Source organism: Collinsella aerofaciens (assembly GCF_039758815.1).
GTDB lineage: Bacteria > Actinomycetota > Coriobacteriia > Coriobacteriales > Coriobacteriaceae > Collinsella > Collinsella aerofaciens_BP.
In genome coordinates, this window is record NZ_JBDMSK010000005.1 from 46,864 (window position 1) to 99,957 (window position 53,094).

The window sequence follows — 53,094 nt, forward strand, 5'->3', positions numbered from 1 at the left end:
GGTGCGGCGTATAGGATTCGAACCTATGACGTTCTGATTCGTAGTCAGACCCTCTATCCAGCTGAGGTAACGCCGCAGCGCGTTATTCATAATGCCACCGCCCCTAGGTCGCGTCAAGAAAAAATTCTCTTAAAGTCAAAAAAATTTTTAGCCGCACGCATCCAAGCAACGGAAAAGCAGGTAGATGGCTCGCGCCTGCCCAAATATTTTTCCCCTCCCCCATGTTGTTGCCCCACATTCAAAAATGGGACGCTTGTAGCGCTTTGCACGACGCTTTTGGGACCCAAGGCACTTCCTAAAATGCCCCCGACCGATAGCCTCGTAAGTAGGAAGGGCCCATGACGGCATCCGTTGATCCACGCAGCGACTCATGGGTCGAAATGAAAAGAACGCACACGAAAGGACGAGGACCTATGAAGATCACCAAGAAACTACTGGCGGTATGCGTTGCGGCTCTTGCCCTGAGCATGGCCCTCATGGGCTGCAACGGCGGCACAAGCTCTTCCAGTGGCGGGAGCGCTTCCAAGGGCACTACCGAGCAAAAGGAGTCCAAGAAGCCCGCGGACAACCGTATCGACTTCACCTGGTTCAAGGCCTCTGTGCCCGAGGGCTATGACGTCTGGTCCGACAGCGGCGACGGCGGCTTCGTCGGCAGCATTTGCTTCAAGAATGTCGACGAGAGCGATAAGTCCATCTCCTTTGATGTTGAGTCCGACGACGCCGAGACGCTCGTTGCCGATGAAACCGAGAGCGACGGCTACGAAGCAGGTGAAGATATCACCATCGGCAAGTACACCTGGAAGACCGTCAACTTCACCTGGAACAAGACACCGAGCGTCGAACTGATCTCCGAGATTCCCGATACCGGCCAAAGCGTCGTTATCTACCTGTTCATGACGACTCCCGACGACCCCGCCGTCAAGGCATTCCTCGAGTCCCTCGAGTTCCCCGAGAACCTCGAAGAGGCGCATAACGAGGCCAAGAACATCAGCATTGCCGACCTCTGCAAGGAAAACGGCCTCACTGAGTACAAGCCGGGAAAGTAGCCCCGCAGTTCATTTGTGTACGACAGACGTTGCTCCACACAACGGTCTGTAAGGAAAACGGAGAGGGTCGAGCAAGAAAGGACGAGAACCCATGAAGATCACTAAGAAGCTATTGGCGGTATGCGTTGCGGCTCTTGCCCTGAGCATGGCCCTCATGGGCTGCAACGGCGGTAGCTCTGCAAAGCCTGCTGGCAGCGACGCCGGCAGCGCCCCCAAGCAGGCGACCGAAAAGAAGGAGTCCAAAAAGCCCGCCGACGACCGTATCGACTTTACGTGGTTCAAGGCTTACGCACCCGAGGGCTACGACGTATGGGCGCGCAGCGGAAGCGATGGCAATGTGTCTGAAATCCTCTTCAACGGCATCGAGGATAGCAACAAAGTCATCTCCTTTGGCGTAAGCTCCACGAAGGACGCCGAGACGGTTGTCACCAACGACTCGGCCCGCGATGGCTATGAGCGTGGAGAAGACGTGACCATCGGCCGGTATACCTGGAAGACCGTCAACTTTACGTGGCACAAGACACCGAGCATGCACCTCGCGACCGATATTCCCAACTCCGGAAGAAGCGTCGAGATCACTCTCTTTATGGCGACCACCGACGACCCCGCCTGCAAGGCATTCCTCGAGTCCATTGAGTTCTGCGAAGAAGATCTTGAGGAAAAGAAGCTTGAGGCCAAGGACATTAGCATCAAGGATCTCTGCGAGGAGAACGGACTTGTCATCTCCGGAACGAGAAAGTAGCGCCAAACCCGGCATGACGCCACGCGCAGAATAGCCCGCAGGGCAGCGCGAGCGCGCGAGCAGGGCCCGATTCCCGCTTCCCCCGGAATCGGGCCTCTTTTTGTTTTGGCCGTCTTCCGCGTCAAAACGTCGCAAGCCGCGCGCAAACAAAGGCGGCGGAGCCCCATGGCCCCGCCGCTCATCATGCGATATGTTTGCAAGAGACCTTACGCCTCGGGCTCGATCTTCTCGAGACCACCCATGTAGGGACGCAGAACCTCGGGGATCGTGATGGTGCCGTCGGCGTTCTGGTAGTTCTCCAGAATGGCGGCCATGGTGCGGCCGGCCGGCAGGCCGGAACCGTTGAGAGTGTGCAGGTAGCGCGAACCCTTGAAGTTCTCGGGGTCGCGATACTTGATGTTGGCGCGGCGAGCCTGGAAGTCACCGCAGTTGGAGCAGGAGCTGATCTCCTTGTAGGCGTTGTAGCTCGGCAGCCAGACCTCGACGTCGTAGGTCTGACGGGCAGAGAAACCCAAGTCGCCGGTGCACAGGCTAATCACGCGATACGGAAGGCCCAGCTGCTGCAGCAGGCACTCGGCCTCGGCGGTCATGCTCTCGAGCTCCTCGTCGGACTCCTCCGGCTTAGCGAACTTGACCATCTCGACCTTGTCGAACTCGTGCTGACGGATAATGCCGCGGGTGTCGCGACCGGCGGAACCGGCCTCCTCGCGGAAGCAGGGGGTGAAGGCGGTGTAGCGGCGCGGCAGAGTGTCGGCATCGAGAACCTCGCCGGCGTGTAGGTTGGTAAGCACGACCTCGGCGGTGGGGATCAGGAAGTTGTCGCCCGAGACGTGATAGGCGTCATCCTCGAACTTGGGCAGCTGGCCCGTACCGAACATGGTCTGACGCTTGACGACGATGGGCGGCCACCACTCCTTAAAACCACGGCTGGTGTGCGTATCGAGGAAGAAGTTGATGAGGGCGCGCTCCAGGCGGGCGCCGGCGCCACCGAGAACGGTAAAGCGGCTGCCGGAGAGCTTATTGCCACGCTCGAAGTCGAGGATGTCCAGATCGGTGCCCAGATCCCAGTGCGGCTTAAAGTCGAAGTCGAACTCGCGCGGGGTGCCCCAACGACGGCGCTCAATGTTCTCGTCCTCGTCCTTGCCGTACGGCGTGGCCTCGCAAGGAATGTTGGGCAGGTGAGCCATGAAGTCGTACTGCTCCTGCTCGAGAGCAGTGCGGCGCTCGGCCAGACCGTCAATCTTCTCGTTGACGGCGCGCACGGCCTCCTTGGCGGCCTCGGCCTCGTCCTTCTTGCCCTCCTTCATCAGGGCGCCGATCTTCTTGGACTCGGCATTGCGCGTAGCCTGGAGCTCCTCGACCTCGGTGATGACGGCACGACGCTCGTCGTCGAGCTCAAAGAACTTCTCGCGATCCCAAGACGTCTGGCGGTTAGCCATGGCGACATCGATGGCATCGGGGTTCTCGCGAACAAACTTGATATCAAGCATTAGATCCTCCGGCGATATACATTCCATTTAGGTTGCAACCTTGTACATGTATGGGCAAGTATATACTTATGAGCGTTTACGACCCAACTCAACTACGCAAGAAGGCACCCAATGGACGCAGTTTTTTCCTTTTTGTTTGGCACCCGCACCGGTTTTGCCATCCTTTTCGCCGGCGGCATCCTGTTATTTGCGATTCTTGCCTTTGTAATGGAGAAGCGCACCCATAAGATGTACGTCGACCGCGGACCCAAGTCCGAGGATGAGGAAGACAGCTTCTGGGACTAACCTGCCAAAAAGGGACAGGTTTATTTTGGTCGGTTTTATCTGGGCAAACGCAAGCGCCCCGCAACTGGAATTGAGCCAGTTGCGGGGCGCTTTTTGCTATAGAGATAAAACCGCAGGAAAACCAGCCAAAATAAACCTGTCCCTAAATGGAAGGTTTTACTGAAGGGTGGCGTCGATGGCCTTGACCAGGGCGCTGCGCATGCCGGCATCCTCGAGCGCGATGACGCCCTTGATGGTGGCGCCGCCGGGCGAGCATACGGCATCCTTCATCGCCGCAGGATGCTGGCCAGTTGCAAGCTGCAGCTTTGCCGTACCCAGCACCATCTGGCTCACAATGCGATAGGCATCGGCACGCGGGATACCGTGCTTGACCGCCGCATCGCCCAGGGCCTCGATTGCCATAGCGACAAATGCCGGAGCGCAACCACCCACCGTGCCGCCCACAAACAGCAGGCTCGTATCGAGCTCGACCACCGCACCGAGCTTGCCAAGCAGATCAAGCACCACTGCGCTCTGCTCATCACTAAGCGTGGAAGCCTTCTCGCAAGCGATGACGCCCTCGTCCACCGAAACCGGTGTGTTGGGCACCGTCGAGATATGCGCAACGCCCGGCAGGACCTGCTCCCACTTGGCACTGTCCCAGGTCCAGGCAACCGACAGAACGACCTTTTTGGCAAGAGCATCCTTGAGCGGGGCGAATACCTTCTCGATCATGTACGGTTTGACCGCAGCGACCACGATATCGGATGCGGCGACGACCTCGGCGGCATCGTGGCAGGCGACCATGCCGCGCGCCTCGCAGCGCTCAACCAGTGCGTCGTAGCGACCCGCACAGGCGCACATGTCGCTCGCAGCTACACCGGCAGCGATCCAGCCATCGGCCATAGCGCTCGCCATATTGCCAAAACCGACAAATCCAATCTTCATATCGCATAGTCCTTTCAGACACATTCCTCAAAACGAAAGGTATTGTCCCACGCCATTGTTTCGTATTGCCGACCTATTTGTGATACGGCTCGCCACGGCTGATCTTGCAGGCACGGTAAATCTGCTCTAGCAGCACCACACGCGCCAGGTTATGCGGCAAGGTAATGTGTCCAAAGCTGAGCATCTCGTCGGCGCGGGCGCGCACCTCATCACTCACGCCGTCCGAACCGCCGATTACAAAGGCAATGTCGCTGCTGCCTCGCAGCATAAGATCGTCGAGCCGCGCCGAGAGCTCCTCACTCGAACGCTCCTTGCCCTCGATAGCCAGCAGGATCACATGCGCCCGAGACGGCAATGCAGCAAGAATTGCCGCCCCCTCCTTGTCGCGCGCGGCATCCACGCCGCCCGCCTTAGCCGGGTCGATATCGGCCACCTCGCGGATATCAACCTTGGCATAGGCACCTAGGCGCTTGGTGTACTCAGCGCACGCGTCCTTCCAAAAGCGCTCCTTGAGCTTACCGACGCAAACGACGGTGTATTTCACGCGCGTCTACTCCTTCGAATCGTTTTGAACTTTGCTGGCGGTCAGCATCTGCTCGAACATCGAGGCCGACTGCGAAAAGTCGCTCGGCAGCACGACCGTCGAGGTTTTACCCGTGCGAGCGAACTCCGTCATCATCTCGGACCACTGCGTAAACATGAACAGTTGGTTGGCCTCGTCATTGCCGACACCCGTCTCTTGGATGATCTCGAGCGAATCTTTGATACCCAGCGCGATGGCCTTGCGCTGGTTGGCGATGCCCTCGCCCGCCTTTTCCATTGCCTCGGCCTCGGCGGTCGCCTCGGTGACGCGCTTGATGCGGTCGGCCTCAGCGAGCTCCTGTGCCGCAGCGCGCTTGCGCTGGGCAGCGTTGATGTCGTTCATGGAGTTCTCGACCTCGGTCGGCAGCGCGATTTTGGTGATGAGTGTCGACACGAGGGTGAAGCCGTAGGCAGCAATCTGCTCGGACACGGTGGCATTAACGTCCTTGGCGATGTCATCCTTCTTGGCAAAGACCTCATCGAGTGTGTAGACGGGAATCGAAGAGCGCAGAGCGTCGGTGATGAAGTCACGCATCTGGTCGACGGGCTCCTGCAGCATATAGTAGCTCTTGTAGATGCCCGAATCTGCCGGGCCGGCGCCCATGTCATAGCTCACGTGGTACTGAGCAGAGACCTCAAGGCCGATGGTCACGTTGTCCTGGGTCTTAACGTCGATGCCAAAACCGTTTTTCATGGTGCGCAGACTCACCGTGGCGGCCTTGCGGTCGATCACGGGCACCTTCATGTGGAAGCCCGCGTTGACGATGCGGTTAAACTTGCCCAGACGCTCAATGATCACGGCATGCTGTTGTTCAACGACATAGCAGGCGTTAGGAAGCAGCAGCAACAGGATGATGATGGGAATCAAAAGGCTGGTAAGGGCGGCGATGATACCGGACAACAGCATGGTCTCTCCTCTGATAGGCACACGTTGGCACTAGGATACCCGCACGAAGCAGCAACATGACATCAACAAGAGGCCCATAACAAAAAAGCTCCCATTGCTGGGAGCTCTTTCATTTAATGGTGCGGGCGAAAGGACGTCCGCGTATCCGCTTCGCGGATCCGCACCGGCTTCGGCCGCCTGCCGGCGTCCTCGCCAGCTCGCTAAAAACGCTCCGCGTTTTCTTTACGCTCGCTCCTTCACAGGTTCAAGTCCCTGTGATGGGCCCATAACAAAAAAGCTCCCATTGCTGGGAGCTCTTTAATTTAATGGTGCGGGCGAAAGGACTTGAACCTTCATGGGGTTGCCCCCATACGGACCTGAACCGTACGCGTCTGCCAATTCCGCCACGCCCGCGTGCAGGAATTAGAATAACGGAGCGCCACCACGAACGCAAGAACTATTTTTGAAAAAGTTTGCAGGCATTCTCCCAAGCGGCTTGCGCGATTGCCTCAGCATCCTCGCCGGTACGATCGACACGGTCGTTGACCAGCGTGTTTGCCGTAATGGAGATCATTGCGGGCTCGCATTCAAGACCGCGGATGGGCTCCGGAGCCATATACGGGCAATCCGTCTCGAACAAAATTCGATCGAGTGGGGTTGCCGCAAATGCCTCGCGCACATCGTCGTTGCGCTTAAAGGTGGCCGCACCGCCATAGGCGATATAGCAGCCCAAATCCACAAAGCGCTCCATCGTGGCGCGGTCCTCGCCAAAACAGTGCAGCACACAACCAGCCTGGGGCACACCCACCTCGCGCAGTACGTTGTACGCATCAACGTGCGAGGTGCGCTCCCCATCCGAGTCCTCGTGACGCAGGTGCAGCTCCACCGGCACATTGCGGCGCACGGCAAGCTCGAGCTGGCGCGCCATGCAATCAATCTGCACGTTATGGGGTGCCGGCGCGATATCGTCGTCATAGTCCATGTGATAGTCCAGGCCGATTTCGCCAATACCGGCGCATAAGGGGTCATCAAGTGCGGCAACGACCTGTGCATGAACGTCGTCGGTATAGTCCGGCGCGCCATACGGATGCACGCCGGCAAGATACTTGATCTGCGGGATATCCTGCATCGGAAGAATCTCGCGCACCAGCCAGTCGCTATAGTCCGCCACGCTGCGCTTGTCGGCAATGGGGTCGAACATCGTCACCAACAGGTCGACGCCCGCGGCTTTGGCACGCAGGAGCGTCTCGGGCACATCCTTGCCCCAAAACGAAAGCAGATGTGCATGCGTGTCGGCAAGCGGCGCCAAGGGCACGGGACAAGCAACCGTCTTCTTTTTCTTGGTAAACGTCACGCGTTCGGCATTAGGCATCATGGATTAGCTCCTGAGCCAAGCGGACAAAGGCGGCGACGTCGAGCGTCTCGGCGCGCGTGGTAGGTGCGATACCGCAGGCCTCAAAGGCGGCGTCGAGCGCGTCCTTGGCAAAGCCGTTGGCGCTCATAGAGTTGCGAATCGTCTTGCGACGCTGAGCAAACGCGGCGTCGATCACGCGGGCCACAAACTCGCGGTCGATGCCCTCGGGTACCATACCGTCAACGCGATCGATGCGCACTACGGCAGAATCCACATGCGGCGCCGGCATAAAGCAACGCGGCGGCACCTCAAAGCGCCCCGTCACCTGCGCATACAGGCCGAGCTTTGCCGTGTAGCCGCCATAGGTCTTGTTGCCCGGCGTTGCGGCAATGCGATCTGCAACTTCCTTTTGCACCATGACGACGGCGCGCTTGAGCGCGGGCATCGTCTGGAAGAATTGAAGGATGATCGTCGCCGCCACGTTATAGGGCAGATTCGCGACAAACACCGTGGGTTCACCACCGGCGACCTGCTCAATCTGCTCCGGCGTCACCTTGAGCGCATCGCCCATGATAAAGCGGAAGTTGGCATAGTCGGCGGCGTGGGCGTCAAGCACCGGCTCAAGCTCGGGATCGGCCTCGATCGACGTAACGCACGCCGCCTCCTGCAGCAACGCAAGTGTCAACGTACCGCAACCCGGGCCGACCTCGAGCACGCGCTCATCGCCCGCAAGTTCAGCGAGCTCACAGATACGTTCGATCACATGGTTGTCGATCAGGAAGTTTTGGCCCAGGCGATGCTTGGTCGCAAGGCCAAACTCCTCTAGCAGCTCCCTAGTTGCCGTGGGGTTTGCCAAAGGCGAAGTTGTCATAGTTGCCTCCTTAGCATGGTGGCGGCGTCTTGAAACAAAAGGGCATGGACCGTTGCGGCCATGCCCTTACATCTAAACAGCAAATTGCCGATATGGCGCGCAGCGGCTTAGCCCAGACGCGGGAACAGCGGCTCGCCCTTCTCGACGGGCTGACCACCGGCAAGCAGGCCCCAAGCGCAAATGCCCTTGAGGTCGTCGCTCGTGGCCTCGTCCTCGCAGGACAGGCGACGCAGAGCCTCGGCAGAAGTCTGGGGCATGAGTGGCATCAGCAGGTGAGCGGCGATGCGGATGGCCTCGAGCAGGTTGTAGATCACAAACGCCAGCTCGTCAGCCTTGGCCTCGTCCTTGGCAAGCGCCCAAGGCTCGGAGTCCTCGATGTAGTGGTTGGCGGCATGGATGAGCTCCATGACCTCGTCCTTAGCTCCACCGTAATCGAGCACGTCCATCTTGGCCATGTAGCGATCGACCAGGCCATCGGCAATCTTTGCCAGCGGGTTGTCGAACGCATCGAACGATGCGGGCTTGGCGGGCGCGCAACCGTCAAAGTACTTGCCGCTCATGTTGAGCGAACGCGAGATAAGGTTGCCCCAGCTGTTGGCCAGGTCGGCGTTGTAGACCTGCTCCATGCGCTCGAAGCTGATGGCGCCGTCGGTGCCGGGCACCACGTCGGTCATAAAGTAGTAGCGATAGCCCTCGACGCCCAACATGTCGATAACGTCCTGCGGAGCGATGGCGTTGCCGCGGCTCTTGGACATCTTCTCGGCCTTGCCGGTCTCGGCATTGCGCACGGTCAGGAAGCCGTGGGCAAAGACGTGCTCGGGCAGGGCCTCGCCGATGGCCATGAGCATGGCGGGCCAAATGACGCAGTGGAAGCGGATGATGTCCTTGCCCACGATGTGGAACTGCGCGGGCCAGCGATAGGCCAGCTCGGCACGCGCCTCGTCGGTGTCGACACCGTAGCCGACGGCCGTCATATAGTTGAGCAGCGCATCGAACCACACGTAGGTCACGTGACCCTCGTCAAACGGGACCTGAATGCCCCAGTCAAAGCTCGTACGGCTCACGGAAAGGTCATTAAGGCCGCCCTCGACAAAGCTACGTACCTCGTTCATGCGGAACGCAGGCTCGACAAAGTCGGGGTGCTCGTCATAGAGCTTGAGCAGCTTGTCCTGGAAGGCGGAAAGCTTAAAGAAGTAGGACTCCTCCTGCACGCGCTCAAGCGGACGGTGGCAGTCGGGGCACAGGTGCTGGCCGACGCTGCCGTACTCCTCGTCGCCCTTCTGGACCTGCGTATCAGTGAAGTAGGTCTCGTCAGGCACGCAATACCAACCGTCGTAGCTGCCCTTATACAGGTAGCCGGACTCCTTCATGCGCTCCCACAGGTACTGCACGGCATGATGCTGGCGCGGCTCGGTGGTGCGGATGAAGTCGTCGTTGGAAATCTCGAGCTTGCTCCAAAGCTCCTTGAAGTGCGGAGCCTGGCTGTCGGTCCACTCCTGCGGCGTCATGTTGTGCTTGGCTGCGGCCTCGGCGACCTTCTCGCCGTGCTCGTCCATGCCGGTCAGGAACTTGACGTTATAGCCGGCGGAGCGGCGATAGCGAGCCTGAACGTCGGCGATGATGGTGGAATAAGCCGTGCCCAGGTGCGGATCGGCGTTGACGTAGTAGATGGGCGTCGTGATAAAGAACGAAGGCTTGCTTTGATCCATGGGGTTTGTCCTCCAGAAAAACGTTGCATACAGGGGATGATTCTAGCGCAAGGGCTGGATATCCTCCATCTATTGCATATCGAGCACCATGGCATAGACATCGCGCTTGCGGCGCGAATACTTCTGAGACAGGCGCTTGGCCACCGCAGAGGCGGGCTCCCCCTCCTCGAGCGCGGCGCGGATATCCTCGCGCAGGGCCTCGTCGGGATCCGCTGCCGCGGCGCCAACCGGCACGATACCGGCCTCCTCATCCTCGCTCGGCGGCGCGATGACCAGCGCAATCTCGCCCTTTACCTCGCCGCGAGCACGCAGCTCCTCGGCAAGCTGAGCAGCGGGCCCGCGCAAGACCTCCTCGTGCAGCTTGGTGAGTTCGCGGCAGACGGCAACCTCACGCTGGGGAAAGACCTCCGCCACGGCCTCGAGCGTCGCCACGATGCGATGTGGAGACTCGTAGAAGATGAGTGCGCCGGGCACCACGGCAAGGCGCTGTAAACGGCGCACGCGGTCGCCGTGCTTTCGGCCCAAAAAGCCCTCGAAGAAAAAATGCTCGCAGGGAATGCCGGACGAAACGAGCGCCGTGACGCAAGCAGAGGGCCCGGGAATAACTTCAACGGGCACATCGGCCTCACGCGCCGCCTCGACCAGCGCCTGGCCGGGATCGGACACACTCGGCATGCCGGCGTCCGAGGCAAAAGCGAGGGTCTCCCCCGCCAGCAGACGGTCGACCAGGCCGACGGCGCGGCTGGCGATCACATTCTCGTCGCAACGGACAAGCGGCTTGGAAATGCCCAGATGCATCAGCAGCTTTGACGTCACACGCGTGTCTTCGCAGCAGATGGCATCGGCGGCGGCAAACGCCTCGCCAACGCGCGGGGACAGGTCGCCCAGGTTGCCGATGGGCGTGCCGACCACATAGAGTTTGCCCGTATGGGTGCTGTTTTGCGTCATATCAACCTATTCAATCATGCCGCGCTCGAGCGTACCGAGCGCCGCGCGGGCGTCCCATGCTGCAATGCGCTTCTCGGTCTTCCACGTTTGGAAGAACCAACCGGCAGCCGGCGCAAACGAAGCCAGCTGGTTGGCGATAAACACGCGCTCGTAGGCATTGCGGCCCTCGGGCGTAACCGACGAGTTGGCAAAGATCGCCGCGCCCGACCATTCGCCCACCAGCACGGGGAACCCAGTCGAAATCGCTTCTTTAAGCTCGCGCTTGTTACGCGAAATCGCCGTCGTCAGCCCGCGGGGGCTCGTGATATCGAGCGCATACTCGTCGCGGTAATGGTACAGGTGAAGGTCCATGTAGACGTTCTTGTACTTGGCGCCGCGCATAAAATGCTTCCACTCGCTGGGATGCCCCGACGACGAGAAGACGACGATCTTATCCTCGGGCATATACGAACGGACGAGCTCGTAGGCATCGCGATAGAAATTGCGCAGGTAGTGAGCGGGAATGCCATCCGTCATGGTGAAGAGGCTCTTGCGAACGCTCATCTGCGGCGTGTCCAGCAGCTCAATGCCCAGCAGGCTCTCGGCCTCGCCATAGCGATCGGCCAAGCGCTCGAGCACGTCGAGTGCGACATGACGGCCGTTGGTGGACGAATGCCACTCGGCAACAGCCTCCGGCGTGGTGGGCGAATCGTTGGAATCGCCCTGGCCACCGGGCACGGTTGCCAGATCGAGCAGCACGCGGATGTCGTACTTGGCAGCCCACTCAATTGCGCGGTCGATGTAATCGACAACCGATATGTAGGAGGCATCGGACTCCTGTGAGCCAAAGGCATACCAGGGCACCGGCAGACGCACGGCATTGAGACCGATCTGCGCCATGCGACGAAAATCGTCCTCGCTCACAAACGTCTCGTAATGGCGGCGCATGCGCTCGTTATAGGCGGCGGTACCCATGGCCTCCTGTAGCTCGGCCGCGTTGGATGCACCGGTCGCCGCGTACAGCGACGGGGTCACCCAAGGCTCGGGAATAAACCAGCCAGAGAGATTAACGCCGAGTATCCTCTCCATCACTGCCCCCTTCGGATCATGCAGGTCGAACCCGCATCGTATTGCATAGGATAAGTATCGTTTTGAGTATACCCGCGTGTGCGGACAGGCGACCGAACGGTCTGTAAAGTGACGCGAAAGTGGGAGGAATGTCTGGGGCGGGCGGGCTCGGAATGGTGCGACGAGGTGTGTACGCGCGCCGGAGGCAGGCACCGGAAAGTGTGTCCCGTTCTGAGCCCTTATTCTGGGACGCAGTTTCCGCAGAACCCTACATAAAAGAAAGGGACCCCTTTGCAGAGGTCCTAGTCAATTCAAGGTGGCGGGGAAGGGAATCGCGTCCGCGCGCTGCGCGGACGGACCGCTGCGGCGCTTACGCGCCTTGCGAGCTGCGCTGGCAAACGCTTACGCGTTTACTCAGCTCCGCGCCCTCACGGGGTTCGATTCCATGTGGGGGCTGCATAAAAGAAAAGGACCCCTTTGCAGAGGTCCTAGTCAATTCAAGGTGGCGGGGAAGGGAATCGAACCCCTGACACGAGGATTTTCAGTCCTCTGCTCTACCAACTGAGCTACCCAGCCATTTGAGGTGTGCCTTGTTTCAAGGCTTGATTAGTATAACCAAGGACGCGTTCCGGTCAACCGAGAATTTTAAAAAAGTTTTTGAGCACAGCCTCGGTTCTATAAATCGGCACGTCAGAGGCATCAGCCGGCAGCAAGAAGTTTTTCGCTCAGAGCCGCACGGGCAAACTCACTTGGCGTCATCCCCTCGGCAGCCGCCCGTCGACGAATGGCCTCCTTCATTCCCAGAGGAATCTTGACCGACAGCGTTGCCGTCCCCTCACCTGAGAGTGGGGGCCGTCCATGCACGATCCCACCAACGGTGTGTTCGCCATCCGGAAACTCTCCGCGCTCGTACGACTCGCACCACGCGTCAATCATTTCGTCCGTTACAACCTGACCATTAGCGGCCGTATACGTCTTGCCCATCATCGACCCCTTTGCCGAGCCTGTTCAATCTCCTGCCAAAATTTCTTCTGGACTGGAGACAAGGCATGAATGATAAGCCACCCACGGACAAGCTCGACCGCGACAAGCTCCACGCTTCGTCCGTCTGGGAGCCATCCAATCGCAAGCCATCTCGGCGGCTCGTCCTTCGACTCGCGACGAATGCACTCAGTAACCGCAAGCCAAGCGCTAAGCACCTGCTTTTCCGTCAGGTGCTTTTTAGCGTTGGGATGGATCTCAACATCCACGCATCTTCTCCTCCATCTTACCCAATTTCGTATGACGAAAGTCCGCTGTCGCCAGTTCTTAAGCCGGCACGCGTTGGAGAGCAGGGATCGAAACAATGATTGAAGGACGCTCTAGTACGGCCCAGGCGCCGGGGCAGGAGCACGTGCGCCAAGGACGAACGCTTTCGTAGCGCGCGAGGATATTGCCGTCGCGATCGATGAAGGCGATGTCGATGGGATAGGCCATAAAACACGTATGGACCGAAGAGCAGCGTGGAAACGCCATGACGAGCGGCAGACCGTTGGCGGCAACCGGACACCGTCCCAGCATGCCGCGCAGGCGCACGGCAAACGACTCCGCCACCACAAACTCGGCCGGCGTCCAACCCAGCCTGTTGAGCGCCCGCGCGTACGCGATGTAGGACGAGACCGCGGTCACATGACCACCCCCGGACGCCATGGATCGACCGTCACCGCGCGCTCGTGCGACAACGTTGTCGGCGCCCCCAGCGTAACGCCAGCGATGCTGAGAGAAGTCGGCCACGGCTCATAGTGCATGGTGCAGGTGTAGGTCCTAAACGTACCGGATAGGGAGAGCAGGCCACCATCCGATGCCTCCGCGCCTTGCTCGCTCGACACTTCGATCTGCAAGCCATAGCCTTCCATGGCATTCAGAATTTGAGTCTGAACCGTCGCCGAGGCATCGGCAGAGCTTTCGTCGCCCTCCCCCTCCGACGCCACGGCGTGCGCCAACACGATGTCGGGCACCACGCGGTCGAAGCGCGCGACAGCGCTGGCAAAGATCATGACGTTGTACACGATGAGTGCCAGCACCAGCAAAACGGGCGTAACCACTGCCATCTCCACCGTCGCTTGGGCGCGCTCCTCGCGCAGACGCATGCGGATACTCATTACGACCCACCGCCCAGAGTGCCAACCAGCGTGGCGACATCGACGGTGAGCGGGATGGAGCCGCCGCCGGGCAGAGGAATCTCCGCAAGCGTGAACACCGTGCCGCTAATGGTGCGTTCGACTTGATATTCCAACGCCTCGCAAAGCGCCTTGGGATCGGTCACGCCCAACGGAATACTTCGCAGCTTGTCTTGCGCTTGAGAGAAACCAGCAATGTCAGACCCCGGACTCTTAATGACGTTGGCGGAATCGGTCAGCACCGGCTTTCGCAGGCGCAAGTCGCACGGCTCCAGACCCAACGCCGCCACGGAGGACGAGACGGTGTCACCGAGCCAGGACGCGATGGAGCCCAACGCGCCGCTACTCCCTCCCAAGCCACCGATCAGCTCTCCCATAAGCTCGTCGGCCGCACCCTGGATGTCTCCGTACCCCACAAGTAGGCGACCCCAAACATCCATAACGCCGTCGAGCACGCCGGCAACGCCGCCCGAACGCTCCTCCAGCGTCGAGAAGAAACGCGCGAGCACGTTGTTCTGCGCGGTCGCATCGTCAGGCGCCAGCACTGCAGCAGAAATTGCACCACGATCGCCAAGCTCAACTGCCGTGTTAAACGAAGAGTTGAGCTCGTCGGGACTGGAGATGGCGCCCGAGACCGCAAAGGCGACCACGCCGTTGCGACCGGGCGGGGCGATGCGCGGACGCTCACCGGATAGTTCTTTGATGGCGGTATCGAACGCATCGCCCGCACGGTCGGCTTCGTCCTCGGTCTGACGCTCGAGCTCAAGCTCCTTGTTGCGACAGTCGACGTAGTCCTCCAGGGCGTCTTTAAACTTGTCAAAGTGATACTCGAAGCCGTTTTCGATAGAGGTTGAAGGCGCCGCAACAGCACCAAGCGACGAAACGCCAAAATGGCATTTGCTGCATTTATCCTGCCCATCGTAATCGGCAACCGAAGCAAATCCGCTCGGCGTTCCTTTCTTATAGTTAGGGCAGGTCGTCCCGTAATGCAGATACGCCTTGTCATCGTTCACACTCGTCGGCCACACCGCATCGGTATAGAGTTCCGTCGCCCGAACCTCATCAGAGTTGCGCGGCAGCAGCGGAATATAGGAGGAAACCCTGTCTCCGTTCTCGGTTATATATGCCCGATCGACCTCCGCACTCGCATAGGTATAAAACGCCTTACGCGCCGCAGACTCTGCCTTCATCTCGACACTCGAGCCTTGGGGCTTCTCGTTTGCCAGACGCCGATGGTAGTAGTCCTTCGCGCGATCAAGGGCAACTTGAGGCTCCCACGTAACGCTCGAAGCGTAATGCGGATTTTGAACACCGGAGAGATCCGTTAGGCTTTTCGCACGCTCCCACATACACGAACAGCTGCCGACCGAACCTTTATCCGATCCACCGCAATCCGCTAGCCAGGCGCGCTCTTTGGCCTTCGCCGTCTCCTCCGATGCTTTTTGTAGCTCCTCGGCCGCGCGCTCCAGATCTTCCGACGCATCTTTAATGGCATCGGTCGAGATCTCGGATCCTTCGAGCGCAACAAAATCCGACTCGGATGTCCTGGGCACGGCAAGCGCCGTACCGGTATAGGTCACGCCGTCGGTATCCTGCACCGATACTGCCTGCATGGCACGCGCGGCAACCAGGTACGGCAAGGCGGTCTCAATCTTTTGCAGGCCCTTTGCCGCACTTTTGGCAAACTTGTTACGTGTTTTAATGATCTGGGTTCCCGTATCGATGATATCGCTGCCAACGACCTCGGCGCCCGGAATAAGAATGGCAACCAAGCCGGTTCCGATCGTGGCAAACCCCGCCAGGCCCAAACTCAAAATGCTCGCATCCACCACCGTGGCAGCTGTGTGATAGGACGACACCACGTTGGCGCCCGCCAGGGCACCGCTATCGGCCGCCACCTGGGTATCTCCGGCGCGCGACATGCTCCATATCGCCGCGGTCGACGAAAACAGCAGCGTAAGCACCACCAGAATGACAACCGCAGAGGAGAGCGTGGTATAGGCCCCGTCTTCGATAAACAAGTCGATACCGGCACGGCCCATAAAGCCGCCCCGCTTGCGGCGAGCGCCTGGTCGACGGCGGGCCGCAAACCCTTGCGTCGCCCGCAACAGGCAGCGCCTAATCCCATGCAGCAATCCATGAATCATAATCTCCCTCCAGCCATTCGGGACGCGATCGATACGAGACGTCGACCTTGAGCTCGACATAGCCGCCCTCACCCGCACTGCCCATGGCCTGCACAAATGCACCGATCACGGGCAGCGGCTTAACCTCGCCGGCAACAGACACGGACGAAACGCCACCGGCACCGGCCCGCCCCAACTCGATATCCCACGACAGCGGCCCGCCGGCATGAAAAATCGAGACGTTGGGCACCGCGGCAAGTCTGCGGCGAGTGAACTCCTTAAGGTCATCGTCGTCCTCCACCGTCGTCGTGGTCATAAGCCGCGCGGTCTCGGCGGCGGCAGACTCCATGACCGCACGCGTATAGAGCAGGCACACCGGCTGCAACGCGAGCAAGATAAGTGTCAAAAACGTCGGCAGCAAAAAGGCGGCCTCGACCGTAGATTGCGCCCGATCCTCGCACGCGATATCAATACAGAGCGATGTCCTTGGCACCCGTCGCGGCATCGATAACCGACGATGGGGCGATGCCATGAGACGCCGCCCGCTCGACCAGTGCCGCCAAGCGCCCATCGGCGCCAGCGCGCCAAAGCCCCGCAATCGCCAGCACAATCGATAACAGCGCCACCGTGACGATGGCGTATTCCACAGTCGCTTGGGCAACCTCTTCACGCAGAACGCTATGCATTTCACGATCCCTCCTTTGAGCTTATTGTTTGCGGGACCAGACGCACGGCGCGCAGACGACACGAAGCATCGTCGGCATCCGCAGCAACCGTCACCATATCGACCCAGCCGCGCCCATCGCGCACGATGGCGCCCCATACGTTGCCCTTAATATCGAGATAGCCGCTCAGGGCGAGCTGGGCCGTTGGCACCTCGCGGTAGGCGCGTAACATATCCGCCGCTGCCTCGGTCATCGGTCGGTCCTCGGACCATGCAAGCCGGACCGCAATCGCGTTGTCCTCAGGCGAATCCGTCGCAGTGCCAGACCGCTTGTCGAGCGTCCGCAGAAAGGTTTGCGCCGTGACAGCGACATCCGAATCGTCCGCATCTCGCATCTCATCTTTTTGGGACGCCACCGCCGAATCTGAGCCCGAATCGAAGGCGGCCCCAGGACGCTGCTGCCGCGCGGCGTTAAGCCCCCAAAGCACCGCCGCTATCGCCACGGTCAGGCAAGCAAACACCAGCAGCACCCCGATGGGGCGCTCGCCCTCTACAGGCTGTTGATGCCCTCGCTGATAGCGTTCCATAGATCTTGGACCTTGCCTTTAAATGCAACGATGGCAATAATCGCGATCACCACAAGCACGCCCACCAAAATGGCGTACTCGGTGGTACCCTGCGCGCTCTCCTCCCGCAACAGCTCCTTGGCATGCTGGCGAGCGCGGATCGCCCGGCAAAAAGCCCAGTTCCAAGCCTTGTCAGCAACTTCGACCATCGTGTTCATGTATTCCTCCCTACATCATCCCGCCTGCTCCCAGCAGCGGGCCCAATATGGACAGAAGCAACGCCGGCAAGATGAGCGTGCCGGTGGGAATCAGCAGCTTGACGGGCGCACGCTCGATCTCACGCTCGACCGCGGCGCGATGAGCCGCACGGATCTCGCGACTTTGAGCGGCCAGCGTCTCGGCAAGTGGGGCACCCAGGGCGAGCGCCTGCCCCACCGTGATGGCAAAGGTCTCGAGCGCTCGCACGTCCAGGTCGCGCGCGGCGGCCAACAACTCGTCCTCACGCGTGCCCACGCCCACCTGCCACGCCATGCAGGCCCGCTCAAGGCGAAGAGCCAGCACTGACCGGCGGTTGGCGCAGAAAATCTCAAGCGCCGCATCAAACGAAAGACCGGCCGAAAGGCCCAAGCGCACAACATCGATCATCTCGGACACTTCGCCGAGCGACACTCGCGCCGGGCCGCCCGCTCCAACCGCGCCCTTCACTCGCGCGGTCAGGGCATCGACCACCGAGCGACCCGCGGCAGCGACCAGCACCGCCTCGCGCTTGCAGGTCCCTGCGATCTTGCGCGCATCCGCCCGATCCAAACCCGTCGCGACAAATACACTCAGGGCACACAGGCAAGCCACAACTGCAACCAGGGCGCTCATAGCTCCACCCGCATAATGCGCCGGATAACCACCAGGGCAACGACGTTGAGGGCTAGACCCAGCACCACAGCGCCCGCACCGGCAGGCGTCGCAAGACCGCGACGAAAATCTGCCGAAAGCAGCGCCAACACCGCGCACATGCCCGCCGGCATCGCCGCGACCATATGCGCAGACATGCGAGCCTGCGACGTCTTAACATCCAGGCGGCGCTTGAGCTCAATGCGCTCCCCCACCATGCTCGACGCCTCGGACAGTAAGTCGGCAAGCGGAGCACCGGTGCGCTGAGACACCTTAAGCGCCAAGGTCACAAGCGAAAGGCCGGGGGCGTCGATGCGCACGAGCAAGTCATCGAGCGCGTCGGTCGCCGAGATGCCGCAATCGATCGCCGCCGCTACCCGCAAAAACTCGGTATGTACCGGCTCTTGCGCATGAGCGCCCACAAAGCGCATGCCCTTGGCCAGCGAATGTCCCGAGGCAAGCGACATGGAAAGTGCGGTAAACGCCTCGGGCATGGCCTCTTCTGTATCGTGTTGCTCGCGCCGGCTCTCAAAGCCATCCCGAGCGGCGCCAACGGCAATCGGAACAACAAGTCCCAAGGCAAATCCGAGGGGCGATAACGACACCATCGTTAGTAAAACGCAGCAGACACCGCTCGATAGCAGCAGAAACGCCAAACGCCCCGAAGCATCTTCGATCACGAGGCCAAGGCGATGCGCCGGAGCCAGCGATGTCCACGAACGGGCGATCTTTTTCAGCAGATCGTTTTCCACCAGCTCACGCGGCAGCCCCTCTGCCACCGTCTCGAGCGCCTGACGCGCCAGCTCCGCCGGCGGCACCTGTGGCACACGAGGTTCCGCCCCGCACGCCGTCGCAACAGAAAACCCTGCCAAACCCCCTACGACGAGGGGCACAGCGACCTCCATTCGTCCACCTCCTCTTGTGTGAGCGTCCCCGACCGCAGGCCTTCTGCGATAAACGGCGGCTCGCGGTCAAGCGTCCAGGTGCGCTCGGCGGCATCGAAAGTCACATAGCGCTCGAGCTCTACGCCGCCCGACGCGGCGCGACGCACCCCCGAATACGAGGAGACGAAGCGCCTGCCATCGGCGTGGCGCTCGGACATCACGATGCCGTCGAGCGCCATGGCAATCTGCTCCTCGATGAGCTCGCTCGGCAGATCGATGCCATAACGTGCAAGCAACGTCAGACGCACCACGGTCTCCTGTTCTGAGCCCGCATGAAGTGTGGTGAGCGACCCGTCGTGGCCCGTGTTCATGGCCTGCAACATGTCGCAGCACTCGGCACCGCGCACCTCACCCACCACGATGCGGTCGGGGCGCATGCGCAGGGCATTGGTCACCAGGTCGCGGATCGTCACCGCGCCCTCGCCCTCAATTGAAGCCTCGCGCGCCTCTAGACGCACCACGTGCGGATGATGCGCAAACTTGAGTTCGGCAGAGTCCTCGATCGTCACGATGCGCTCGCCGGTGGAAATCTCGCATGACAACGCGTTGAGCAGGGTGGTCTTACCAGATCCCGTGCCTCCCGCAACCGCCAGGTCCTGTCGCAGCGACACCGCGCACGACAGCAGCTGCGCATACCAAAGCGGCAGCGACCCCAGCCCCACAAGCTCGTCCAGCGAGCAGATGCGGTCCGAGAACTTTCGGATGGTGAGAATCGGTCCGTCAATCGCCACAGGCGGAATCACCGCGTTGACGCGATAGCCCGTTTTGAGGCGGGCGTTGACGATGGGGCTGCGCTCGTCGATACGGCGGCCAAGTGGCGAGATGATGCGGTCGATAAGCACACGGATCTGCTCATCATCCTCAAACGCATGCTCGATGGGGTACAAGACGCCGCCGCGTTCAAAGAAAGCCGAGCGGCAGCCGTTGATCATGATCTCGGTAACGGTGTCGTCCTCGATGAGCGGCTGCAACGGCCCCAGGCCCACCACGTCATCCAAAATCTCGTCGATGATGGTCTCGCGCTCGGACGTCGCGAGATCGGTCGGCTCCTCAACATTGAGCGCCGCCTCCACCGCAGGACGCAATTCCGAGCGGGCAAGTGCCGGGTCGATATAGGCGCTGATACGCGCCACTTCGTCGTAACCCATGCGGTCCATCACGGCGCGCTTGGTGCGTCGTTTCACGGCGCGGCGACGCCCCGCATCTACAGGCGCTGCCGCCGCCGCAGCGCCGGCAGCCTTAATCCTCGTTTGCAGGCTCATCGCTGATCACCCTCGCGCGACCAGGGAAGGCGGATACGCGGGCGTTCGGTGCGCGTTGCACGGTCGGCGACCATATCGCTCCAAGGGCCGACGGCGCACCCCAGTTCCACGAGCATCTCGCGCGTGGCCTCGCGCACGCTGGTCGCAAAAGCGCTGGTCTGCCCCACTGCCTCGTCAGCGCGCCCAAACGCCATGAGCGCGGCGAGATCCTGCCCGCCATCGGCGATACGAATCTTGGAGCTTAACGCACAGGCAATCTCAAAGCGCATGGCGACGTCCTCGTCTGCCCCGCGCGCACCGAACCGGTTGAACACGGCGCTCATGCGCGTGCGCGGCACACCTACTCGACCTGCCAGTTCAATGACGCGCGATGCCGATGCCGCGGACGACACCGCCGCATCGCCAACGACCAGGCAACGGTCGCTCGCCGCCACCGCAGCCGCCACGGCGTCGCCCCAAAAGACCGAGGTATCGATAAAGACCACGTCGGATTCGCGACGCAGAACATCAAGCAGTAGCTCCACCGGACGTGCCATGAGCTCGGCTTGCTCGGGCGCCGCGACGGGACCCCAGAGCGTAACGCCCGGTGCCACGCGCATCGATGTGGCTACGATATCCGGCTCGGTGAGCGTGCCCGCCGCCGACGGCTCGATAAGTGCCGCCATATCGCGCGGAGCATCGACGCCTAACAAGTCGTAAAGGTTTCCAAACATCAGGTCCAGGTCGAGCACGGCGGCACGCAAGCCCAACAGCGACGATGTGTGTGCCATGGTGGCAACGATCGTCGACTTGCCGCAACCGCCCGAACCCGAAATGGCGCAGATGACCGGAGCTCGATGCGGCGAAGCGGCAGCGTCTGCCGGCGGCATCGGAGGCGGCGGGGCGGGCGTCGGTGACAGCGTCCCCGTCTCCCCCGCCGCAACCACACGCTGCGTCCAAGCCGGCATGGCAGCTTGTTCGGTCTGCGAGGCAGGCTCGTTCTGTGCAATCTGCTCATGCTGCATCAGCGACAACTCGCCGCACCCGGCAAAGCCCTCAACTTCGTCGAGTTCATCCGCCAGATTCACGCCGTGCACGTATCCCATATCTACAGCCGGGGAATCGCCAGCATGCTGCGCCGGCCCTCCAGCGTCATCGTATACAAGGGGGTTCCGGGGGCGCCGACCATGCTCGGCTTCCGCTTTTCCATAATCATCAACACGCGGGCCTCTTGTAGCGCGAGGCGCCCCGGGTTCCCTATCAACAAAAGCATCGGGCTCAATCGTCATGCGCCGATCGGAACCAACCGCTCCCTCGCCCGCGCGCCCGTTGCCGCATATACTGTGTGCAGCGATGACCTCGGTCGCCCCCGCGCGAAACAGCCCCTCGATATCCGACGGATCGAGCGCTTCTATCAACACGACCACGCGACTCACGCGGCCTTCGGCCGTCAGGCGCGCAACAGTCTTGCGCACATCTTCGGTATCAAACAGAGACGCCGCGATGATGGCAGCCCCGCGGCGCGACGGAAACGCCCGCGCCATGGAAACCAGCCCGTCCAGGTCACCCACACGAAGCACCTGTGCACCCGCATCACGGCCCTCGACTTCCCGCTGCAACAGCCCGTAATCGCCGCACGCGCAGCACGCAAGCCAGATCGCCTTCATCACTCGTCGCCTCCGCTCTTTTTGTCGCGCGCCGTGGCGGGAATCGTCAAGCTGACCGTTCCCTTGCCCGAGGCGCCCAGCAGTTCCTTGACGTCTTCGGGGTCAGCCGCCAGCGTCACCCATTCGATCTTGCCCTCGCGCGTGGCACCGGAATCCTCACTGGTATCGATCACGTACGCGCCGCACAGCCGATCGGTTACGCCGTCTTTTTGCACGTACACGTCCACGTAGCTGCCCACGCCCGCAGCACCGCCGACCGAGTGCTCGGCATCGACCGCCACCGAAACGGCGACCTTGCCCTTAGGTACCTCGAGCATGTGGCTCTCGGCCTTGGTGTAGACATTGCAGATCACGGCGTTTTTGGGAATACGCGAAGTCGTCACGTCGCCGCGCACCTGGCGTAGCTCGGTCGCCGCGTCACGCGGCAGCAGACTCGTCAGCCACTCCTGGGTTATGACATTGGTCTCATCGAGGGTCTCACCCACATCGATATCGCGCGCCGCGACGCATACCTCGACGCGATCGCCACCGTACTTGGCCAAGGTCTCAGCCTGGACCTGTTCGGCTTGCGAGCGGATCGACGAGCCGTAAACCATGCAGAGCAGAGCAGCGAGCACGCCCGCGACCAGACTGATGGCGATGCGCTTGCTCTTGTTCACGGCCGCTCCTCTCATGGCAGTGCCGGGCGAATGCCCGTACCACCATTGTCTGGGCGGCCAGAGTGCAAAGCGGCGCAATCGCAATCTTGGTTTTCGATGTCAAACCAATCGCTGACCAAAAGCTGACCAGCCCGTCAAGCTCGTGGCAAGGTTTTGGTCAGCACGTCAGCAAACTGCATGTTTCGAGGCTTTTCCGCAGCAAAAAAGCCGTCTCCCGAACAGTTGGGAGACGGCTGTCATAGGAAAAATCAATTACAGATGGACATCGGGATCGAGCATTTGAGCGCTCACGCGCATGGATAACGCCAGATTTTGGAAAGTTTCCAGACGCAGGCTGTCGATCTGCCCGGCGTCCTCGGCCTCGCGAACGGCGCAACCCGGTTCGTGGGTATGCGTGCAGTCGCCAAACCGGCACGCACGCGATGCCTCGACAATCTCGGGGAAGGCGCGTGCCAGACCCCGCTCGTGACCCACGAGCGGCAAACTGCGCAGACCCGGGGCATCGGCGATCACGCCGGCGTCGCCCGGCAGCGCCACCATCACGCGCGCGACGGTAGTGTGACGGCCCTGGTCGTCGCGTTCGCGCACACCGCCGGTCGCCAACGTATCGTGGCCCAGCAGTGCATTGAGCAGCGTCGACTTGCCGGCACCCGACTCGCCCAGAATCATGGCGCAGCTCCCGGCAGGCACGCAGGCACGGACCTCGTCCAGACCGCGGCCCTCGGCAGAAGACGTCACGATCACGCGCACGTCCGGACCCACCAGACGGCGCACGCGGTCCAGATCGCGCTCGAGCTCCCCGGCATCGCAGCGGTCAGCCTTGGTGAGCACCACCACCGGCTCGGCATCGCAGTCGAGCGCCAACACCAGCGAGCGCGCCACACGGTCGAGCAGCACCTCGCCGGCACCGAGCGCCTGCACGATTAGCACGCTATCCACGTTGGAGCAGAGCACCTGGCGCTCTCCGCGGGCACGGCCGCGCCAACGCTCAAAGCTCGTACGGCGCGGCAGTACGCATTCAATCACGCCCATATCGTGCCCGGGAGCGCGGCGCACCGCCACACGATCGCCCACGGCAGGCAGCAGGACCTCATCCCCACCGCGCGACTTGGCAAATCCCACGGCATGCTCGGCGCGGAAGGTATCGTCGGCAGTCGCCACCAGCGGAAACCCACGATCCAAGCGCACCACGGCGCCAAGCTGCATCTGCTCGGGCTCCTCGGCATGTGCGCAGAAATCATCAAAGGCAGCCTGCTGAGCTTCATCGACCGGCAGGTCATCAAACGCCGGAACATCCTGCAGCGCGTCGAGTCCCGGCACGCTTGCCAGCAGCTCCTCAGCAGATGCGGGAGCCTCGGTCGCGAGCTTCCGACGACGATCACGCTTAGCCCGCGCCCCCGTCGTCTTTTTCTTCGCCTTAGCCTTAGCCTTGCCCACAAGCGCCTCCCAGCACCATAAATCACAACTGAGCAGGTATTTTAAATCAAAAAGAGCTGGCCGGGCAAAGCCCGACCAGCTCACAAACTTTCCCTCAGCCCTTTTCATCCGCACGGGAGAAAAGCCAGCAAGGATACCGCAGGGCCCGCCCGCCGGGAGGGGTTTCCTAAGGGCACATCCTTTATTCAAAACGAGCGGCCGAGCAATTGCTCGGCCGCTCACCTTCTTTCCCTCAGCCCTTTTTCATCCGCGCGGGAGTAAAGCCAGCAAGGATACCGTAGGGCCCACCCCGGGAGTGTTTTCTTCTGAGCGATCCCGCAGCGCGAAGCGCGAGGACCAGCGAAGAAGAAAACACGCAGGGGCGGGCCCGGACAGGTTAACTTACTCCTTCTCGACCGCGCGCATGATCGCCTTGTAGATCTCCATAAGCGGGATGATCAGGAAGGCCAGACCCAGCGCGGCAAGAACGCCCTTGAGCTCAAGCGTCACGGGGCCAAAGAACATCTCGGCAAGCGTCGGCTGCACGGTCACGATCACCGTCAGCACCAGTGCCAGCGCGGCGGAAGCCCACAGCCACTTGTTCTGCTTCTTCATGGTGAACAGCGACGCACGACGGCTGCGCATATTGAAGCAGTGGAAAATCTCGACCATGTTGAGCGTGATGAACGCCATCATCACGCCTTCCTCGTCGGCATTGCCGGCGATCATATCGGCGATGTGGATGTAGCCCATGTCAAAGTACACGCCCACAAAGAAGCTCGCCAGCACCAGCACGGTGATGATTAGGCCCTGGACCACGCAGTCCAGACCCATATGTCCGGCAAAGACGCCGTCCTTGGCGTTGCGCGGCTTGCGCTTCATGATGTCGCCCTCGGCGTCCTCCATGCCCAGCGCGAGCGCGGGGAAACAGTCGGTGACCAGGTTCACCCACAGCAGCTGCACCGGCTGGAAGATGGTAAAGCCGATGAGCGTGGCGATGAACACCGAGAAGACCTCGGCAAGGTTAGCCGAAAGCAGGAACTGGATGACCTTGCGGATGTTGTCGTAGATGCGACGGCCCTCTTCGCAGGCACCGATGATGGTAGCGAAATTGTCGTCGGCGAGCACCATGTCGGCGACGTTCTTGGTGACGTCGGTACCAGTAATGCCCATGCCCACGCCGATGTCGGCGCGCTTGATGGACGGGGCGTCGTTGACGCCGTCGCCCGTCATGGCCACGATCTGGTCGCGCGACTTCCAGGCCTCGACGATGCGTGTCTTGTGCTCGGGCTGGACGCGGGCGTACACGCCGTAGTCCTCGATGTGCGCGTCGAGTTCCTCGTCGCTCATGCGATCGAGGTCGGCACCGGTGATGGCATGGCTGCGATCGGTGACGATGCCCAGCTGCTTGGCGATGGCCACGGCGGTGTCGATGTGGTCGCCCGTGATCATGACGGTGCGGATACCGGCATCGTGGGCCTCGCGGATGGCGTCGGCGACCTCGGGGCGGACCGGGTCAATCATGCCGGACAGGCCGCAGAAGACCAGGTCGTGCTCGAGCGCGGCGGGGCTGCAGTCGCTCGGGACCTCGGTGTAGGTGCGGCTTGCCAGCGCCAGTACGCGCAGGGCCTCGTCGGCCATGGCCTTGTTGGCGGCCACGAGCTCGGCGCGACGCTCCTCGGTCAGGGGGACGACCTTATCGCCCTCGTAGATATGGGTGCACAGGCCGATCACCACGTCGGGCGCGCCCTTGGTGTACTGCTCATACTCGCCGTCCAGGGTCTCGACGACCACGGACATCATCTTGCGGCCCGAGTCGAACGGGGCCTCGCCCACGCGCGGGTGCTCGGCAGTCAGGCCAGTAAGACCAGCCTTGCCGGCATCGTTGACGAGCGCGCACTCAGTCGGCTCGCCCACGGCCTCGCCCAGGTCATCGTCCCACTGGGCATCGGAACACAGCGCCATACCGGCCAGGAACTTCTCCTTAGGCGCAGCGAGCTCGTGCTTGACGACGGTCATCTTGTTTTGGGTAAGGGTACCGGTCTTGTCGGAGCAGATGGTCTGCGTGCAGCCGAGAGTCTCGACGGCAGAGAGCTTGCGGATGATTGCCTGGCGCTTGGCCATCTTGGTCACGCCAAGCGATAGCACGATGGTCACGACGGCGACCAGGCCCTCGGGGATGGCAGCGACGGCGAGCGAGACGGCAACCATAAAGGTGTCGAGCAAGGCTGTCGGGTCGGTGAGGACGTTGCCCACGCCGTGACGGATGATGTCGACGCCAAAGATGACGACGCAGATGACGATAACCATGATGGTAAGGATGCGGCTGAGCTCGGCAAGCTTCACCTGCAGCGGCGTGAGCTCTTCCTTGGCCTCGGCCAGGGCGCCGGCGATCTTGCCCATCTCGGTGTTCATACCGGTGCCGACCACGACGGCGCGACCGCGGCCGTATACCACGGTGGAACCCATGTAGCACATGTTCTTGCGGTCGCCGAGCGGCACGTCGTCGGTGCCGGCGGCGAGCTCAATGACGTTGGCATGCTTCTCGACGGGCACGGACTCGCCGGTAAGGGCGGCCTCCTCGATCTTCATCGTGGCGCTCTCGAGCACACGGCAGTCGGCTGGGACGGAGTCGCCCGCCTCGAGCATGATCACATCGCCGGGCACGAGCTCGGCGCTCGGCAGGTGCACGAGCTTGCCGTCGCGCAGCACCTTGGACTGCGCCGCGCTCATCTCCTGCAGGGCCTCGAGGGCCTCCTCGCTTTTAGCCTCCTGGACCACGCCCAGCACCGAGTTGACGATAACGACGAACATGATGATGGCGACATCGGCAAAGTCCGCCTCGCCCTTGACCATGCCCGTGAGCGCGCTGATGACGGCGGCAACGATCAGCATGATGACCATGGGGTCGGCCATCTGCTCAAAGAAGCGCTTCCACAACGGAGTCTTCTCGGCTTCCTCGAGCTTGTTAGGGCCTGTCTTGGCGAGGCGCGACGACGCCTCGTCGTTGCTCAGGCCGAGGTTCTCATCGACGCCCTGGTCGCTGAGCACCTCCGCCGCGGCGGACAGGTATTCCTTTTGCATATAGAGTCCCCTCCTGGGATTCGGGCCACTCAGCAGATTGATGCCCGATCATAATTCCCAGGAGAAGGGCAAGGGCTCATCAAGGCTGCCGTGCTGAGCGGCAGTTGATAGTGGAGCTATGGTACCCCAAAGCAGCGCGTCTAGCCAAAACATTCCAATTGGAAACACGGCTCGAGTGCAACGATGCAGACCGTGTGATGCTCAATATTGATAAAACGTTTTTTCTTCGGCACATCGTTAAACTGAAATATCGCCCAGATAGCAGCGGTCAGAACGGTTGGTAAAGATTTTTCATATACCGTTTTTTCGCAAAAAATGAACTTCTAATTCGGCATACGGTCGATTTTTTGGGGTATTCGGTCGCCATTTCGTTATAATCATCTCAGTTTTATTTCTTATGGTTTATCTATCAGCGCAAGACGATGTCAGATGGAGGTCTGAATGTACAAGCGCACCAAGATTGTATGCACCATGGGTCCCGCCTGCGATAGCGACGAGACCATCCGCGAGATGATTAAGGCGGGCATGAACGTCGCCCGTTTTAACTTCTCGCACGGATCCTACGACGAGCACCACGGTCGCATCGAGCGCGTCCGTCGTATTTCCAAGGAGCTCGGTCTGCCCGTCGGCATCCTGCTCGACACCAAGGGCCCCGAGGTCCGCACCGGCCTTCTGGTCGACGGCAAGAAGGTTGCCGTCAAGACCGGCGATAAGATCGTCGTCACCGCTCAGCCCACGTCCGAGGATTTCCACGGCACCTCTGAGCACGTCTCCCTCGACTACCTGGCTCTGCCCTCCGAGGTCGAGAAGGGCTCCCTTATCCTGATCGATGATGGTCTGGTTGCCCTCGAGGTCGAGTCCGTCGACGGCCAGGACATGACCTGCGTCGTCAAGAACGACGGCCTGATTGGCGAGCGCAAGGGCGTCAACATGCCCAACGTCAACATCTCGCTGCCCGCCATCACCGAGCGCGATCGTCAGGACATCCTCTTTGGCCTGACCGAGAACATCGACTACATCGCCGCTTCCTTCATCCGTGACGGCGAGTCCGTCCGCGGCATCCGCGAGCTTTGCCGCGAGAACGGTGGCGAGCACGTGACGATCTTCCCGAAGATCGAGTGCGCCCTGGGCGTCGAGAACTTCGACGAGATCCTCGAGGCTTCCGACGGCATCATGGTCGCCCGTGGCGACCTGGGCATCGAGATCAAGCCCGAGCTCGTTCCCCACATCCAGAAGGAGATCATCGCCAAGTGCAACGCGGCCTACAAGCCCGTTATCACCGCTACGCAGATGCTCGACTCCATGCAGCAGAACCCGCGCCCGACGCGCGCCGAGGTTGCCGACGTTGCTAACGCCATTTACGACGGCACCGACGCCGTTATGCTCTCTGGCGAGTCCGCTGCCGGTAAGTACCCGGTCGAGGCCGTCAAGATGCAGGCCAGCATTGCTCTCGAGACCGAGAAGTACCTCCCGGCCCACGCTCCGCTCGAGGTTCCGGCCGACGCTCATGGCACCCGCGTTGTTAACAACGTTGTGGGTATGTCCGCTGTGAACATGGCCACCACCGTTGGCGCCAAGTGCATCACCGTGCCGACGACCACCGGTCGTACCGCTCGCCTGATTTCGCACTTCCGTCCCAACATGCCGATCTGCGCGTTCTCCCGCCACGAGTGGGCCGTCCAGCAGATGATCATGTACTGGGGCGTTATCCCGCATCAGGCCGAGATTACCCAGGGCACCGTCAACGGCACGATCGTCAAGGCGATCGAGACCGCTAAGGAGCTCGGCTACGTCGAGGCCGGCGACCTGACCGTCGCTACCGCCGGCGATCCCCGCATGAGCGTCCAGCTCGAGGACAAGGTCTCCTCGACCAACGTCGCTTACGTCGCTCAGGTGCGCTAAATCGTACTTGCGAGCAAATTTGCATTGCAAGGGGCCCGGAAGGCATTGCCTTCCGGGCCCTTTTTCCGTGCGCCGATGTCTACTGTATGGCATGACACGCAACCAACTGCTTATGGCATGCTATGAGATGTGCAGCTCGTTTGCCGTGTTTACGCCATGCGACGGAAGCTGTTGATCAATTGGGGTGAGCTATTCACTGCCGGGCCGGCCGGCTAGCAGCTAGCGATCAGAGGGACTGCGGGGACGTCCGAAGCGGCAACGCGAGCCGCAAAGCCCGCCTCGGTCAGCTCGATGACCTCGGTAAACGTTGCGTCGAAGAATTCCTCGGTTAGCAGGCGGTATGGCGGATGGTCGGGATCGCCGGGGTTTTCGCGTACAATCTCGTGCATGACGCCGATGGTCTTGAGCACATGCTCCTTATGGATGGGATACTGCCCAAAACGCGTCGCCGCAGTATACAGGCGATCGGTCGCGCGCGGAATCGAAACAATGCCGAGCGTCTTGCCGAACCAGTCAAAGTCGCCTTGCTTTTTAATGCGGAACTCCTCGCACGGCTTGCCGCCGTGCGCCTCCAGGTACTGATTCACGCGCGTATTCCATACGGTATCGGCCACCAGATGCGACCAGACACCCAGTGTCAAATCGAGCAACGACTGCGCCACATCTTCGGACGCAAGCGAGAACTCACGAGCGCCGGGACCGACAACCGGCTCAGCATCCCTGTAGCGCTGGGGATAGTGCACGCGATTCAGTCGCTCGCGCTCCTCGATAATCGAGGTCGCCGCGGCTGGCGCACCGGTGGGCGAACTTTTAAGCAACGGTGCCACATAGGTATCCCAGAACTCGTGCTCACGCGGCTTAGGGATAGGCTCGGGCTTGGCAAAGTGCGTAATGCGGTACGGGATGGGATCGGCGATGCCAGGGACCATATAGCCCACGAAAATATCCGGAACCACGCAGCCAAACAAAAAGGCATTGCGGTCGCGCACGCTCTTGGCAAGCGCACCGGTGCGCTCCAGCAAACGCTCCGTCTGAGCGATATGAATGTTCCAGCTTGGCATAGCCACCCCCATAAAAAACCTGGATAACTATACCATCACGGCAAAGCCGCGCGGGCGGCTACGCACGCTCTACGCAGCAACTAGTCCGTAGCACCGCTTTCGGTTCCATACGACGGCGAAGGCGCCTCGACCACATGGTGATATCGATCGATATAGATTGCACGGGCACCCAGGCGTCGCACCAAATCCTGGTGATGTGTGCTCATCAAGACCGTCTTACCCGCCGCGACGTAGGCCAGCAAGAAGTTGACCACGATGTCGCATGAATCCTCGTCGAGCCCATTAGTAGGTTCGTCGAGAACCAAGATATCGGGGTTCATCGATACGACTGCCGCCAGCGCCACACGCTTCTTTTGCCCACCCGAAAGCTGATAGGGCGAGGCATCGACCAGGTCGGCAACTTGAAACAGTTCTATGGCATCGTGCACGCGACGGTCGAGCTCGTCTGCCGGCAGCCCCATCTGCGCGGGACCAAAAGCAACTTCCTCACCCACCGTAGCGCAGAACAACTGGGCGTCGGCATTCTGGAACACAAAGCCCACGCGCTGATGGAACCGCTGGGCCGTCGCGGAATCCTTGAGATATGCCGCATCGACCATACACCCGTCAAACAGGTATGCCCCTGCGTCCGCGAGCTCAAGGCCGTTAATAAGACGCATGATCGTCGTCTTGCCGCAGCCGTTGGGACCTAGCAGGGCAACGAGCTCCCCACGGTTCACCTGCAGCGAAACGCCGTCGACCACCGTATGGCCCGCATAGGAAAACACCACGTCGCGAAATTCGATAAGCGGCGTGATCTCGGCGCCAGCAGCACCGCTCGCACCCATCGCACCATTCGTATCGTTTGCCAAAACGTCGCCCTTCCCTATTCACATCGACGGATCGACCGCCCGCGCTACAGCACCGCGCACAACACGGCGAGCAGCACCACAACGGCCGCGTAAACGGCATCGCGCCAGCCAAAAGAGCTGCGAGCGGGCGTCGGATACGCGCCGGCAAACCCGCGGCACAGCATGGCCTCGTCCATCGCGCGGCTGCATTCCATCGCCTTGATAAACGTCATGCCCATGATACCCGCCAGCGAGTCGGTGCGCGAAAAACACGCAGGCGCGGAACCGACACTGCGCAGCATGACCGATTCGCACAGATCGTGCGCCGTGCGTCCCAGCACCTCGATATGCTTGAGTGCCATATCAAACGTAAAGATAACCTCGTCGGGCAGGTGCAGCATCTTAAGCGCCGCCGACATGCGGCTCCAGGTGAGCGTCCACGAAACACCCAGCACCAGCGACACATTAATGAAGGTCTTGAGCGCGATCTTGAGCATGGCGCCCGTGGCAGAAGCGCCCAGCAGCAGGGCAGGCAGCGCCAGAACCACCGCAAACCCCGTGGCGCCGAGCGCCGGTACAAAAGTCGCCCGCAGCCCGCGCGCGGGCCGCACCGCGACCAGTACCAACGCAATCGCCGCCATGAGCATCAGGTACAGCGGGCTCTGCGTCAGACACACGCACAGGACGCAAACGAGCATCCCCACCAAACGCACCGGCGCCGAAACGGAAGAAAGGGCGCGGTCAATCATCGACCCTCCCTCGTGTGCACCGCCGCCCAGGCGAACCCGCTCAAGCAGGCTCGCCAGGTGCAGGACGTTCTGTTGCATCACGCGATGACGAGCGCCCGTAGGCTCGTAACGCTGCTCGGCCGCAAGCCAGCTAGGCAGCTCGACCGTTGCCATGGGCTCCGCTTTCTTTAACCGTCAGCGAAACCAAGCGGAATACGATGGTGAGCACCGCCACGCCAATCACACCCGAAAGGATATACATGGCAGCCTGACCGGCAAAGCCAAGGCCCTGCTCCTCGGAATAGGCCTGCAGATAATCGCCCGTGGGCAGGGCATCGGCAAAGGTCGGGGTATCGAGACCGACCGAAGCCTGCAGACTGTCATCGCCAGCCTCCTGAACAGCGGTCGCGGCGCCCTCGGCGTCCCACTCACCCCAGGCGTCACCCGTGGCCAGCAGGCCCAGCGGCGTGGCCACGACAAGCACGGCAACCAGGATGAGCGTGGGGACCAGCGAGGCCTTCTTGGCAGCAGCGCCCTCGGCAGCAAGCTGGCCATCGACGGCCTCGGGCCCGACGATGATGCTCGGCGCCGTCTTCTTAATGAAACCGTAGATGGCGGCCGTTGCCACGCCCTCGATCACGCCGGCAACCAGCATATGCGGGATCAACATGGCCGGAATAGCCACGGACAGCGGGAAGGGGCAGTACAGCGGCGCGCCCGAAGCATTGGTAAAGAGCATCGGCTGAATACCAAACTCAATCGCCGCGCACAGGGCCGCCAGGCACAGGCCAACCCAGCCGCTTACGATGGCAGAAACTGAGGTGCCCCAGCTCTTGTCGTGCAGACGGCTGTTGAGCGCGCGGAACACGATAGCAGCGACAAACGGCAGCACAAAGGCCATGTTAAAGCAGTTGGCGCCAAACGACAGAACGCCGCCGTCGCCAAATAGCAGCGCTTGCAGCGCCAGCGCGACCGAGACAGCGATAGCCGCGGCCTCGGGGCCCAGCAGCAGCGCGATGAGCGCGCCGCCAACGGCGTGACCAGTAGTGCCGCCGGGCAGCGGCACGTTGAACATCATGAGCAAGAAGGAGAACGCAGCGCAAATGCCCAAGAACGCCATATGCTCGCGATCGAGCGTGGCGCGCACCTTTTTGATGCAATGGACCCAAACAGGCACCATCGCCACCGCCATGACGGCATCGGTTTGCGGGGACAGGTAATTATCTGGAATGTGCATATACGCCTCCCGATTGCCGGCGCGCAGAATCGCAGCGCCGCATGAACCATTTCGACAGTGTTACGAGTTGGCGAATTCGTAACACCACGCGGGCTATGATAGCAAACGGCGCACTGCCGACAAAGCAGTGCGCCGTTTTGTAATGCGTATGTCACATATGAAGGCTCGTCGGTGCCTTATTCCGAACACCGCGGTCACGCAGAGCCCACAGCAACCGCCATCAGGCCCTACACTCCCGGCGCAAGCCCTAGCCGCGGACCTCGCCGTTTACGCCCTTGCACACCTTGGTGACGATCTTCTGGTGCGCCTTTTCGACCTCTTCGCTGGTGAGCGTGTGGTCGTCGGAGCGATACGTAAGCGCAAAGGCCATGGACTTCTTGCCTGCTCCGATGCGGATGGGATCGCGGTAGACGTCGAACAGGCGCACGCCCTCGAGCAGCTTGCCGCCGGCGCTGGTAATGCGGCGCTCAAGATCCTCGCAGGTCACGGTGTTGTCGACCACGATAGCCAGATCGTGCTCAACGGCAGGGTACTGCGAGAACTCGCGGTAGTTCTCCTGGTTGCGGGCGCCCTTGATCAGCTTGTCCAGATCGAGCTCAAAGGCAACGACGACCTCGTCAATGCCCATAGCCTCGCGCGCCTCGGGGTGGATCTCGCCAACCCAGCCCAGCACGGTACCGCCCGAGAGCACCTCGGCAGCACGACCCGGCTGCAGGAAGGCATAGCCCTCGCCCTCGACGGGACGAAAGCGAACCTTCTCGATGCGCAGCTGGGCGAGCAACTCCTCGACGATGCCCTTGCCAAAGAAGAAGCGCAACTTGCGGTACTTCATGTTCCAGGACCGCTCGCTCCACTGGCCCGAGAGCACGCCCGCCACGGACTTGGTCTCCTTGGGCAGGCTGGCATTCTCGCGACCGTGGAACAGGCTGCCGACCTCGTACAGGTGTACGTTGGGCGTACCGTGCGCCTCGTTGTAGGCCACGGACTGCAGCAGGCCCGGCAGCAGCGAACGACGCATCTCGGTCTGCTCGGCTACCAGCGGGTTCATGAGAACCACGGGGCAGCCGCGGCCCTCGGTGGACATGCCAATCTTCTCCAGGTCGCCCGGGGCGGCAAAGCCAAAGGTCGTGGTCTCGTTGAGGCCACAGGCGCGCAGGATCTCGCCAACCTTGCGGGTAAGCTTCTGCTCGCGCGTCAGACCGCCGATGTGGTTCTTGGCAGCCGGAATGGTCGCCGTGACGCGACCCATGCCCCACAGGCGCAGGACCTCCTCGATCAGGTCGATCTCACGCGGCAGGTCGGGACGGAAGCTCGGCGGCGTGACCATAAAGTCCTCGCCGTCGCGCTCGACGGTGCAGCCCAGGCGGGTGAGCGAGCGCTCGATAAAGTCGGGCTCGATGTCGGCACCGCAGATGGCGTGCACGCGGGCCAGGCGCAGCTTAATGCTGTCGATGGTCTTGGGCGCGGGGAACACGTCGACATAGCCGGGAGCAACCTCGCCGCCGGCGATCTCCTCGATGAGCGCGCACGTCACATTGGCGACGTCCACGCAGCCGGTCTCGTCGACCTGGCGCTCAAAGCGGATGGAGGCGTCGGAGATCAGCGAAAGGTCGCGGCTGGTGTGCGAGGTGCGGCCGGCGTTGAAACAGGCACTCTCGACCATCACGTCAACGGTATCGTCCTCGATCTCGGAATCCATGCCACCCATAACGCCGGCCAACGCCACGGGGCGCTCGCCGTCGGTGATGAGGCCCATGCCGGCGTCGAGCACGCGCTCCTCGCCGTCGAGCGTCGTGAACTTCTCGTCCTGCTGGGCGGCACGAACCACCACACGACGGTGGCTATCGCGCTCGGCAAAGGTGTCCAGGTCAAAGGCGTGCAGCGGCTGACCGGTGAGCATCATCACGTAGTTGGTGATGTCGACGATGTTGTTGTGCGGGCGCACGCCCAGGGCGTTGAGGCGCTTGGCCATCCAGTCTGGCGACGGGCCGACCTTGACGTTGCGCACGATGCGGGCAACGTAGCGGTCGCACAGGCCCTCGTCGGCGATCTCGACGGAAAGCTCGTCGTCGGTCGCGCGGCCGGTCTCGACCTTGATGGCGGGCAGCTCAACGTGGAAATCGCGGTCGAAGATGGCGCCGGTCTCGCGGGCCATGCCGATCATGGACAGGCAGTCGGGACGGTTGGGCGTGATCTCACAGTCGAGCACGGTGTCGCTCGAGCCCACGTACTCGGCAAACGGCATGCCGCAGGGCGTATCCTCGGGCAGGATCATGATGCCGGAGTGGTCGCCACCCAGGCCGAGCTCGCGCGCGGAGCAGTTCATGCCCATGGACACGACGCCGCGAAGCTTGCTCTTCTTGATCTTAACGTCGCCGGGAAGCACGGCGCCAATCATGGCCGTGACGATGTGGTCGCCGGCCTCGAAGTTCTGCGCGCCGCAGACGATCTGCAGCGGAGCGGGATTGCCGTCGGCGTCGAGGTTCTTGTCACCCACGTCGACCGAGCACACATACATGTGGTCGCTATCGGGGTGCGGGGTCTTGGTGAGCACCTTGGCGGTCACCACGTGGTCGAAGGACTCGCCCACGGTGTCGATCGCCTCGACCTCGGTGCCGGTACGGATATATTCGTCCGAAAGGGTCTTGGGATCCTCCGGAATATCGATCATGGTCTTGAGCCAGTCGTAAGAAACGCGCATGTAGCTCTCCTAGTTCTTAATCTCCGCAAAGAGAGGAATATCAAATGAAGACGTTCGCCTTAGGGTTGTCCAGGTGCCCCAGGTTGGCGTGAAAGAGGAGCGACGCGTACTAAAGGTACGCGAGCGACGGTTTGAACGCCAAGATGGGGTGCCTGGGCAAGCCTAAAACTGGTTCAGGAAGCGCATGTCGCCCGTCATCAACGTGCGCAGGTCGGGCAGGTCGTAGCGCAGTGCCGCGACGCGCTCGGCGCCAATACCAAAGGCGAAGCCGGTGTACTTCTCGGGGTCGATGCCGCAGTTGATCAGGACGTTGGGGTCGACCATGCCGCAGCCCAGGATCTCGATCCAGCCGCTGTGCTTGCAGAAGTTGCAGCCCTTGCCGCCGCACACATGGCAGCTCACGTCCACCTCGCAGGAAGGCTCGGTGAAGGGGAAGAAGTGCGGGCGATAGCGCGTCTTGCGATCCTCGCCAAACATGCACTTAACAAAGTAGTCGAGCGTGCCCTTAAGATCGCCAAAGGTGATACCCTCGTCGACGACCAGGCCCTCGATCTGGTTGAACTGCGGCAGGTGGCAGGCGTCGGCCGTGTCGGGACGGTAGACGGTGCCCGGGCAGATCATGTAGATGGGCGGCTTCTGCGACTCCATGGTGTGGATCTGCACGCCCGAGGTCTGGGTGCGCAGCAGCACGTCGGACTCGCCGTGAGCGTGAGCCTCGGGATGCGCGACGCTGCCGGGGTTGTTGTCAACCACATAGAACGTGTCGCGAGCCGAGCGGCTCGGGTGATCCATGGGCGCGTTGAGCGCGGTGAAGTTGTAGTAGGAGGTATCGACCATGGGGCCGGACTCGACGGTGTAGCCGATGCCGCAGAAGATGTCCTCGGCCTCCTCGATGATCTGCTTGATCAGGTGCTGGTGACCGATCTGCGGACGGATGCCCGGCAGCGTGATGTCGACGGCCTCGTGCTCGAGTGCGTGCTTGAGGGCGGCGGCTTTCATCTCGGTGGTGCGCTCGTCGAGCATGCCCTCGATCAGCTGGCGCATCTCGTTGGCGCGTTTGCCCATCATGGGACGATCCTCGGGGGCGAGCTTGCCCATCATGCGCATCAGGCCGGTGATACGGCCCTTGCGACCGAGCAGCTCAACGCGCGCAGCCTCGAGCTTGGCGGCGTCGTCGGCGCTAGTGACGAGCTCCTTGGCCTCTTCCTCGAGTTTGACCAGATCATCAATCAGACTCATGTCTTCCCTTTCGTCTCTCGCACATCCGCGCTCCGGGACGGCTGACGCCGCCCGATGTTGCGGATGCGCGGCCCGGTTCGGCAACAAAAAACCGTCCTCGGGCATGTGCATTGCCCAAGGACGGTTGAATTCCGCGGTACCACCTTGTTTGACCCGACGGATGTCTGGCCCGCCGCGCCCACTCTTTGCCCCTTGTCGCGAGGCTCACGGCTTCCCTACTGGGGACATCGCCGCCGCTGGCCGCGCGCCCGTTGAGGTCGCTGCTCGGAAGTGAACGCTTGGCCCTTGCCACCGCAGGAAGGCTTGCAGCCCATGACCTTCCCTCTCTTGCCGGCGACGCGACGGGCAAAACCCTCTCCGTCAACGCATTGGGCTATAGGATAACACATTCTACGAGCATATCGCCGCGTTCCGTTTTGTTCGCGCTGGGTACAAGGCAGGTAGCTGTGCAAACTGGCCGCGCGCCCACCCGAGGCGCTCGGCCTGCGAGATTAAGGATACGGTATGGGAAAGAAACTCGATAAGAAGGCCCAGGCCGCCGTGGCAAAGGCTGCCAAGGGCGTCAAGGCCGCTAAAGTCGATAAGGCCGTCAAAAAATTCCGCAAGCTCGAGGGCAAGCTGTGGACTCGCGAGTACCTGCTCAAGATTGCCGAGTTCGATGGAGCGACTATTGCTCCCGCCAACGGTGCTGCCGCCCGTGCCGACGCCATGGGCACGCTTGCCGGCGAGCATCACAAGCTACTGACCAGCGAGAAGTCCGTTGAGCTCGTACGCTCGTTAGCGCGCGAGACGGTTGCAGGCGGACACCTAGACGACCCGCAGCTGCTCGACGAGATCCGCGTGCTCGGCCGCGATCAACGCGAGGCAAGCGTTATTCCTACCGAGGAGGCCGAGGCCTGGACCAGGCTCACCTGCGAGGCCGACGCCGTGTGGCACAAGGCCAAGGCGGCCAACGACTGGGCGAGCTTTGAGCCCTATGTGGATAGAATCGTCGCCCAGCTTAAGCATCAGGCCGAGCTCATGGACCCCAAGCGCGACCCATACGACGTTTGGCTCGACCAGTACGAGCGCGGCCTTTCCGCCAAGAGCTTCGATGCGTTTTGCGATGAGGTCAAGGCGACGGTCGTGCCGCTCGTGCACGCCATCGGCGAGCGCGGCCAGCACCCCGCTGCCGACTTTTTGCACGCCCGCGTGCCCGAGGCCGCCCAGCGCGCCATGAGCTTCGACCTTATGAAGCTCGTCGGCCTGAACCTGAACGACACCACGCTTGCCTTTACCGAACACCCGTTTAGCGAGGGCTTTGCCGTGGGTGACGCGCGCATCGCGACACACATCTACGAGAACGATTGCATCTCCAACGTCTACAGCATCATCCACGAGGCGGGACATGCCATGTACGAGCTGGGCGTCAATCCCGCCTATGCGCGCACCTGTCTTGAGGGCGGCACCTCCATGGGCATCCACGAGAGCCAGAGCCGCTTTTTCGAGAACACCGTGGGTCGCAGCCGCGCCTTTATGGGACCGCTGCTCGAGGTGCTGCGCCGCCACGCACCCGAGGTCTACGGCGACGTCGACGAGGACACGCTCTACCACGCCGTGAACATCGCGCAGCCTTCGCTGATCCGCACCGAGGCCGACGAGCTCACCTATCCGCTGCACGTTATGGTGCGCTACGAGATCGAGCGCATGCTGTTTGCCGGCGAGGCCACGGCCAAGGACATCCCCGCGCTTTGGAACCGCTTCATGGATGAGTACCTGGGCATTCCCGTTCCCGACGACACACACGGCTGCCTACAGGATACGCACTGGAGCGGCGGCTCGTTTGGCTACTTCCCCACCTATGCGCTGGGCAGCGCCTACGACGCCATGTTTGTGCCGGCCATGTGCCGCGACGGTGTCGACCTCAACGGCGCCTGTGCGAGCGGCGACCTGACACCCGTCCGCGCCTGGCTGGGCGAGCACATTTGGCAGTGGGGCCGCGCCAAGGACGCGCCGGAGCTCATCAAGGGCGCGTGCGGCATGGCGTTCGATGCCCGCTACTACTGCAGCTACCTGCGGGACAAGTTCACCACGCTCTACGAGCTGTAAGGCATAACCGACACGTCAACGCAAAGGGGACGCCGCGGAACCAATCCGCGGCGTCCCCTTTCCACCTAGTTGTTTAAGAACGTCCCCAATGACTACCTTACAGAGCTTCCAGCGCGGCGGCGATGCGCTTCATGGCGGCATCGGCGGATGCTTGGTCGGGCGCCTCGGCCAGCACGCGGATAACCGACTCGGTTCCGCTCTTGCGCACGAGCACGCGGCCCTCGCCTGCCAGCGCAGCCTCGGCCTCGGCGATGGCGTTCTGCACGCCCATGCTCTCGAGCGCGGCGTCCTTGTCCGCCACGTGCACGGCCACCTGCGCCTGCGGCAGCAGCTTGCACGGAGCCGTGAGCTGCGAGAGCGTCTCGCGCTCGGCACGAATCACTTCCATCACGCGCAGCGAGGTCATAATGCCGTCGCCCGTGCACTCGATATCGCCAAAGATCGTATGGCCCGTCTGCTCGCCGCCCAGGCTGTAGCCGCCCTCGCGCATCTTGGCATACACGTGACGGTCGCCCACGCCGCTGGTCACGGCGCTCAGTCCGGCAAGCTCCAGCGACTTGACCAGACCAAAGTTGCTGGCGATCGTCGGTACCACGGTACCGCCCGAGAGACGCCCGTGCTTGTTCAGATACACGCCGCACACGTACAGGATCTGGTCGCCGTCTACCACGCGGCCGCGTTCATCCACGGCCAGGCAGCGGTCGGCATCGCCGTCATAGGCAAAACCCACGTCCAGGCCCTGCTCCACCACGTGACGCTGCAGGCGCTCCATATGCGTGGAGCCGCAGTCGACGTTGATGTTAAAGCCATCGGGCGCGGCATTGATCACGCGCACGTCGGCACCGAGCGCGTCAAACACCGGCTTGGCCACCGAGGAAGCCGAGCCGTTGGCGCAGTCGATACCGATCTTGACGCCCTGCAGCGAAAAGTTCGCACTTGCAATGAGCGAAGCAATGTAGCGGTTGCGACCCTGCATGTAGTCCACCGTGGCGCCGATGTGGTTGCCCGTGGCCAGCGGCACCTCGCTCTTGCCATCGATGTAGTCCTCGATGAGCTCCAGCACGTCCTCGTCCATCTTAAAGCCGTCGCTGTTGACGAGCTTAATGCCGTTATCGCAAAACGGGTTGTGGCTCGCGCTGATCATGATGCCGCAATCGAAGCAGCCTTCCACAGTCTGATGCGCTACGCCTGGCGTGGGGATCACGTGCAGCATATAGGCGTCCGCACCGCTCGCGACCAGGCCGCTCACCAGCGCCGCCTCAAACATATAACTCGAGCGACGTGTGTCCTTGCCCACGATGACGCGCGCCTTGCGCTCGCGGTTGGCGCCGTAATACCAGCCCACAAAACGGCCAATCTTATAAGCGTGCTCTACCGTCAGCCCAACGTTGGCCTCACCGCGAAAGCCGTCGGTGCCAAAGTACTTCATGCGCTCTCCTTACAAAATAGGGGCGAACAGATTGCCTGTCCGCCCCAAAATGGTACTCGATTATCTGCGCTACCAGAAAAACCCTACGCCGACGCGCTGTCGCGAGCCGCCTGGCATGTAGGAGTCTGACGCAGCGTAAGCGGCTTGTCCCCCGCCTCGGCCGACGTGGTCAGCGTATACGTGATCGTCGTCGTCTCGCCAGCATGCAGGTCAACGGTGCCCGAATAGAAGGGGATTCCATGCCACGTAGCGGCACCAAGACCAAACTGGGTACCCTCAACCGTAAGGTCACTGATGTTGCCACCCGTCGGGGCAAACAACGAGACATTCAGACGCTCGTCGTCACGCGCGGCATCGGGCGCGCTCGCCGCAACGTAGTCGGGCAGCTTGCCAGCCTCCTCCTGCGTCATGATGTTCGTCAGGGTAACGGTGATGTGATAGGAGCACGTGCCGTCGCCGTTCTTCACGCCCTGACCAATCTGAGTGTCGGCGTTCAGATACCAGTCGAGCTTGGAGAAGCTCAGGTTGTTAAAGTAAACGCCGGCAACGGGATCGGCACTCGGATCATCCGGATCGGGCAGCGAAGCGTCAATGCCCGTCTCTTTGATGGCATTCTGCTCATCATCGTTTCTCATCCACGCGATCAGGCGGCCCTCTTCGGCACCGCGCTCAACGGCGCTGACAAGCTTCGTAACATCGACATCGCCGATACCGCCAAGGACCTTGTCGAAGGCAGCGCTGGCGACGGATGCAAAGATGCCGTCCGACTCCTCGACCGGATAGTTCCAGTACACATCGTGCATGAGGACCTTTGCGGCGTTGGTGCCGTCGACAACCGTTCCGTCGGGCAGTGACACGTTACCGACCAGGCCCAGCAGATACTGCAGGAACACCGGGTCGATACCGATGACGCCATCAACGTCCTGTCCATACTGGGACTTCCACAGCGCGGCGACACGCTGCGAGTTGCGGGGCCAATCAGGCGAATAGGTATTGCCCGAGTTGTACAGGTTGCTGTGGTTGCCGAACAGCGCCTCATCCTCTTCGTCGACGCTCTCGACCGCCTCATCCTCGCTGAGTCCAATGCGGGGAACAAACTCGCCAATCGACATCTGACCGTCGGTGACCGAAATCAGGCCCTGCGAACCGCCAAAGCCGCCGCAGGCACGAATCTCGACGTTGTTCATGGCGTACATAAGGTAGTTGCGCGTCTGGCCGTTGGCGCCGAGCATCTGGGGAAGGACGGGGGCGACCTTCTCCGCCGCGTCAACCGCGCCGTTGAGGGTGGCAAAGCCGTCCTTGGCCTTATCGACCAGCTCGGTCACCTGGGAAATATGAGTATCGCCAATGCCCTGGACCTTCTCGTTGGCGCTCTTGAACACCTTCGAGCTGCTGGAAAGCGAATCGGCGACCGCCTGCAGCGCGGACACGTTAATCATGCCGTCCTGGAACAGCTTGCCGGGCGTAGCCTGCGAAAGGTTATCGGCCATGGGAACCAGCGCATTGCTCGAGACATCGGACAGGGCGTCAATCATGGTGCGGGCCGCATTGATATCGCTGCCATACACCGGGATAAACGAAGCCGCCGTCCACAGCGGGCTCGAGGTCTCCGCCTTCATGCTGTTACAGAGCTCATCGATCTTCTTCGCGTCGTCAGGCAGCGTCGAAAAATCGCCCGACGTGACCTTGTCCTTAAGGCCACCGACGATCTCGACAGCCTCCTTCGCTTCGCTCTTTACGGTCTTTGCCGAGTTAAGCAGCATAAAGCCGCTTGCGCCAAGCGCAACGAGAAGCACCGCGACTACAGCGGCAATAATGGCGCCGGTGTGACGCTTTTTGCGCTCGCCCTTGCGATGGCGATGACGGACCAGACCGTCAGAGGTCGAACTCGACGAAGCATCGCTACCGTAGTTCAAGCCAAAATCGTAATAATCTTCCTTGGAACCCGAGCCCGCAAACTCGGCACCGCTATCATCCAGGCGGGCGAACGTGCCTGTCTCGGAGGCGCCGGTGTAAATCGTGCCGAGGTTACCCGTAAGCCCCGCGCCACCGGCAGAGGGAGTATTGTTGTCGGCCTTGCCGGCATTAACGTTGCCGGCGCCATTCGCGGCGTTGGCAGCACCTGCGTTGTTCGCAGGTACCGAAGGAGCCCCGCTCGGCTGCGACGCAGAGGTTGCACCGCCCGCAAAGACATTTCCTCTTGCACGGCCGGTCTTTTTTGCCTTTTGAGACTGCTCGTACAGAGCGGTAAACATCGCCGTCTCGCCCGGGGACACGCGCTTACCGGAACCGCCCTGTCCAGCGCCGCCCGGCGTGCCGGCCTTACCAGCCCCGTTCGGACGCGGCGGAACTGCAGGGCGGCCGCTATCGCTGCCCTTAAAGTGATTACCAGCCATAAAGAAATCCTCGCAATTGAGTCGCAATGAAAAAGTCCATAACGTTACTAGTTTATGGCATTTTGAGCATCGACAGCTAAACTCCAGACACGGACATCAATTGGCGAAAATGCGGCACAACACCTTTTCCGTCTTGGCAGCGGCGCTAGCTACACCGTGAGGAACATCATCACGATGATCATGACAAAGCCGATAAGGTCGGTCGGCAAAAACACCGTCCCCAGCATAACGGCGCTGGTGATGGTCGCCGAAACCGGCTCCACAGTTCCGATGAGGCTCGCGCGCACCGAGCCGATGTCCTTAACGCCCTGCATATAAAGCATGTAAGCAAAAAACGAGCCGATAACCACGAACACCGCGAGCGCCTCGATGCCGGCAGCGTCGAGCGCCGGCATATGCGCCCAGGGCTGCACGAAGACGCACGAGACCACGCCCGCCGTGAGCATTGCCGAGCCCGTGACGATGGGGCTGCCGTATTCGGGCAGGATCTTGGCGGGAATCACCGCCATACACGCGGCGCTGACCGCACACATAAGACCTGCTGCCAGGCCAAGCGGCGAGATATTCAGGCTGGTGGGGTCGCCGCCGGTGGCGATTAAAAAGGTTCCACCCAGAGCCAGGCCAATGCCGATGACTTCGCGAGTACGCGGCATACGGCGATCGGTCACGCAGGCGTAGCCCATGATGATAACGAGCTGCAGGCACTGGAGCACCGTCGCGGTTCCGGCGTTCGTCAGGCGCACGGCCGAAAGATAGCAAAACTGGTTGAACAGCAGGCCAAAAGCGGTAAAGAGCAGCAGCTGCTTGCGATCAGCGGGCGTCGTCCAAAGCTTGACCAGGCGTGCGCGGTCGCGCGTGACAACCACAGCCATAAAGAGCAGGCCGGCGAGAATCTGACGCACGCTCATAAGCCACAGCGTATCGACATGGTAGGTATCGAACAAAAAACTCGCGCTGGTGCCCGAGAAGCCCCAAAACGAACCGCCCACCAGCGTAGCCAAGACGCCCGTGATCATCTTGCGCGTCGAAGCGCTGTTCAGGCGGTCGCGCCATGCGCGACGGGTGTTGCGGCTGAGCTCGTCGGTGCCCTCGGGCACATCAATGTTCGATATATCGGTCATCGGCACCGAAGCCCCTGCGCCTTCGACCTGCTCGACACACTCTTTGCTCATTCCACTCCCCCGAAACAGCCTGGAAACAATTCGGCTTACCTTACCACGGCGAAGTCACCAGCTGGAGGCTTGTCCGCTTATCGGTAGGACAATTCCGCAGGCGTCTTTCCATAGCTCGATACCGCAATGGCCTTGCATTATGCGACAGCCAAATCGCGGCAGCAGGCTCTTTTGAAATGGATGCGACAAAGCCCCCGAATTCCACAATGTAAGCGATTTTTAAAAATGTTCTTGCCACCGAGTTCAGGCTCCGTTATATTATCCCTTGCGCGCTTGCGCACCCTTGATCGGGCGTTTAGCTCAGGGGGAGAGCGCTTCCCTGACACGGAAGAGGTCAGAAGTTCAAATCTTCTAACGCCCACCAAATGTTCGCAGCTCAGAGGCTATGTCCTCTGGGCTGTTTTGTTTTATGTCGCCAAATCAGCTGGCAGCTCCAACCGCCCAACTAGCCAAAAGCCGACCATCTACTTGCCGATCTATTCATCGGCATAACCAATCAGTCCGCACCGCAACTTCTCAGCAAAACGCCGCGATGTCTGCGCCCTGCGGTATCCTTGAGCCACTTGCACCTGCAGCACCAAGGAGCCGCCATGCGCACCGAGCTCGATGTCCCCTTTTCGCACAAAGAAGAAGCCAAGGCGCTGGGCGCCAAATGGGACCGGACCAAGAAGATCTGGTATGTACCCAGCGGCGTCAACCCCGAGCCCTTTGCCGAGTGGCTGCCCGGTGTTGACCGATCCGACCCCTCAGCGCCGTATATATATCTAGTACTGGGCAAGCGCGAGTGCTGGAAGTGTCACAAAGAGACCTCGGTCGCAGCCTTCGGCATTCCCTATCGAACCGATAACGACGAGAGCATCGCCATCGCGCACGCGCCCAACGAAGCCGGGTACATTGCCATCGACACGGCCAACGCCAACGCACTCGCCATCGTGCCCGCTCTTGGCTGCGTACCGGGCGAGATCCGCGACTACCTTCATAAGCGCTGCGGCTACAAGCCCGTAGGCGCGCGAGCCTCCAAAGCCCCGTCGCTCGGCAACACGTGCACCAGTTGCGACGCGCTGCAAGGCAGCCGCTATCTGTTCGAGGAGCCCTCGTCCCCGTTTGCCCTCACTGCCATCAACAAGCTGCCGGCACTGGAGTTTATACGCGTCGAAGTTGCCGGCGTCTTTGGCGTCCCGGTCACGCGTACCGACTTTGACCAGGCGCTCTTTACCTGGGCACGCGACCATCACGCCGAGTTCCACAAGCAACTCGGTGAGGGGATTTATTTGTAGAGGCAAAAGACACTCACAGCCAACTCCTCCGCATCACCTATCCCTCGTCGCCGGCGTCGTACACGATATCGAGGCCACAAACAGGGCATTTCTCCGGATACACCGGCATATGAACGCCTGTCCGTTTTCTCACTTCGTCGCTGAGTCTGTCGCGCGCATCGATAAACCGAATGTCGAGACACGGTATTTGCGAGCCGCAGCAAGGGCAGGTGACGACAAACGACGCGCAATCAACCTCTACGCTCGGAAACATATTGTTGTCTATAAGGGCACACGGCAGTTTTCCGTACTTCCCCATCGCAATATCGCCTCGCCAGCTCATATACGCTCCCCTCTCGCTATACAAATCAGGAAGAGCATGCACCGGCGGGCGTGCGCGAGATTGCATCGCCACGCGATCCGATCAAACAACACGATCGTCAAAGAATGCCAAAGCCAAATACGCTAATACGGCAGAAGCCCCGCCTTTTCACGCTTCTTTTCCGAGCGATCGAACTCAATGCGATGGGCCTCAAGAAACACCGTATCGGGTCGCCACTGACGCTCATCCGGCTGCCTTAGCGTCGCACCCGCAAAGGAAGCGTAGTCGGTCTTATCCAGCAGGTACGATCCGCACAGCCGATATTCGCCGCAAACAGGCTCAAACGAAATCAGGTGAGCATCAAATAGGGAATGAAGATCGCGCCGAAGCAGAATACCGTTGCTGGCAACCTGCGATTTGGGTCCCGAGTAATTCTCGATATGTGCAGCCTCCAGAGCTTCACTGACGCCGCAGTCCGACACCGCGCAACGGCCATCATAGGCGGCAACGAGCTGCTTGCGGAACCATTGCTGCCCCAATCGCTCGCGCCTTAACGCATAGCGGACCTTTTCGTCGTCGGTCGCACCCTGTCCGGCAAACTCAATATCGACGGGTATGTGCTTCAGATAACTCATGTCGGGCGCAAAACGAGGGTCCGGTCCGCCTTTATGAACAGGACCGTGCAGAACAAACCATCCATTTTCGGGCTCGAACCGCTCAACAAACGCAAGGCCGAGCACCTTATAGCCCACCTCGGTTGCAAATATGACTCCGACTGGGACGCCACATTCCATGCAGTTGAGCATTTTACGGTTGTAATTCTGGTCTCGAGAACCAACGGCTCCTGGCGCTTGGACCGAATACTTAATGACCCACGTACCGTCATCCAAATAGAGCGGAGGCACATCGGTGTAGAAGCTCTTTTTAGAGTTATGGACCGAAAGCGCAAAGATCTTATTGGGATCTTGCTTCACCCGATCCTGGCCCGGCCAGAAGATCCCTGAATCCCGCGTTACGGGAAAGAAGTCCGAGCCAATTCTCAAACGATACTGATACTGAGGGCTATCTTCCTTGGTGTGGTGCGGAAGGCTGGTCCAAACGCCGCCGCGCTGTTCCTCACCCAGAAACCACTCCCATGCCTCAACGTATTCGGAAGGCACGAGACTGCGGGCGCGGTCATAGCTTGGTCCATCCATCAACGGAACAGCAAGGTCAATGTCGTTCATCGCCAGCACCTACAACCATACGAACGCGAGTCATGCCCTTCAATAATATGGCCGAGAGTCAATTATTACGAGATCTCATTCCACGATCGGCACATCGTTGATGCTCTCGGTTTGCCGCTGGCGCGCTTGTACCCCGCTACCCCACTTCCCTGTATACTGATGTAGCACGTGTTTCATCCGGGCTTGTTGGGCCGGGTCGTTCATGGGAGGTTCTTGTGGCTGTTTCGAATCCGCCTAAGGGAAGCGTTTCTTCTTCGTCCATCAAGCCGGTTACGCGCAAGGCCGTGCGTTGCCAGCGCGAGGTCGCTTGGCTTGTCACGCAGGCAGCAGGCAGACTCGTGGCGAGCACGGAGGACGTCAATGCTCCCACACCGAGCTTTGTGCTGGCAGCGGCGCTGAATCGAGTACGCCGGCTGGAACTCGTCGCACAAGAAGACGGCAGCCATCTTGGCTACCAGGACGCTATGGCGCCCGACCTGTTGACCTTTTGTCGCATGACCAAATTGCCCGCCGCGCCCAATACGCTTTCGGACGCAGGCTACATGTTTACGCTCTCGGGCGCGGACCTTATCCGCAACATCTATGCATACTGCAGCGAGCTCGCCAAGCGCAGCGTCTTTGGCACGGCTGAAGTCAAACCGGGATATGTCATCAAGCTGGTTCTTAGGCTGTTCTTGATGGACGGGTTCGGGGCCATGCCGGCGTAAGCCGAGTCTTTAGCATCACCGTCGACTGGGCAACAACCGCTTTACCTTAGTGGGCGCCAATCGAGGGTCGATTATTGAGTCGCCTCGTCCACTAACGCATTTATTCCACGCGCTCTGACAGTCGATATTTGCGGTTGCGGCTTGTCGACGGCGCCGTGGGCTCAAGCTCGCCTTGAGCAATGAGCGCGTTGACGCGCGACCTAACCTGGGAAATTGTAAGCCCCGTGCGTTCTGCCAGCTCACGCGTCCCCAGCTCGCCGTAGTGTTTGAGTGCCGTCACAATTAAGCCCCCGCCATGATCGACCGGCTCGATCTTTGAACGGTAAAGTACGACCTTGAACCGATCGAACCCCGGGCAGAACAGGGGCTCGGCCAGACCATGCGCGCGCATGGCATCGATCATCATCGGGATGCCCGAGCCATTGCCCTCAGCCGGCGAACCTGCGCCATCCGGCAGCGGGACAATCGACATGAGTTTCATGAGCGTCGCGTTACGGCATCGGGAGCTGCCGTCAAACAAGTTCTCGCGAGTCTTTCCCCCGTAAAGGCCGCCAGGATTCGTCACCTCGACACGATCGTCAAAGACGTCGACGGTAATCGATTGTCCACAGAACCAATCCCCGTATTCTCGATGGATTACGGCGTTGGCGATTGCCTCGCGCAGAACCTCCTCGGGAATCTCCAGCGAGTCGACACGCGAGACGCCTTGGACGGTCGAGGTTCGCCGCAAATTCTTGGCGACGGCCGCGACAGCATCCGAGATCATCTCGCCCAACGTTCCCTCACAGATTGTGCGGTCCATGAACCTCAGCGACCCCGCCGTGCCTTTCCGGGTCCCCGCATAGACAGCCATGTCGATAAAGAGCTTGGGATAAAACTGCTGAGGGTAGGTGCCCGCAACTAGGAGTCCAGCCTTGGTGACATTGCCCTGGGAATCAAGGAAATTTAGGCGCTCCAGCTTCGTTTGTTTGTCCGGCGCGCCGCGCATTGCCCGAGGCGTCAACGAGAAAGCCCGATCTATCGTACGGTCGACCAGCGCCTCGTCGAGATCGTCCGCGCCCGCGCCCGCCACCGCGTCGCGATCGCTCGGAGTCGCTCGACCGTATGACGCCAATGCGAGCACCTCGGTCGACGAAAGCGGGACATCTTTGTCATCGATGCGTTTGTAGCTGCCACCTTGAGCGCCCCGCTCTATGACATAACAAGGCTTGCTCGACGGGTCGAGCTCCTCAATCGTGATGACCAGAACCACGGTGCCCTGGAGCTCCACGCGCTCAATGGTGTATTTGGGCGGATTGGCCAGCTTTCCGCGACCGCCGGCATCGCCCATGCCCGCCACGAATTGGTTGAGCACTTTCTCGGTCTCAAAGTTTGCAACTGGGACAAAACCCGCGCGCTCACTCACTCCGAGTACGATGATGCCGCCGGCGGTGTTTGCGAAAGCGCTGACCGTTTCCCATACGTCGCGGGAAAGCGTTGTGGCGCTCTCCTTGACCTCGACGTTAAGATCGTCCGAGCCCATGCGCCTTAAAGACTCGAGCAGACCGGCCAGTTCGTTTTCGTTCATCCGCACGTCCTTTCGCTCGGTTCTGCGAAGAATGCCGCGAATGGATTTCCTTCGTCTCTCAGTTATCTCTCGTAATTATCTCTCATCTTTCTGTTCTCTCTCATATTAGAAATGAGTGAGAGATAACAGATAAGATGTCTGCCATCTGTTTCATATAAACATGTTTTTGCTGGTAGAACAATCGGTATTGAGATAATACCATGATTGCTTGTCTCTTTGCTGCTCAGTTATCTCTCATATTTATCTCTCGTCTTTCTGTTATCTCTCGTATTCGTGACGAATGAGAGATGTGCGGGCGGCGGATGAGTGTGGATTTTGGACGGTCGGGAAATGAGGGTGGATATTTGGACGGTATTTGGGCGTTTTGAGGCTGATTCCGTCCGAAAATCCACTCTCATTCGATAGGCGTCCAAGTTTCCACGCTCGCGCGGCGGGCACGCGGGGCCTTTACCCAATCCGCTGGCATCGTCTCCAGTTCGCCGCAGGGTCGCGGCCCCATATGGGTATACTCTCGTGGATTCGACTCGATTCGCCCCCGCTGGGGCGTCAAAGGAGACTGCATATGCCCACTACCTCAACCGACCCGCGCGCCGCAGCCGCTGCACTGCTGGTGCCCGGCACCACCTGCCACGGCTTTGCCGTCGAGCGCTGCGAGACCGTGCCTGAGCTCGACTCGGACGCCTACGTGCTGCGCCACACTGCCTCGGGCGCTCGCCTGCTGTACCTGGCATGCGACGACGAAAACAAGGCCTTTGCCATTGGCTTTAAGACGCCGCCGGCCGATTCCACCGGCGTGTTCCATATTCTTGAGCACTCGGTCCTGTGCGGATCGGCCAAATTTCCCGTCAAGGAGCCGTTCGTGGACCTGATCAAGAGCTCCATGCAGACGTTCCTCAACGCCATGACCTACCCCGACAAGACCATCTACCCCGTTGCCACCACCAACGAACAGGACCTGTACAACCTGATGGACGTGTACCTGGACGCGGTGTTCAACCCGGCCATCTATACCAAGCCCACCATTTTTGAGCAGGAGGGCTGGCACTACGAACTGAACCTGCCGGAGGGCGACGGCGACAGCAGCGCCGCGAGCCTGCACGAGGGCACGCTGCGTTATAACGGCGTGGTGTTCAACGAGATGAAGGGCGCGCTGTCCGACCCCATGAGCGTGCTGGACGATGCCGTCAACGCCGCGCTCTATCCCGACACCGCCTATGCGCACGAAAGCGGCGGCGACCCGCGCGCGATTCCCGCGCTCACCTACGAGCAGTTCCTGGACACGCACGCGCGACACTACAATCCCTCCAACTCCTACATCACGCTCTACGGCGACCTAGATGTGGACCGTGCACTGGCCTTTTTGGACGAGCGTTATCTGTCGCAGCCGAGTGCCGCGAGCCGCCGCATGGACGCTGCCGTCGCCGCCGGCGAGAACCCGTCCACGCTGGCGCCCAATCCGCTGGGCGTGCAGGCACCCGTGACCTGCGAGTACAAGCGCGTCGAGATGGCCACTACACCCGAGAACGCCCTGGTGGGCCTGGGTCTTGTGCTGGGCAGCGCGCTCGACCGCAAACGCACGATCGCGGCGGATATCCTGTTTGAGGCACTGCTGGGCTCCAACGAAGCGCCAGTTAAGAAGGCCATTCTGGCCGCCGGCCTGGGCGGCAATGTGGTGAGCTACACCGCGGCCGAGAGCCTGCAGCCCTACGAGCTCATCATGCTGCAAAACGCGCAGCCCGGCGTGGCGCGCGAGCTTCGCCGCGTGTTCCAGGACGCCTGCCGCGACCTATGCGAGCATGGCGTTCCACGCGAGCGCCTGGAAGCCATCATCAGCAGCAACGAATACGACCTGCGCCAGCGCGACTACGGTATCGCCGACGGCGTGGCCATTGCGTGCGACGCGCTGAGCACGTGGCTCTACGATGACGACGCCGCGACGCTGGCGCTCAAGTACGGCCCGGTGTACGAGGAGCTGCGCAGTGAGCTGGACGGCAGCTATTTTGAGGACCTGCTGCGCGAACTGGTGCTGCAGAACGATCACATGGCACTGGTCGAGCTGGTGCCGGTGGACGCCGCCGAGGGTTCGGAGGGTGCCGAGGCCGCCGAGCTGGCAGCCAAGCGCGATGCCATGACCGATGCCGAGCTGGCCGACGTGGTCGAGCGCACGGCCGCGCTGCGTGCCGCGCAGGAGGCGGAAGACACACCCGAGGCCAAGGCCACGCTGCCGCGCCTGCGCGTGTCCGACATTGGCGAGGCGCGCCCCGAGCCGCCACTGGTCGTGGACACGACCGCGCCCATCCCCTGCCTGCGCCACGACATCCCCACCAACCGTCTGGCCTACGCCATGCAGTATTTCGACCTGAGCTGCGTCGCGTTTGAGGACCTGCCCTATGTGACACTGCTCTGCCGCCTGCTTAAGCAGCTGCCCACGCGCGAGCACTCGGCCGAGGAACTCGACAACTTGCTCGCTGGCAAGCTCGGCTTTTTGAGCTTTACGACCGAAGTCATGACGCAGCCCGACGTGGACGGCGTGCGCCCCTACCTGCTGGTGAGCGCCGGCGCCCTGTCCGAGAAGATCGATGCGCTGGCGAGTCTGCCGCGCAAGGTATGGTCGAGCACGCTTTTGGCAGACGCCGACGCCGACCGCGTGCGAGACGTGCTCACGCAGATTCGCATTGGGCTTGAGCAGGGCTTTATCAACAACGGCCACTCGGCAGCGCTCGGTCGCGCGATGAGCTACAGCTCGCCTTCGGCCGTGGTGCGTGAGCAGCTCTCGGGCGTAGACTTCTACCTGTTCCTGCGCGATTTGCTCGAGCACTTTGACGAGCGCGTGGACGGGCTGCGTACCAAGCTTGCCGAGCTGGCGGAGCGCATCTTTGTGGCCGATGGCTGCATGGCGAGCTTTACCGGCAGCGACGAGGACTTTGACGCGTACTGGGATGCCGCGGGCGACCTGGGGCTGGATGCGGGCGATGGTGCCGGCCGCGACGCGCTCGCGGTGCCGGCGCCGTGCGACCGCCACGAGGCTTTCGTGATCCCCAGCGACATCTGCTTTGCCGCGCGTGCGTGCGATCCGCGTCGCCTGGGCATTGACGTGACAGGCGCTTGGGCCGTGGCTGCCAACGCGCTCTCCTACGATTACCTGTGGAACGAGATTCGCGTGAAGGGCGGTGCGTACGGCTGCGGATTCCGCGCAGCCGGCGAGCGCCAGACGGCGTTCTACACCTACCGCGACCCGGCGATCGATCCTTCGATTGAGCGCGTGGAGCGCGCGGGCGCATGGCTTGGCAGCTTTGAGCCCGACGAGGCCGCCTTTGAGGGCTTTATTGTGAGCTGCGTGAGCGGCATGGACGCGCCGGTGAAGCCGTACGCGCTCACCAAGCGCCGCAACACGACCTACCTGGCCGGGCTCGATCCGCATGCGCGCGAGGAGCGTCGCGCCCAGATGCTCGCCGCCACGCCCGGTGAGCTGCGCTCGCTCGGCGCCGACGTGACGCGCATCGCAGCCGAGTCGCCCACCTGCGTCTTTGGCGGCCGAGACGTCATCGCCAAGAGCAACGCCGGCTTTAACGTCATCGACCTGCTGGGCTAACGCACAAAGGTAGATTTTTGGGACATGACCGAAAATCTACCTTTTTCTTTTGCCGCAGTCTGCCGATTTGTCTCGATCTGTAACGCTAAGGCGGCAATATTGGCTCCAGATGTTACAAATCGAGACGTTTCCGGATGACGCCGGCCCTTTGTCTCAATCTGTAACATCTAGGTCCAATTTTGCCGAGTTACTGTTACAGATCGAGACGAACTGCCGCAAACATCCGCTCTTCGTCAAAACCCACGAAGGTGTCCATGAACTGCCCCATTACAGTCTGAAATAGGCCATCGATAAATTTCGATGGCGAGCATTCGGCGCATTGCCTACGATACGGGCAAGC

43 protein-coding genes and 4 tRNA genes are annotated in these 53,094 nt (G+C 61.2%); 9 read left to right on the forward strand and 38 right to left on the reverse strand.

Translation table 11 applies throughout. The features are described from left to right. Positions 1-2 precede the first annotated feature (2 nt). A tRNA-Arg gene (locus tag ABHT90_RS04255) sits at positions 3-76 on the reverse strand. A 337-nt stretch (positions 77-413) separates the two neighbouring features. Here ABHT90_RS04255 and ABHT90_RS04260 point away from each other — a divergent pair. Together ABHT90_RS04260 and ABHT90_RS04265 are read left to right on the forward strand one after the other, a co-directional pair. Beyond that, on the forward strand, positions 414-1,046 hold the full coding sequence (locus ABHT90_RS04260) for a hypothetical protein (RefSeq protein WP_161145116.1): 633 nt from the start codon (positions 414-416) through the stop codon (positions 1,044-1,046). Positions 1,047-1,137: 91 nt separating this feature from the next. Further along, a complete protein-coding gene (locus ABHT90_RS04265) occupies positions 1,138-1,788 on the forward strand; it encodes a hypothetical protein (protein WP_346981738.1) in 651 nt (216 codons plus the stop codon). A gap of 206 nt (positions 1,789-1,994) precedes the next feature. Here ABHT90_RS04265 and serS read toward each other — a convergent pair whose 3' ends face one another. Continuing rightward, complete coding sequence (gene serS, locus ABHT90_RS04270) at positions 1,995-3,278, reverse strand: serine--tRNA ligase (RefSeq protein WP_346981739.1); 1,284 nt, start codon at positions 3,276-3,278, stop codon at positions 1,995-1,997. Between the two features lie 111 nt (positions 3,279-3,389). Here serS and ABHT90_RS04275 point away from each other — a divergent pair, with 111 nt between their 5' ends. After that, the gene (locus ABHT90_RS04275) at positions 3,390-3,563 is read left to right on the forward strand and encodes a DUF6724 family protein (protein WP_006235069.1); all 174 of its coding nucleotides are present in this window, start codon (positions 3,390-3,392) and stop codon (positions 3,561-3,563) included. A gap of 156 nt (positions 3,564-3,719) precedes the next feature. Here the strand turns inward: ABHT90_RS04275 and proC are convergent, their stop codons facing one another. The 25 genes from proC to ABHT90_RS04400 form a co-directional block, all read right to left on the reverse strand. Continuing rightward, positions 3,720-4,490 carry a pyrroline-5-carboxylate reductase gene (proC, locus tag ABHT90_RS04280; protein WP_161145119.1) on the reverse strand — a complete coding sequence of 257 codons (771 nt, stop codon included), beginning with the start codon at positions 4,488-4,490 and terminating at the stop codon, positions 3,720-3,722. Positions 4,491-4,563: 73 nt separating this feature from the next. Further along, positions 4,564-5,034 (reverse strand): 23S rRNA (pseudouridine(1915)-N(3))-methyltransferase RlmH, encoded by a 471-nt coding sequence (gene rlmH / locus ABHT90_RS04285; protein WP_161145120.1) that lies wholly within the window; start codon positions 5,032-5,034, stop codon positions 4,564-4,566. Positions 5,035-5,040: 6 nt separating this feature from the next. Beyond that, entirely contained in the window at positions 5,041-5,979 is a 939-nt protein-coding gene (locus ABHT90_RS04290) for an SPFH domain-containing protein (protein ID WP_346981740.1), read from the reverse strand. A gap of 306 nt (positions 5,980-6,285) precedes the next feature. Beyond that, positions 6,286-6,372, reverse strand: a tRNA-Leu gene (locus ABHT90_RS04295). Positions 6,373-6,415: 43 nt separating this feature from the next. Then, positions 6,416-7,333, reverse strand: a complete 918-nt coding sequence (locus ABHT90_RS04300; RefSeq protein WP_161145122.1) for a TatD family hydrolase — start codon at positions 7,331-7,333, stop codon at positions 6,416-6,418. Beyond that, positions 7,323-8,183 carry a 16S rRNA (adenine(1518)-N(6)/adenine(1519)-N(6))-dimethyltransferase RsmA gene (rsmA, locus tag ABHT90_RS04305; RefSeq protein ID WP_346981741.1) on the reverse strand — a complete coding sequence of 287 codons (861 nt, stop codon included), beginning with the start codon at positions 8,181-8,183 and terminating at the stop codon, positions 7,323-7,325. The genes ABHT90_RS04300 and rsmA overlap by 11 nt, the downstream gene beginning before the upstream one ends. 107 nt (positions 8,184-8,290) lie before the next feature. Beyond that, positions 8,291-9,892, reverse strand: coding sequence for a methionine--tRNA ligase (metG, locus tag ABHT90_RS04310; RefSeq protein WP_217749855.1), 1,602 nt, complete (start codon positions 9,890-9,892; stop codon positions 8,291-8,293). Positions 9,893-9,961: 69 nt separating this feature from the next. Further along, positions 9,962-10,840, reverse strand: a complete 879-nt coding sequence (gene rsmI / locus ABHT90_RS04315) for a 16S rRNA (cytidine(1402)-2'-O)-methyltransferase (RefSeq protein WP_271759020.1) — start codon at positions 10,838-10,840, stop codon at positions 9,962-9,964. A gap of 6 nt (positions 10,841-10,846) precedes the next feature. Further along, a complete protein-coding gene (locus tag ABHT90_RS04320) occupies positions 10,847-11,908 on the reverse strand; it encodes a glycoside hydrolase family 5 protein (RefSeq protein ID WP_055309641.1) in 1,062 nt (353 codons plus the stop codon). Between the two features lie 482 nt (positions 11,909-12,390). After that, positions 12,391-12,463, reverse strand: a tRNA-Phe gene (locus ABHT90_RS04325). A gap of 123 nt (positions 12,464-12,586) precedes the next feature. After that, complete coding sequence (locus tag ABHT90_RS04330; RefSeq protein WP_035137167.1) at positions 12,587-12,871, reverse strand: ATP-binding protein; 285 nt, start codon at positions 12,869-12,871, stop codon at positions 12,587-12,589. A gap of 324 nt (positions 12,872-13,195) precedes the next feature. Next, positions 13,196-13,555 carry a DUF192 domain-containing protein gene (locus tag ABHT90_RS04335; RefSeq protein ID WP_233508931.1) on the reverse strand — a complete coding sequence of 120 codons (360 nt, stop codon included), beginning with the start codon at positions 13,553-13,555 and terminating at the stop codon, positions 13,196-13,198. Next, positions 13,552-14,028 (reverse strand): TadE/TadG family type IV pilus assembly protein, encoded by a 477-nt coding sequence (locus ABHT90_RS04340; protein WP_117759589.1) that lies wholly within the window; start codon positions 14,026-14,028, stop codon positions 13,552-13,554. Before ABHT90_RS04340 ends, ABHT90_RS04335 begins: the two co-directional genes overlap by 4 nt. Continuing rightward, entirely contained in the window at positions 14,028-16,193 is a 2,166-nt protein-coding gene (locus ABHT90_RS04345; protein ID WP_346981742.1) for a hypothetical protein, read from the reverse strand. The genes ABHT90_RS04340 and ABHT90_RS04345 overlap by 1 nt, the downstream gene beginning before the upstream one ends. After that, on the reverse strand, positions 16,165-16,665 hold the full coding sequence (locus tag ABHT90_RS04350; protein ID WP_225094203.1) for a TadE family protein: 501 nt from the start codon (positions 16,663-16,665) through the stop codon (positions 16,165-16,167). The genes ABHT90_RS04345 and ABHT90_RS04350 overlap by 29 nt, the downstream gene beginning before the upstream one ends. After that, positions 16,640-16,858, reverse strand: coding sequence for a hypothetical protein (locus tag ABHT90_RS04355; protein ID WP_346981743.1), 219 nt, complete (start codon positions 16,856-16,858; stop codon positions 16,640-16,642). The genes ABHT90_RS04350 and ABHT90_RS04355 overlap by 26 nt, the downstream gene beginning before the upstream one ends. A gap of 1 nt (position 16,859) precedes the next feature. Beyond that, positions 16,860-17,423 carry a hypothetical protein gene (locus tag ABHT90_RS04360; RefSeq protein WP_346981744.1) on the reverse strand — a complete coding sequence of 188 codons (564 nt, stop codon included), beginning with the start codon at positions 17,421-17,423 and terminating at the stop codon, positions 16,860-16,862. Continuing rightward, positions 17,387-17,620, reverse strand: coding sequence for a Flp family type IVb pilin (locus tag ABHT90_RS04365; protein WP_118288839.1), 234 nt, complete (start codon positions 17,618-17,620; stop codon positions 17,387-17,389). Before ABHT90_RS04365 ends, ABHT90_RS04360 begins: the two co-directional genes overlap by 37 nt. A 10-nt stretch (positions 17,621-17,630) precedes the next feature. Continuing rightward, positions 17,631-18,272: a type II secretion system F family protein gene (locus ABHT90_RS04370; RefSeq protein ID WP_346981745.1), complete on the reverse strand. Its 642-nt coding sequence runs from the start codon at positions 18,270-18,272 to the stop codon at positions 17,631-17,633. After that, on the reverse strand, positions 18,269-19,117 hold the full coding sequence (locus tag ABHT90_RS04375; protein ID WP_346981746.1) for a type II secretion system F family protein: 849 nt from the start codon (positions 19,115-19,117) through the stop codon (positions 18,269-18,271). The genes ABHT90_RS04370 and ABHT90_RS04375 overlap by 4 nt, the downstream gene beginning before the upstream one ends. 50 nt (positions 19,118-19,167) lie before the next feature. Next, entirely contained in the window at positions 19,168-20,496 is a 1,329-nt protein-coding gene (locus ABHT90_RS04380) for a TadA family conjugal transfer-associated ATPase (RefSeq protein WP_161156729.1), read from the reverse strand. Next, positions 20,493-22,142: a nucleotide-binding protein gene (locus ABHT90_RS04385; protein ID WP_161156731.1), complete on the reverse strand. Its 1,650-nt coding sequence runs from the start codon at positions 22,140-22,142 to the stop codon at positions 20,493-20,495. Before ABHT90_RS04385 ends, ABHT90_RS04380 begins: the two co-directional genes overlap by 4 nt. Further along, a complete protein-coding gene (cpaB, locus tag ABHT90_RS04390) occupies positions 22,142-22,801 on the reverse strand; it encodes a Flp pilus assembly protein CpaB (RefSeq protein ID WP_346981747.1) in 660 nt (219 codons plus the stop codon). Before cpaB ends, ABHT90_RS04385 begins: the two co-directional genes overlap by 1 nt. Before the next feature lie 252 nt (positions 22,802-23,053). Beyond that, positions 23,054-24,007 (reverse strand): ribosome small subunit-dependent GTPase A, encoded by a 954-nt coding sequence (gene rsgA, locus ABHT90_RS04395; protein WP_430393364.1) that lies wholly within the window; start codon positions 24,005-24,007, stop codon positions 23,054-23,056. A 612-nt stretch (positions 24,008-24,619) separates the two neighbouring features. Next, a complete protein-coding gene (locus ABHT90_RS04400; RefSeq protein ID WP_346981748.1) occupies positions 24,620-27,301 on the reverse strand; it encodes a cation-translocating P-type ATPase in 2,682 nt (893 codons plus the stop codon). 441 nt (positions 27,302-27,742) lie between these two features. Between ABHT90_RS04400 and pyk the strand changes: the two genes are divergently transcribed. Continuing rightward, complete coding sequence (gene pyk, locus ABHT90_RS04405) at positions 27,743-29,203, forward strand: pyruvate kinase (protein WP_346981749.1); 1,461 nt, start codon at positions 27,743-27,745, stop codon at positions 29,201-29,203. A 212-nt stretch (positions 29,204-29,415) separates the two neighbouring features. On the opposite strand, the gene ABHT90_RS04410 is transcribed toward pyk, so the two are convergent. From ABHT90_RS04410 to pheS, 6 genes are all read right to left on the reverse strand, one after another. Beyond that, on the reverse strand, positions 29,416-30,264 hold the full coding sequence (locus ABHT90_RS04410; RefSeq protein WP_346981750.1) for a hypothetical protein: 849 nt from the start codon (positions 30,262-30,264) through the stop codon (positions 29,416-29,418). A gap of 80 nt (positions 30,265-30,344) precedes the next feature. Then, complete coding sequence (locus ABHT90_RS04415) at positions 30,345-31,115, reverse strand: energy-coupling factor ABC transporter ATP-binding protein (RefSeq protein ID WP_161145133.1); 771 nt, start codon at positions 31,113-31,115, stop codon at positions 30,345-30,347. Between the two features lie 44 nt (positions 31,116-31,159). Continuing rightward, positions 31,160-31,996, reverse strand: coding sequence for an energy-coupling factor transporter transmembrane component T family protein (locus ABHT90_RS04420; RefSeq protein WP_346981751.1), 837 nt, complete (start codon positions 31,994-31,996; stop codon positions 31,160-31,162). Further along, the gene (cbiM, locus tag ABHT90_RS04425) at positions 31,974-33,059 is read right to left on the reverse strand and encodes a cobalt transporter CbiM (RefSeq protein WP_161145135.1); all 1,086 of its coding nucleotides are present in this window, start codon (positions 33,057-33,059) and stop codon (positions 31,974-31,976) included. Before cbiM ends, ABHT90_RS04420 begins: the two co-directional genes overlap by 23 nt. A gap of 247 nt (positions 33,060-33,306) precedes the next feature. After that, a complete protein-coding gene (gene pheT, locus ABHT90_RS04430; RefSeq protein ID WP_346981752.1) occupies positions 33,307-35,760 on the reverse strand; it encodes a phenylalanine--tRNA ligase subunit beta in 2,454 nt (817 codons plus the stop codon). Positions 35,761-35,922: 162 nt separating this feature from the next. Further along, positions 35,923-36,999 (reverse strand): phenylalanine--tRNA ligase subunit alpha, encoded by a 1,077-nt coding sequence (gene pheS / locus ABHT90_RS04435; protein WP_117770495.1) that lies wholly within the window; start codon positions 36,997-36,999, stop codon positions 35,923-35,925. Between the two features lie 504 nt (positions 37,000-37,503). Here pheS and ABHT90_RS04440 point away from each other — a divergent pair. Then, entirely contained in the window at positions 37,504-39,087 is a 1,584-nt protein-coding gene (locus ABHT90_RS04440) for a carboxypeptidase M32 (RefSeq protein ID WP_346981753.1), read from the forward strand. A gap of 97 nt (positions 39,088-39,184) precedes the next feature. Here the strand turns inward: ABHT90_RS04440 and glmM are convergent, their stop codons facing one another. The 3 genes from glmM to ABHT90_RS04455 form a co-directional block, all read right to left on the reverse strand. After that, the gene (gene glmM / locus ABHT90_RS04445; RefSeq protein ID WP_346981754.1) at positions 39,185-40,516 is read right to left on the reverse strand and encodes a phosphoglucosamine mutase; all 1,332 of its coding nucleotides are present in this window, start codon (positions 40,514-40,516) and stop codon (positions 39,185-39,187) included. Between the two features lie 83 nt (positions 40,517-40,599). Beyond that, positions 40,600-42,912: a DUF4012 domain-containing protein gene (locus tag ABHT90_RS04450; RefSeq protein WP_035136797.1), complete on the reverse strand. Its 2,313-nt coding sequence runs from the start codon at positions 42,910-42,912 to the stop codon at positions 40,600-40,602. Positions 42,913-43,061: 149 nt separating this feature from the next. Beyond that, positions 43,062-44,084: a DMT family transporter gene (locus tag ABHT90_RS04455; RefSeq protein ID WP_192919570.1), complete on the reverse strand. Its 1,023-nt coding sequence runs from the start codon at positions 44,082-44,084 to the stop codon at positions 43,062-43,064. Between the two features lie 289 nt (positions 44,085-44,373). Between ABHT90_RS04455 and ABHT90_RS04460 the strand changes: the two genes are divergently transcribed. Together ABHT90_RS04460 and ABHT90_RS04465 are read left to right on the forward strand one after the other, a co-directional pair. After that, positions 44,374-44,448, forward strand: a tRNA-Val gene (locus ABHT90_RS04460). Positions 44,449-44,674: 226 nt separating this feature from the next. Beyond that, positions 44,675-45,361 (forward strand): DUF5710 domain-containing protein, encoded by a 687-nt coding sequence (locus tag ABHT90_RS04465; protein ID WP_052043999.1) that lies wholly within the window; start codon positions 44,675-44,677, stop codon positions 45,359-45,361. A gap of 444 nt (positions 45,362-45,805) precedes the next feature. Here the strand turns inward: ABHT90_RS04465 and ABHT90_RS04470 are convergent, their stop codons facing one another. Then, entirely contained in the window at positions 45,806-46,888 is a 1,083-nt protein-coding gene (locus ABHT90_RS04470; protein ID WP_346981755.1) for an HNH endonuclease, read from the reverse strand. 215 nt (positions 46,889-47,103) lie between these two features. On the opposite strand from ABHT90_RS04470, the gene ABHT90_RS04475 reads away from it, so the two are divergent. Further along, positions 47,104-47,595 (forward strand): hypothetical protein, encoded by a 492-nt coding sequence (locus tag ABHT90_RS04475; RefSeq protein ID WP_346981756.1) that lies wholly within the window; start codon positions 47,104-47,106, stop codon positions 47,593-47,595. Positions 47,596-47,695: 100 nt separating this feature from the next. Here the strand turns inward: ABHT90_RS04475 and ABHT90_RS04480 are convergent, their stop codons facing one another. Further along, the gene (locus tag ABHT90_RS04480) at positions 47,696-49,162 is read right to left on the reverse strand and encodes an ATP-binding protein (RefSeq protein ID WP_346981757.1); all 1,467 of its coding nucleotides are present in this window, start codon (positions 49,160-49,162) and stop codon (positions 47,696-47,698) included. A gap of 562 nt (positions 49,163-49,724) precedes the next feature. On the opposite strand from ABHT90_RS04480, the gene ABHT90_RS04485 reads away from it, so the two are divergent. Continuing rightward, the gene (locus tag ABHT90_RS04485; protein WP_346981758.1) at positions 49,725-52,754 is read left to right on the forward strand and encodes an insulinase family protein; all 3,030 of its coding nucleotides are present in this window, start codon (positions 49,725-49,727) and stop codon (positions 52,752-52,754) included. The last annotated feature ends 340 nt before the right edge of the window (positions 52,755-53,094 follow it).

Excerpts from the sequence above, each read along its gene's own strand:
- ABHT90_RS04260 (WP_161145116.1), top strand. The coding sequence starts at position 414 with ATGAAGATCACCAAGAAACTACTGGCGGTATGCGTTGCGGCTCTTGCC.
- ABHT90_RS04265 (WP_346981738.1), top strand. The coding sequence starts at position 1,138 with ATGAAGATCACTAAGAAGCTATTGGCGGTATGCGTTGCGGCTCTTGCC.
- serS (WP_346981739.1), bottom strand. The coding sequence starts at position 3,278 with ATGCTTGATATCAAGTTTGTTCGCGAGAACCCCGATGCCATCGATGTC.
- ABHT90_RS04275 (WP_006235069.1), top strand. The coding sequence starts at position 3,390 with ATGGACGCAGTTTTTTCCTTTTTGTTTGGCACCCGCACCGGTTTTGCC.
- proC (WP_161145119.1), bottom strand. The coding sequence starts at position 4,490 with ATGAAGATTGGATTTGTCGGTTTTGGCAATATGGCGAGCGCTATGGCC.
- ABHT90_RS04290 (WP_346981740.1), bottom strand. The coding sequence starts at position 5,979 with ATGCTGTTGTCCGGTATCATCGCCGCCCTTACCAGCCTTTTGATTCCC.
- ABHT90_RS04300 (WP_161145122.1), bottom strand. The coding sequence starts at position 7,333 with ATGATGCCTAATGCCGAACGCGTGACGTTTACCAAGAAAAAGAAGACG.
- rsmA (WP_346981741.1), bottom strand. The coding sequence starts at position 8,183 with ATGACAACTTCGCCTTTGGCAAACCCCACGGCAACTAGGGAGCTGCTA.
- metG (WP_217749855.1), bottom strand. The coding sequence starts at position 9,892 with ATGGATCAAAGCAAGCCTTCGTTCTTTATCACGACGCCCATCTACTAC.
- rsmI (WP_271759020.1), bottom strand. The coding sequence starts at position 10,840 with ATGACGCAAAACAGCACCCATACGGGCAAACTCTATGTGGTCGGCACG.
- ABHT90_RS04320 (WP_055309641.1), bottom strand. The coding sequence starts at position 11,908 with ATGGAGAGGATACTCGGCGTTAATCTCTCTGGCTGGTTTATTCCCGAG.
- ABHT90_RS04330 (WP_035137167.1), bottom strand. The coding sequence starts at position 12,871 with ATGGGCAAGACGTATACGGCCGCTAATGGTCAGGTTGTAACGGACGAA.
- ABHT90_RS04340 (WP_117759589.1), bottom strand. The coding sequence starts at position 14,028 with ATGAGTATCCGCATGCGTCTGCGCGAGGAGCGCGCCCAAGCGACGGTG.
- ABHT90_RS04345 (WP_346981742.1), bottom strand. The coding sequence starts at position 16,193 with ATGATTCATGGATTGCTGCATGGGATTAGGCGCTGCCTGTTGCGGGCG.
- ABHT90_RS04355 (WP_346981743.1), bottom strand. The coding sequence starts at position 16,858 with ATGCATAGCGTTCTGCGTGAAGAGGTTGCCCAAGCGACTGTGGAATAC.
- ABHT90_RS04360 (WP_346981744.1), bottom strand. The coding sequence starts at position 17,423 with ATGGAACGCTATCAGCGAGGGCATCAACAGCCTGTAGAGGGCGAGCGC.
- ABHT90_RS04365 (WP_118288839.1), bottom strand. The coding sequence starts at position 17,620 with ATGAACACGATGGTCGAAGTTGCTGACAAGGCTTGGAACTGGGCTTTT.
- ABHT90_RS04370 (WP_346981745.1), bottom strand. The coding sequence starts at position 18,272 with ATGAGCGCCCTGGTTGCAGTTGTGGCTTGCCTGTGTGCCCTGAGTGTA.
- ABHT90_RS04380 (WP_161156729.1), bottom strand. The coding sequence starts at position 20,496 with ATGAGCCTGCAAACGAGGATTAAGGCTGCCGGCGCTGCGGCGGCGGCA.
- ABHT90_RS04385 (WP_161156731.1), bottom strand. The coding sequence starts at position 22,142 with ATGAAGGCGATCTGGCTTGCGTGCTGCGCGTGCGGCGATTACGGGCTG.
- rsgA (WP_430393364.1), bottom strand. The coding sequence starts at position 24,007 with ATGCAGCTTGGCGCCGTGGTGCGCTTGGATCGTGGGTTTCCGCTGGTG.
- ABHT90_RS04400 (WP_346981748.1), bottom strand. The coding sequence starts at position 27,301 with ATGCAAAAGGAATACCTGTCCGCCGCGGCGGAGGTGCTCAGCGACCAG.
- pyk (WP_346981749.1), top strand. The coding sequence starts at position 27,743 with ATGTACAAGCGCACCAAGATTGTATGCACCATGGGTCCCGCCTGCGAT.
- ABHT90_RS04410 (WP_346981750.1), bottom strand. The coding sequence starts at position 30,264 with ATGCCAAGCTGGAACATTCATATCGCTCAGACGGAGCGTTTGCTGGAG.
- ABHT90_RS04420 (WP_346981751.1), bottom strand. The coding sequence starts at position 31,996 with ATGGCAACGGTCGAGCTGCCTAGCTGGCTTGCGGCCGAGCAGCGTTAC.
- cbiM (WP_161145135.1), bottom strand. The coding sequence starts at position 33,059 with ATGCACATTCCAGATAATTACCTGTCCCCGCAAACCGATGCCGTCATG.
- pheT (WP_346981752.1), bottom strand. The coding sequence starts at position 35,760 with ATGCGCGTTTCTTACGACTGGCTCAAGACCATGATCGATATTCCGGAG.
- pheS (WP_117770495.1), bottom strand. The coding sequence starts at position 36,999 with ATGAGTCTGATTGATGATCTGGTCAAACTCGAGGAAGAGGCCAAGGAG.
- ABHT90_RS04440 (WP_346981753.1), top strand. The coding sequence starts at position 37,504 with ATGGGAAAGAAACTCGATAAGAAGGCCCAGGCCGCCGTGGCAAAGGCT.
- glmM (WP_346981754.1), bottom strand. The coding sequence starts at position 40,516 with ATGAAGTACTTTGGCACCGACGGCTTTCGCGGTGAGGCCAACGTTGGG.
- ABHT90_RS04450 (WP_035136797.1), bottom strand. The coding sequence starts at position 42,912 with ATGGCTGGTAATCACTTTAAGGGCAGCGATAGCGGCCGCCCTGCAGTT.
- ABHT90_RS04455 (WP_192919570.1), bottom strand. The coding sequence starts at position 44,084 with ATGAGCAAAGAGTGTGTCGAGCAGGTCGAAGGCGCAGGGGCTTCGGTG.
- ABHT90_RS04465 (WP_052043999.1), top strand. The coding sequence starts at position 44,675 with ATGCGCACCGAGCTCGATGTCCCCTTTTCGCACAAAGAAGAAGCCAAG.
- ABHT90_RS04470 (WP_346981755.1), bottom strand. The coding sequence starts at position 46,888 with ATGAACGACATTGACCTTGCTGTTCCGTTGATGGATGGACCAAGCTAT.
- ABHT90_RS04480 (WP_346981757.1), bottom strand. The coding sequence starts at position 49,162 with ATGAACGAAAACGAACTGGCCGGTCTGCTCGAGTCTTTAAGGCGCATG.
- ABHT90_RS04485 (WP_346981758.1), top strand. The coding sequence starts at position 49,725 with ATGCCCACTACCTCAACCGACCCGCGCGCCGCAGCCGCTGCACTGCTG.